Source organism: Latilactobacillus parasakei (genome assembly GCF_049674265.1).
GTDB lineage: Bacteria > Bacillota > Bacilli > Lactobacillales > Lactobacillaceae > Latilactobacillus > Latilactobacillus sakei.
The window spans coordinates 1,900,722-1,958,392 of the sequence record NZ_CP186861.1 but is presented as its reverse complement, the minus strand read 5'-3'; the positions used below and the strand labels follow the sequence as shown (position 1 = coordinate 1,958,392).

Genomic DNA, 57,671 nt, shown 5'->3' with positions numbered 1-57,671 from the left:
GAGGTGAGAAAATATTGGGTTCTTCACCCGCTAAAACTGCATCATAGCGAGATGAGTATTTCATATACGACAAGGTTGCCCCGTTAATACTTGGTAATTTGGCAATCGCGTCTTGCACAATTTTGAAATTAGCTTCATGAATTTGGCGCGCTGCCTCAAATAAGAACTGATCGGGATGATCCGCTAATAAAGCAATCATGTCTGCCATTTCGTCCGGATTACTGAAAGCTGGTTTTTCAACAATCACATTTTTACCGGCTTCGATTGCTTGTTTGGCTTGTTTAAAATGCAAGCTATTGGGGGATGCGATATAAACGGTTTCAAAATCGCGACTTTCAAAAAAACCATCGAGGGTTGTATACGTATTTGCGTCAGGCGCAGTATAGTCTGTTTTAAACTGGTCCGCCTTTTCTTCAGTTCTCGAATAAACCGCTGTCAATTTGAACGCTTCTGCATCGCGCGCTGCGTTCACAAACTGGCCTGTAATCCAATTTGTACCAATAATGCCTAATTTTTGCATGTCAGTCAACTCCTTCAATTAATAGTTTTAGTATACGGGTTTTGGCTAGAAAAACCTATTAAAATCAACTGCTAGTTAGTAGCCTCAATTAAGTATTTTAATAAATAATCGCGTTCTTTAACGATTCTTAATAAAATCCGCCTTAAGTCCGATAATTAATTGCACGCAAGCCACGTAATTCGTGCTAAAATAGAGAGTAATTGAGGTGTGACTATGCGAATTTTTGAATTTAAAAAACCACGAGAATTATTTGACCAAACGATTCATCAATATCAACAAAAGGCCCGGGCCACTCAAGCCAGTAAAATAGCAACTTTTTACGCGGGTCATTGGACTTTCGATGATGAAAAAACGCATAAACGACATACGCTTGAAATCACGCCAAATTTACTTATCCAGATTGATCACAAACCATTAACTGGTAAGGTAATTTTGTTAAGTGAAACAGAGCTTATTTTTCTCGACCATTTTGGTTACCAACTCAAAATCACATGTGAAAACCACCAACCGGTTTCAATCTACGACGAAGCAGAAGACACGGAATACCCAATCAAATAAAGAAGAGTGCTTTTATTCACGTTTTGGCTCTGAGCATTAACTCAGCGTGCTAAATGACCGATGAAATCGGTCGTTTAGTGCGCGTGGTTAAGCACAAGAGGCAGTGAATAAAAGCACGTTTAATTTTAGAGTGCTCTTTTCAAGTGCCCCGCTTTTGAGCATTAGCATAGTGTTGTGAATAAGCGACGCAGTCGATTGTTTGCAATACGACGCTAAACGCAAAAAGTGACTTGAAAAAGCCAATTGATACATAAAGAAGCCGCCCAAAATAATGAACCATACCCTGTCAAGTAGACAGATGATTTATAAAAAATGAATGTTTTTTTAAAGTCGTATATTCTATACGGCTTTTTTGTATACTTCGATTGGTGTTAACCCATTGTAAATTGGCATATATCGTTTATTCATATAATAATCAATATATGCGTAAATTCCATCTTTTAAATCGGATAGTGAGTTAAAAGTATGTCGATAGAAATATTCAGACTTCAAAATACCCCAAAAGCTTTCAATCGGCTGATTATCAAGGCAATGTCCCGCGCGGGACATGCTAACATTAATACCATAATGTTCTATCAATCGCTTATATTCAGTTGAGGTATATTGGAAACCTCGATCACTATGAATGATTGGTTTAACATCAGGGAATCTTTTAAAAGCTAATCGTATCGTGTTCATAACCAATTTATTGTCGTTGTGTTTGCTTATCTGATAGGCAACAATTCGTTTATCAAAACTATCTATTATGGCACTTATATAAGCTCGCTCACCGGTATCCCCGTAACTAAGATAGCTAATATCAGTAAACCACTTCTGATTTGGTTTATCCGCATTAAATTCACGACTTATAATATTCCCCGCTGTAAATAAAGACCTGCTACGTTGCCAGATTGGTCGTTTCCGTCTAATATCTGACACAAGTCCCATAATCTTCATTAAGCGTCTAACCGTTTTTATATTAATATCTATTTGATGTTCACGTCTTATTGCACATTTAATTCTAATTGCTCCAAATGTTTTATCTGACTGGTAAAAGCCTTCTTTAATGATTGCCGCTTGTGCTTGCCTGATTTCTTCAGCTTTAGACGGACCAGCCTTTAACCATTTGTAATAGCCACTCCGACTAACTTTTAGTGAAGCACATAGTGCTTTTATTGAATACCGTTTTTCTTGGTGGAGCTCAGATACTGTTGTATATTCCAGGTCATTTGTGGTTAACGAAAATAACCGAATCTTTGTCTGAGCTCCACTTCTTTTTTTGCGATATCTGCTTCCATTTCTAAATACTGATTCCTATTTTTTAGACGTACATTTTCTAGCTTCAAGCGTTCTAATTCAGTTAATTCTTGCTTTTTCTTGTGATGACCACGTCCATCTTTTAAGCCTTCGGCTCCTGAATTTTCATATTTTTTAAGCCAGTTATAGATTTGTTGATAAGATACCCCATACTTTTGAATTGCTGCTTGATAATCTCGACCTTTTTTTAAAGTATATTCAACTATCTCAATTCGTTCTGTAAATGACGTACTACGACCGCTTTTCATAGACGAAAGCCCCAATCTTTTTGGTTTCCATTGCTTTCGTTCATTATAAAGCCTTATCCATTTTCTCAATACTAATCGGTCACTAATATCATATTTTTGTATTGCTTCGCTGATTAATAATCCGTTTTTTACTACGTCTATAACTGCGTCGTGCTTAATTTGTGGGGGATAATTTCTAACTATCTTGTAGGGACGAATCCCGTTAACGCCCCATTTTTGGTATTTTCTAATCCAGTCACGTAGTGATGATTTGGCTACAGAAAAATCTTTGCTGACGGCTGAGATTGATGCTTGATTATTTAGTACAGCTTGAACTGCTTCGATTTTCTTTAAATATGAAATCCGTTTACTCACAAAAATACTCCTCTCTGGGTACACACTTTTTATAATTCAAGTGTCTACTTTGAGGGGAGTATATCATAATTTGGGCGGCTTCTTTTTTACCTATTTGATTGTTTAGCCAATGCCTTTTCAGCTGCTTTTGGTAAATCAGCTTGGTCCACCTTTTGCCATGACATCACACCTTTGCGATCGTTAACCTTTAATTCAAGGTAGGCTTGTTTTTGTAAGCGTGAACTTTTAGCACTATTAAAGCTCACCTTTTTTTGATGGCCAGCCTGATCATATGCGGGCAGGTCGTATTGGTAAGAAACATATGATTTACCTTCTGTGTCCTTATCGACCTGCTTCGTACCATTTGTTGTAATTTGTGTGTAGTAGGTTTCACCACCGTAATAATATTCCTTAATGCCCCAGCTACCGCCAATAAAGAAAATCACGATGATGATTAATAATAACCAGCCTTTGCGTTTAAACATATTTAGGCTCCATTTCTATTTGAGTTTTTGCCATTGTTGCGGTGTCCCCGTGAAAACTGCCAATTGATATTCTGAATCATCACGGCCACCTGGTATTTTGCTAGCAGTGGTATACTGCCAAAAGCCATTCTTAGTGCCGACTGTCGGCCGCTGTTGCGTTGTTTGCCACAGTGGATAAGTGCCTTTTGTTGGGACATAACGTTTCAACAACGCCGGCGCGCCACCGATAATGCAATCTTGATGATAATACTGATTGATGAGCGTCACAAACCGTGCAATCGCCCGCTGTGTCTTAGCTTTTGCCGGTGGTTTTTGTGCGTAATCATTGTAGTAAGAAAGATAAACCATGATTGGTAGATGACCAGTATCTTGCCCGACTGATTTGATAAACTGTTGGGCCTGGTCTTCAGGTGAGCTATCAAAACTGAAGAAATGATAAACTCCGACTGATAGGCCTGAGCCCTCTGCCCGACTATAATTACTATCGAAATTATCATCCTTATAGGAAGCCCCTTCGGTCGCTTTTAGATAAACGAATTTTAGACCTTCTTTTTTCAAAATTTGATAATCTTGGTAGCCATCTTCTTGGCTAATCTGGGCCCCTAAGACGGGATATTGTTGTTCATTGGGTCGATCAGTTCGATTTTGGAGCCACCACCAAATACCAGTGATCACCGCAATTGCTAAGAGGCTTAGTAAAACTATTCGGCGCCAGTAGCGCTTTTGAAAACTATCTTGAAAAATCGGCGTCATTCGACGTTTCATCGTTTCACCCCAACTTAAGCTTAGTACGCTTAGTTTACTATTTTCATTAACCGCAAACAAGCGACCTAACAATTTTGTTCGTCGTTGTCACTTTTGTTTGCCTTTTCACTTGAATGGTCTACAATATGTTCAAAGGAGGCGGATTATGCTAGATGAGCGTTTACTGGGGTTAACATTCCAGCTGCCCGATGCACAATCGGCGGGCGTGATTTCTTTTTTCGGCGTCTTATATCATTACCGTGTTACCGGACCAGCGGAAACTGGTCTACTAGTTGTCGTCACTGATGTATCACCATTATACTTAACAGTTACGGCCCAACACAATGTTTTAGAATACTAGTTTTACTTTGGAGAGGAAGTTTTTAATATGGGTATTTTTCTAACGATTTTATTAATTGTCATTTTGGTTTTAATTGCTATCACTTTATTCTCATCTTTTGCCTTGATCCATACTGGTGAAGTAGGCATTTTAGAACGTCTTGGGGTTTACGTGAAGACCTTGGAACCTGGTTTCCACCTCGTCTTCCCATTTTTATACCACATCACTGAAGTGGTTAATATGAAACAAATTCCGTTAAAAGTGGCGGAACAAGAAGTCATCACCAAGGATAACGTTGTGGTCATGATTTCAGAAACACTTAAATACCACATCACAGACGTTAATTCATACGTCTACAAAAATAAAGATTCTGTTTTGAGTATGGTACAAGATACACGGGCCCAACTACGTGGGATTATCGGGAACATGGATTTAAACGATGTTTTAAACGGAACGGAAAAGATTAACCACACTCTTTTTGAACAATTAAGCGCTGTGACTGCCGGTTATGGTTTAAACGTTGATCGGGTCAATATCGATTCCATTCAAGTTGCACACGATATTCAAGAATCAATGAACAAATTACTCCGTGCTTCTCGTGAAAAAGAAGCCAACATTATGGAAGCTGAAGGGCTCAAAGCCGCTGCCATCCGTAAGGCCGAAGGGGTTAAGGAAGCCAATATTCTAGAAGCCGAAGCTAACAAGCAAACTCAAATCTTGGAAGCTGAAGGGAAAGCGCAAAGTCAAAGAACCGTCGCTGAAGCGGTTAAGGATCAAATTAACTTAATCAACTCTAGTTTGGTGAATAACGGCGAACTTTACTTACAATTTAAGAACATCGAAGCAATGGAACACGTTGCAGATGGCCAAAATAACACCATTGTGCTCCCTAACAAAGCAATTGATAGCTTAGGCAGCCTACCAGCAGTTGGCGAATTATTAGCAAACAAAGACAAGCATCTATAACATTAAAAAAGAAGCGGCGGACAATATATTTGTCCGCCGCTTCTTTTTTAGTGATCTTGTTCGTCTTCCGAATTAGCCCCCGCTTTTGGTGGTTGATTCATTCGGTTAGTCGTCTTGCTTAAAATATATTGCTCGAGAAGATTAATAATCTGCTGGTTCTGCGGTAAATCGGAGTGTTGCGCTTGATTCCCGGTAACCGTGATTTCCGTATAGTGCTTGACCTGGCCCTGATAAATATACTTCCCCGCCTCGACACTGCGCGCCGGTACAATCCCATCGTTTTCAAAGTTCTCAGTCCCCGCGATAGAATACATCGACAAGTTCGAGGGAATCTTTTTCCGATTAGCGATAAAATCCGTTAACATTTGTGATTTATGGGCCAACGAGGTTTCTTCGAAGTTGTAGGGTGAGCCGATCGTCATTAATTTTTTAACGGTAATGTCATCCCGATTGAAATAATTCTCTAAAAAGGCCGTGTAAATCAAACCGCCGTTCGAATGCCCGACCGCTTTAAAATTATTGAACTGATATTTCTTGGCCAACGCGGTAAACGCGATTGAGAACCACTTAGCCTGTTTCTTAATATTACTGTAGCCATCTTTGTTATTTTCAAAGCCAACTACGATAAATGGTTCGTTATCCCGCGGCTTAATTTCGCCAGAATAGCTGATATGATTATTGGTATCGACAGTCAATTTTAATAAACTATGCTTATTGCCCCGCTTTTTATTCAGTTTGGTGACCAACTCATCAAAACGATTCTGAGTCGCACTACTCCCCGGAATAAAGATCACCGGTGACATCTTAGAATCATGCCGTTTCGTTAAAGTCGCCACATTTTGGCGCGTCCATTGTGCAGACGGCCACATCAGCGCACCTAAAAATAGAAAACTCAAGCCAAGGAGAATTAAACTTTTACGTTGTAATTTAGACATCCTGGTCAACTCCTTCCTGCAGGCGATTAGCAAGTTGGATAAACGGTTTATAAATCAAAACCCCGACGAAGACGTTTAATAAACTAATGACCAACGCCATCCAGTTGCCGTTAGTCCCAATAAACGCCTGTAGCAATCCCGGCGTTCCCAGTGGCACGTTATAAACCACCGCTGGCATTAGATTAAGCGCAATCGCCAAGGCCGCAATGCCCATATTGACCAATGGCGTTAGTAGAAACGGAATAATGTACAACCCATTTCCTAAGACTGGCAGCCCCGTTAAAACGGCACTATTGAAATTAAAGAGGACCGGCATCAATGACCACCGTCCAATCAAATGTTGGTCGCGCTGGCGACTGAAAAGGAAAATGGCAATCACTAGCGCCAAAGTGCCACCGGTCCCACCGATGGCACCAAACGGCCCATAAAGTGTCCCTAACGTAAACGGATAAGGCACATGCCATGGTGTATGATGCAAGAAGGCGTAATTCAGGTTAGCGGTTGCGGCAAAACCATCACGGCCAAACTGTTCAAGCGTTGGCATGCTGGTCAGCCCAAAGAACGTCAAAATCGTAACGAGGACCCCAATTCCGAGTGAAAAAATCAAACTGGTTTGGTTCGCTTTTAAATTCTGTAATTTTAAGATGACTTGATCCGGTAGAATCGAAATTTCTAACCAGTTGAGCAATAGTCCGACTAAAATTGCGGTAACCACCACTAAACTGATTGGCACTAGCGAATCCAATGACCGTCCCACAATTGAGCCGTTGTGGGGATTGGCAACCTGTTGTGCTTTTCCTAGCCATCTGAAAACAAGTCCCACCAGATAACCGACAAGCAAGCCGAAGAAAAGCGCCCCCATTCCCAACAAATTTGCGTTAAACGTCAATTCACCGTTAGGCGTATACCGCAAGGCTAATAAAAGATAGGCTACTAAGCCTGTGATGCTTGCCAGCTGTTCGTCGCGACCGTAATACTTAGCGGTATAGCGCGCCGTTGCAAAAGCTGCGATTGCCGCCACAATTCCTAAAGTTAAACTCGTTAGACTATTAAACGGCACCTGCATATAATTATGCTTCGTTAACCAAGTCGAAAAGTGAAAAATACTGGCGATGAAACTATGGCGATTAAACAATGTCAATTGAATTAATTGGCTTAAACTACCGATTAACACAAACGGAAATAACAATGTTAAACTCCTTTGAATAATTTGATACAACGGATGATTGGTTTGAACCCGTGTGATCCACTGCCCAAATAACAGCAATTTAGATTGAACGATTACTTTCATCTGTTAACCCTCTTATCATTTCTCTTATTGGCTTTATTCTAGCCGAAACGATTCTATTTTGCACGTCTTTCTTACCTAGACCACTAAAAAGGCCGTCTAACCCACAATGATGAGGATTAAACGGCCTTTTAAACGTGCTCTTTCAGCCATATCATTCCGGTTAGCGACAGCAGTCAAACAACCGACTTTGTCGGTTATTCGCCTGCTTATGCTAATCCTCATGATATACCCGGCTGATGTCGCACTCTATTTTAATACTAATTTTGTTACTGATTCGACGTGCAACGTTTGTGGGAACATGTCCACTGGTTGTGTGCCTTCTGCTTGGTAACCTTGTGCGGCTAACAAGTCTAAGTCACGTGCCAATGTTGCTGGGTTACAGCTGACATAAACCATCTTAGCAGGTTTCAATTGACCAACGGCTTCGATAAAGCTTGGTTCCAAGCCTTTACGTGGTGGGTCAACGATTAAAGCATCGACTTGAAGGCCGTCTGTTTGCCATTGGGCCATCACATCTTCGGCTTTGCCAAGTGTGAATTCAACGTTATCAATCGCATTGATTTTAGCATTGTGACGGGCATCCATGACAGCTGATTCAACAACTTCAACGCCGTAAACTTGCTTAGCATGTTTAGCCACTGCCAATGAGATTGTCCCGATACCTGAATAAGCATCGATCACTGTTTCATTGCCGGTTAATTCAGCTGCTTCAATTGCCTTTTGGTAAAGGACTTCTGTTTGCACTGGGTTCACTTGATAGAATGATTGTGCTGAAATTTCAAATTTCAAGCCCATTAATTCGTCGCGAATAAAGTCACGGCCAGCGATTAATTTTGTTTGATCACCGAAAATGACGTTGGTTTGTGCCGCATTAACGTTTTGCATGATGCTGACCACTTCTGGAAGAGCCTTCTTGATTTCGATGGCAATTTCACGGGCAGCAGGTAATTTCTTACTACGTGTGATGAAGACAATCATCATTTCGTGGCTGTAATAACCGCGACGAACCATGATTGTTCTCAAAACACCTTTATGCGTATCTTCATTGTATGGATCGATGTAGAAACGACGTAAGATATCACGAACCACTTTGATTGCTTCATCAATCTTAGGATCTTGGATGTAGAAATCTTCCATTGGCATCACTTGGTGACTGTGTTTCCGGTAGAAACCAGTCATTAAGGCCCCATCGATAAACCGAACAGGTACTTGAGCCTTGTTACGGTAACCAGTTGGATCAGTCATCCCAAGTGTGGGTTGGACTGGAATATCCAAATGCGCTTTTTGGAAAACATTTAAGATTTGATTGCGTTTAAACGTTAATTGCGCTGGGTATGCCAAGTGTTGAAGTGGTGCGATCCCAGTTTGTGAGTAGATATTCGCTTTTGATTCAACACGATCTGGGCTTTTCTTTAATAAGTTAACCAAACGTGCGAAACCGTATTGTTTGTTGACCTTTGTGACTTCCACTTCGGCTTGTTCATCAGGTAAAACACCTTCGATGAATAATGGGTAGTTGTCAACTTTGGCAACACCCATGCCTTCATAGGTCAAATCCATAATATCGACCGTTAACTTTTCATTTTTTCTTACTGGTGCTTGAATTTTCATAGTAACCTCTTTTTTGTTGTTTAAAAAGAGTCTGAAACAAAACTGAGTTTTGCGCCGGACTCTTTTCGCCTAATAGTTTAGTTTAACCTATTTTACCGTCACCGTCGATATCTTCTTTTGATATTTCTTCGACTTCTTTGACGAATTGATCTTCTGCTGCGAGCTCTTCTGGTGTCTCCGTTGTGATTGCGTGATCCGGAATCGCTTCTTTATTAACATACATTTCAATATGCTGTTGTAAGTTAACAAAAGTCATCGGCGCATCGCCACCGTATTCACCATCTAGATTAATCATCATCTTGTCGTTTTCGTCAGCTGGTCGAGCCACTAACTTAGACGTCTTCGTGTAAATAATCCGCGGATCATCAACGTGTTTGCCACCTTTTAGTACCAGTGCCATCAGATGGACTAATTCAGCCATGTTGGCCGTTTTGACAACGATTAATGAGAAATTCCCATCATCAAGTTGAGCATCTGGTGCCACCTGTTCAAACCCACCGACAGAATTCGTCAAACCTAATAAGAAGAGCGATGCTTGACCATCATAAGTGCCCTCATCATATTCAAGATGCATTTGAATCGGCTTAATCTGAGGTAACATTTCTGCACCTTTGACGATATATGCTAAATAACCAAATATTGATTTGAAATCAGAAGGGACTTCATACGTCAACTCTGTCAACAAGCCGCCCCCGGCAATATTCATGAAATAGTTATCGTTTGCTTGACCGATATCCATTTTGAGCGTTTGATTTTTTAAAATCACTTTCGCTGCGTCGACTGGATTATCACGCGGAATCTTCAAAGCCCGCGCGTAATCATTTGTTGTCCCGGCAGGAATAATCGCCATTTTAGGGCGTTTTGCTAGTCCTGCAATGCCGTTGACTACTTCATTGATCGTACCATCACCACCGGCGGCAACCACTAAATCAAAGTTGGCCTTAGCAGCACGCGTTGCTTCTTTTTGCGCAGATGCTGGTTCAGGTGTTGTTTGATAAGCGCTCGCTTCATAACCCGCTTGTTCTAAAATATCCAGAATATCAGCAACACTTCGCTTCATTACTTCATGTCCTGAAGTTGGATTATAAATTAACCGTGCACGTTTTTGCATATGAATCTCCTAATTCTTGATTATCGTTTATTTAATTCAGCCATCAATAAGTCATTAACCACTTTCGGATTAGCTTGACCACGTGTTTCCTTCATAATCTTACCGACTAAGAAGCCAACTGCCCGGTCTTTACCATTCTTGAAATCGTCAATTGATTGTTGGTTATCATCAAGGATGCCTGTGATGATTGGTGTCAACTTAGCTGGGTCTGATAATTGAACCATCCCTTTAGCTTCAACCCATGCTTTTGGATCCGTATCATTTTGGATAATTTCTTGGAAGACCTTTTTAGCAATCTTCGATGAAATAATACCGTCTTTGATCAAGTTGATCATTTGGGCCAAATGTTCTGGTGTTAATGCTGTTTCTTGAAGGTCAATTTGCTTGTCGTTCAAGTAAGCATTCACTTCGCCCATCAACCAGTTAGAAACTTGTTTAGGTGCGGCACCGTTGGCAACAGCTGCTTCAAAGAAGTCAGACATTTCCTTCGTGTTCGTTAAGACACCCGCATCGTATTCTGGTAAGCCTAATTCATCAACATAACGTGTCCGACGTTTAGCAGGCATTTCAGGCATATTATCTTGCACTTCTTTCAACCAGTCATCGCCAATGTGCATTGGTGGTAGATCTGGTTCTGGGAAGTAACGGTAATCATCCGCACCAGATTTAACCCGCATTAAGTAGGTTTCGCCTGATTTTTCATCAAAACGACGAGTTTCTGGACGAATTGTTTCACCAGCAATCAAAAGTTGTGATTGACGCTTGATTTCATAAGCCAACCCTAAACGGACATGGTTAAATGAGTTCAAGTTTTTCAATTCTGATTTAACACCATATTTCTTAGCGCCAATTGGTCGCACAGAAATGTTGGTATCCACTCGCATTGATCCTTCTTCCATCTTAACATCAGATGCGCCCGTAAATTGAACGATTTGACGTAAGGTTTCAAGGTAAGCATAGGCTTCTTCAGGTGTTGACATATCAGGTTTTGAGACGATTTCGATCAAGGCTGTTCCTTGACGGTTTAAATCGACGTATGAATAGCCGTCTGAACCATGCGTATTCTTACCGGCATCTTCTTCGACGTGCAATTCAGCAATCCCGATTTGTTTTTTGTGACCATCAATCTCAACTTCGATATAACCATCTTTACCAAGCGGTTGTTCGTATTGTGTGATTTGATAAGCCTTTGGATTATCTGGGTAGAAATAATTTTTCCGGTCAAAATGTGTATCACGGGCAATATCAGCGTGTAGTGCTGTTGCGACCATCATCCCAAGTGTGTAAGCACCCTTGTTCAAAGTTGGCAATGTCCCAGGATAACCCCAGTCGATAACATTCGTGTTGGTATTAGGTTCTGCACCATAATTAACAGGAGATGGACTGTACATTTTTGAGTTGGTTTTTAATTCAATATGCACTTCAAGTCCGATTGTTGTTTCGAAATTCATTAGGCTTGTCCTCCTTTAAAGCTTGGTACGTTTTTGTTGAATCCTGTGGCTTGTTCAAAGGCGTAACCGGCACGATAAACTGATTCTTCGTCGAAGGCTTTCCCAATGATTTGTAAGCCAACTGGCATCCCATCAACAAGGCCAGCAGGTACTGACATTGCTGGTAAACCAGCCATATTAGCAGGAATCGTTAAGATATCATTCATGTACATTGTGACAGGATCTGTGACCTTGTCACCTAACTTGAAGGCGGTTGTTGGCGTTGTAGGCCCCACAACTAAATCGTAATCTTCGAAAACATTTTCGAAATCTTGAATGATTAACGTCCGCATTTGACCCGCTTTTTTGAAGTAAGCATCATAGAAACCTGATGATAAAGCAAATGTGCCAAGCATAATCCGGCGTTTCACTTCATCGCCAAAGCCTTCAGAACGTGATTTAACGTAAACATCTTCAAGCGTCTTAGCTTCAGGTGAACGGTAGCCATAACGAATCCCATCAAAACGTGACAAATTAGATGAGGCTTCACTTGAGGCAATGATGTAATAAGTTTGAACCGCATATTGAGAATGTGGCAAGCTAACTTCTTCAACCGTTGCACCCAATGACTTGAAGGTTTCAATAGCAGCTTCGATTTGAGCCTTAACAGCTGGTTCAACACCTTCTGCCATGTATTCTTTGGCAACGGCAATCTTCATGCCCTTGATGTCGCCGTTTAAAGCAGCCCGGAAATCAGGTACTTCATAATCGGCACTGGTACTGTCTTTTTCATCATGGCCACTAATGGCTTGTAAAACAGTTGCATTATCAGCAACAGTTCGACTGAAGACACCGACTTGATCAAGACTTGACGCAAAAGCGATGGCTCCCCAACGTGACACGCGGCCATAAGTTGGTTTGATGCCGACAATCCCGTTAAAAGCAGCAGGTTGTCGAATTGAACCACCAGTATCTGTCCCTAAAGCAGCAACCACTTCACCAGCGGCAACAGCTGCTGCTGAACCACCTGAAGAACCGCCAGGCACTTTATCAAGGTCCCAAGGGTTTTTAGTCTTCTTAAAGGCAGATGTTTCGGTTGAAGAACCCATGGCAAATTCATCTAAGTTGGTTTTACCAATCATGATGGCCTTTTTAGCCTTTAATTTTTCAACAACGGTCGCATCAAAAACAGGTTTGAAGTTAGCAAGCATCTTGCTAGCAGCTGTCGTTGTGACACCGTCTGTCAATAAGTTATCTTTAATCCCAATTGGCATCCCTGCTAATAAGTTATCAGCATCGATTGGTTGCGCATCGATTTTGGCAGCTGCTTCTTGAGCGCCTTTTTCATCGATTGTTAAGAAAGCATCAACTTGTTGTTCTTTGGTTTTAATCGTTTCTAATGTATCCGTTACTAATTGACTAGCCGTTAAGTCACCAGCAACTAGTTTGTCATGAACACTTTGTAAATCTTCGTTTAAATAATCCACGGTTAGGCTTCCTCCTTGTCCATGATGGCAGGGACTTTCAATAAGCCGTCTGCTGAATCTGGTGCATTCTTCATTAAGATTTCACGATCTGTCCCTGGTTGGGCAACATCTTCGCGAACAATGTTCTTGAGGCCATTTACATGAGTCGTTACGGGAACACCTGTGGTATCCACTTCGTTTAATTCATCAGTCATTTTCATGATGTCGGCAAGTTGTTCAGTGAATTGTTCTAATTGTTCATCACTGAAAGCTAATTTGGAAAGTTCTGCGACATGCTGAACTTGTTTTTTATCAATCATGAGTAAACCCCTTTTCTAATTCAGTCACTATTTATCCATTCTGATTAATTTTACCATATATTGCCCTAGATGAAAGTGACATCCCCCGGAATTTGGTCGTTTTCTATAACTTATTCATGTAATCGTTACCATTAGTTGCTATCTCAAACTTTTTACCCTAATTAGTTTTATCATTACTGGTAACAATATATCTTATACAACTCATTAGGACTCGATATGATTCATAACAATGAATGGTAGACAACCATACGTTCAAACTTATATAATTGACTAGACAAATACGTTAGAAGAAATAATCATTTAACCATTATTACAAGGAGGAACTTATTATGACCATTACATCATTTACTCGTTTTTTAGCCGTTGCTAGCCTTAGCCTATTCGCCGGACTAACAATTCAACATCAATCCGTTTCAGCTGCTACTTCTACTGTCGGTGTTACTTTCTCAGGCATCACCCCAGAAATGCAAGCAAAAGCTGCAGAAGAACGGGCGGCTGAAGAAGAGGTGAATGATGCTTGGCTAGATATGGACTTCACTGATGATTCTCCTGTTGAAGTTGAAGAAACTGTCAACGGTCAAACACAGCACTATTGGGAATATGCTGATGGCACAACAAGCCAAACAGCACCTGCCGAAACAGCTGATACTGAAGACGTTGCAACAACAAACCAAACAGCTGCTCAGCCTACTGCAGAAGCAGCACCTGCCGTTAGCGAACAACAAACACCAGAAGCAGCAACTACTACTACTAAACAAACAGCAACACCTGTTAAAAAAGCACAACCTAAAAAAGAAAAGTTCAAACCAATGCCAAGTGTTGCAACGATTAAGCAACTCACATTTGACTGGGCTTCAGCACAAGTGATGCAACCCCTAGAAAAAATGATCGCACATGCTATCAAAGGCCTATAATTAAAAAAAGCTCCCGGCAATCAACTGATTGCCGGGAGCTTTTTGAATCTCTTATTTAATAACTACCGAAAACGTGTGTGGTAAAGCCTTTGCTGCCTGATGCACGCCCAACATAAGCTTGCATCCCTTCCGCCGATGTAATTGAGATATCAAGCGGAATGTTACGCGGTAAATACTTATCCGCGGCCGTCGCAATATACTGTGTAAAACTCATAATTTCCGTTTCACTGTAGAATTGCGTATTAACCGTGATATTCATGCCTGCTAAGACGCCTTCTTCATAATGCGTCTGAGCGGTCACACCACTTAAGTTCGGGAAGAACGTTTCAACTTGTGTTTTAAAGCTGTTAAAAGCTGTCGCGTCGTCTTGATTAATTGCTTTTTCATCATTTACAACTGGTAGCACTTGATTTTCTTGATTCAATTCGTGCCATGAATCAATCGTTGTGCTGCCTTTTTTGCTGACCCCATAAGCGAAGAATGTGCCACCAACTAAACTATCCTTAGGGGCTTGTTTATAAAGTCCAATGACAATTGTCGTATCGCTGAGGCCCTTCTTTTGACGCATCCGGCTTAAAACTTTATTAGCCATTTGTTTGCCTTGTTGCGTCATCATCGCTTTTGAAATCTTCGTTTCAAATGTTGCACCGTATTGTTCCTTGGTATAGTAATCAACTTGATTCATCCCTAGGCCAATACTCATGCCTTTCATACTGCCATCTTCACCTAAATAATCTTGTTCCAATATTTGTTGGAGATAAATTGGATTCCGTTTATTCGGATCTTTTTGGCCATTATCTTCGGGGTTTAAGCCCTCTGTATTCGTTTTAGATTTACGTGCTAACCATTTTTGCGCTTGGGCGGTCTTTAAACTTTGCCCTTCTTGGAAAACATATTTTGAAGTGGGAAATTGTTCCTTGGATAGTTTAAGAAGCCCACTCTCAAGACTCTTAACATCAAAAGAGGTGTTACTCTGTTGCGTTGTTAATCCCCGAGTCTGGCTAGTTTTATACTGACCATTATCAATTACGCCTTCATACATACTATCGGTCACTTTACCCGTTGTTTGTAATTTTTTAGTCGCTTTACTACTTGAACTCGATGAAGTGCCTGGAAGACTTGTGCAACCTGCTAACAATAAAAGAGTTGCTGCTGCAACGACCCATATTTTATACTTTGCCACTGAGAATGGTGCCTCCTTAATTCCGATTAAAGCGCGTTAAATGAATTAAACGCGCGCTCTTGGTTATTATACCGAACTTTACCTACTGCGCCAAATAATTATCTAAATCAGCTTCATTAATAATGGGGATTGCCAATGACTGTGCTTTTTCAAGTTTGCTACCGGCATCTTGCCCCGCAATTAACGCATCCGTCTTCTTAGAAACAGACCCTGTGACCTTCGCGCCGTTGTCTTCAAGCAATTGCTTCAATTCACCACGCGTATACTGTTCTAACTTACCTGTTAAAACAACCGTCTTACCGTTAAAGTAGCTGTCACTAGTTGCCGCTTGGGCTTTAGTAACACCCGTATAGGTTAAATTAACACCGACTGCTTCTAATTCTGCCATCAAGGTTTGCACCTGACTATCCGCAAAATAAGTCACAAGGCTGTCAGCAATAATCGTGCCAATCGTATCAACCGTAATGATAGTTTCTTGATCACTCGCCATCAAGGCTGCTAATGTTTGGAAATGTTCAGCCAATAAACGGGCAGCTTTAGCGCCCACATGGCGAATCCCTAACCCAAATAATAACCTTTCTAGCGAATTCTGGCGACTAGCATCGATTGCATTTAATAAATTATTAATAGATTTTTCTTTAAATTTATCCAATTGGGCTAAATCATCCGCTGTTAACCGGTATAAATCGGCCACATCGTGGATCAACTCTTTTTCCAACAATTGGGTAATAATCCGTGGACCTAAGCCATCGATATTCATCGCGTTCCGAGAAGCAAAATGGGTGAGTTGTTCCTTCATTTGAGCCGGACACATTGGATTAATGCAACGCAACGCTACTTCTTCATCCAAATGGACCAAATCGTGCCCACATGATGGACAAGTCGTTGGTACGGCATAAACTTGACTATCGCTAGGACGCTTGTCTAAAACAACTTGCGAAATTTCTGGAATAATATCTCCCGCTTTGTGCAAGAGCACTGTATCAAGCAATCGAACATCTTTATCGCGTAACATATCCGCATTGTGTAATGATGCTCGTGAAACGGTCGTCCCAGCTAGTTGAACCGGATCCATAACCGCGGTTGGTGTCACAACCCCAGTTCGGCCAACGGTCCATTCGATTTCACGAACGACGGTCTCTGCTTCTTCAGGTGGGAATTTATAGGCAATTTCCCAGCGTGGCACTTTAACCGTGTTGCCTAATTGACGTTGGAGCGCAAGATCATTTACTTTTAAAACAACCCCATCAATGCCATACGCCAAATCGTTCCGTGTCCCTTGGTATTGTTCGATAAACGCCTGTACCTCAGCCATATTTTGGCAGACAACAGACGTTGGGTTCACGTTAAAACCTAATTCAGCTAAAACATGGAGGGCCTCACTTTGCGTTGTCGCCTGCACATCATCAAACGTGACAATCGTATAGATAAAGGCGCTCAATTGACGAGCAGCTGCCACCTTAGCATCCAATTGGCGTAAACTACCAGCCGCCGCGTTCCGTGGATTAGCAAACGGTTCTTGGCCTTCTGCTTCCCGTTTTTGATTCAAATCTGCAAAAGCCGCTTTGGGCATGTAACATTCACCGCGGACCTCAATTGAAACGGGACGCGTTAGTTTTTGCGGAATCGCCTTGATTGTCTTTAAATTCTGAGTAATATCTTCACCAATTGTCCCGTTACCACGCGTGGCCCCCCGGACAAAGCGGCCTTTTTCATAAATTAAATCAATCGCTAAGCCATCGATTTTTAACTCGACATTATACTCGATTTCCGTTGCCGTATTTTTTCGTAACCGTTGGTCAAACGCTGCCAACTCGGCTTCAGAAAAGACATCCCCCATCGATAACATGGGAATCTCATGCGTGACCTTTGTAAAACCTGGTAAGACTTGGCCACCGACTTTTTGAGTTGGTGAATCATTGGTCACAATCACCGGAAAAGCGGCTTCGAGCTGCTCTAAATCACGATACAACTCATCGTACACATGATCTTCCACTAAGGGCGCATCCTGTGTATAGTACGCCTGACTGTAGTCGGCTAATTGATCGCGCAATTGTTGCGCAAGTGAAGCCGCCTCACTCTGGGTATAATCTTCAACTGGTTTGGCTAAACCCATATTGGACACTCCTTTGTTGGATTGAAACGTGCTCTGTTAGGCATACTCTTCCGGTTAGTTACATACCGCAAACAACCGGCTTTGCCGGTTATTCACGGTATTACACTAATCATCAGAGTATAATCGCCTGCTTGCGCACTTTATTCTACTTTTTCTATTGGTGCGAAGCTTGCTAGTAGTCTCTTGACACCTTGTTCCTTGAAGGCGATGTCTAGTTCTTGGTCGCCGCCTGTGCCGTTGACCTTGACGACTGTGCCAATGCCCCACTTCTTATGTTGGACTTTTTGGCCCGCTTGCCAACTACCACTCTTATCGCCACCGGTTGTATCGGCAATTTTATGACTAGTGGTTGTTTTAGGCCCGTTATACGTCGTAGCGGTTGCTCTGGCGTAGCTATTCGACTTGCCAAATGGTAGCTTACGTTCTGGAATACTGCCGGCATTGCCGTTCGCGTAATCCAATAATTTATCATCAATTTCACCAACAAATCGTGAAGCTTGGTTACTTTGTTGACGACCATACAACATCCGTGAATAAGCATTCGTTAAATAAAGCTTACTTTCAGCACGGGTAATTCCAACATACGCCAAACGCCGTTCTTCTTCTAACTCGTCTTCTTCCAATAACGCCCGTGATAGTGGGAAAATACCTTCTTCCATCCCCATTAAAAAGACTACTGGGAACTCAAGGCCTTTAGCCGCATGCAAGGTCATCATCGTGACTTCACTAGCTTCTTCTTCAACAGAATCCAAATCAGAAACCAATGATAATTCCGCTAAGAAGTCCACAAATAAATCACTGTCTTCTTCTTCGGGTTCATAATGCTCATCAAATTGTTTCGTTACAGATAGTAATTCTTCAATATTTTCTAAACGGGTTTGTGATTCTAGTGTATTTTCAACTTCAAGTGCCTTCTTGTAGCCGGTCTTGTCCAATAATTGTTCGGTCAAGTCCGTCACGTTTAAGAATTCACGCATCTTCGCTAAATCGCCAATTACGTTCCCAAAGTCGATTAAAGTATTGCGACTTCTAGCGGGAATCGTTGATAATTCAGCATTTTGTGCCGCTTCCAATAATGACCATTGGTGATCATCGGCAAACTGCCCTAATTTTTCAAGCGTACCAGGGCCAATCCCCCGTTTAGGGCTGTTGACGATCCGTTCAAAACTCATTGAATCGGCCGCATTAACGACTAAACGTAAATAAGCGAGGATATCCTTAATTTCTTTCCGGTCATAGAATTTGTGTCCGCCGACCATTTTATAAGGCATGTTAGCTTTAACAAACGCTTCTTCAATTGTCCGAGATTGCGCATTAGTCCGATATAACACTGCAAAGTCGCCGTATTTACGGTTATTTTTTTGCATTTCTTCTTGAATCTTCGTGATGACAAATAAAGATTCGTCGCGTTCACTCTGGCCTCGATAATACGTAATCGGTTGGCCTTCTTCATTTTGGGTCCACAATTCCTTTGGTTTTCGGAAAGTATTGCGATTAATGACCCCATTAGCGGCTTCCAAAATGGTCTTGGTTGACCGGTAATTTTGTTCCAACATCACTGATTTAGCGTCTGGATAATCATGTTCAAAGTTCATGATATTGCTGATATCAGCACCCCGCCAACCATAAATACTTTGATCGGCATCCCCAACAACACAGAGGTTTTGATACTTCTCAGCTAACATATTCACCAATGTGTATTGCGCTTCATTGGTATCTTGGTATTCATCAACGTGAATGTATTGGAATTTTTCTTGATAATGTGCCAAAGTTTCCTTATTTTCTCTAAATAAGCGAATTGTTTGCATGATTAAATCATCAAAATCAAGCGCTTGGTTTTGATGGAGTCGTTTTTGATATTCTGTATAGCATTTTGCCGCCATCTTTTCAAACGGTCCATTGGCTAAACCTTGATAGTCCGCTGGTGTTTGAAGCGCATTTTTCGCTTTACTGATTGTTCCTAAAATCGCTTTGGGTTCATATTTTTTAGTATCGATATTTAAATCCCGACAAACATGGCGCATCAACGTCAATTGTTCAGAAGGATCCGCAATCGTAAAAGCCCGGTTATAGCCGATTTGTTCAATTTCACGTCGTAAAATCCGCACACAAAGGGCATGGAAGGTTGAAACCCAAACATCTTGAGCACCTTCGCCTAGTAAATTGCCCACCCGTTCACGCATTTCGCGCGCTGCTTTATTAGTAAAAGTGATGGCTAAAATGCGCCATGGCAATACATGTTTTTCTTCAATTAAATACGCAACACGGTGCGTTAACACCCGCGTCTTACCACTGCCGGCACCCGCTATAATTAACAGTGGCCCTTCAGTTGTTAGAACCGCCTCAGCTTGTTCGGGATTCATTCCTTTTAAGAGCTCTTGTTCAGACAAATATAGTCATCCTTCCGTAATTGCAATTAGTCTTTATTATAACAAACTAGATAGGTAGAAAAAAGCGAACACGCCTTAGTAACCGGATTACAATTCTAGTCAATCTTATGCCTTGACCTGGGACGCGTTTCATAAATTATACTCACATTAATCCAAGAAAGGTGGCATTCATTATGATTAAATATATTTTTTCTGACTTAGATGGCACATTGTTAAACCAGGCGGGACAACTTTCCGAAAAAGATATCGCTACGGCCAAAACAAGCCCGCTACCAATCTCCCTAGTTTCAGCCCGTTCACCACAAGAAATGCAGGCGATAGTTGAGCAACTCGAACTGACAACCCCACAAGTTGCTTTTAATGGCGGTCTCATCTACAAACCCACTGATTTATTCCCCATGGTCTTAGCCGAATATCCACTCGTAACAACGACTGTCGCACAACTAGTCGCTGCATTACAAACCGAATTTAGCGACATTAGTTTAAGCGCCTATGATTTACAGCATTGGTACACACAAAAAATTGATGCCGGAATTGAAACTGAGGCCCAACTCACGGGGCTCTTACCCACCATCATTAATTTTGACGACCAGTTGAAAAATCCATTCATTAAAATTTTTAAGGTGATGCTGATGGTGCCAGAAGATGAACAACGCACAGCCGTTTTACAATTTATTGACCAACTTCACTTACCTGGCCTTTCCGTCCAACAATCAGGTACAATGTACGTAGAAATCACCAGTCAACAAGCGACTAAAGCACAGGCCTTAATGACCATTCTCAAAAATGCCGGCTTGACGCCCGCCGACTGTGCCGCTTTTGGCGCAGGTCAAAACGATTTATCGATGTTAAGCATCGTCGGGCACCCAATTGTGATGGGCAATGCAAGTGATCAAATTCAAGCTGCCGGTCAATTTATTACTAAAACCAATCATCATAGTGGCTTTAGCTACGGGATTAAGAAATACATTACAAAAGTTAATCAAAAAGTAGGTTAAAATCATGCCAACCATTCGTGATATTGCTAGAAAAAGCGGCTATTCGGTTTCGACCGTCTCCCGCGTTTTAAATCAACAAAAATACGTGTCTAACGCTGCCAAAGAAGCGATTGAAGCGGTCATCAAGCAACTAGATTACGTCCCCAATAGTTTGGCGCGCGATTTAAGCTTTGGCCAAAATAAAAATATCGGCGTCGTTCTACCGCACAATGACCATCCCTATTTTAATCAGCTCTTAAACGGGATCATGGACGCCGCCTTTTCGAGTGGCTATCACATTGTATTACTGCCTTCAGAATACAATCGAACCGTTGAGCGCGATTACCTCGAGCAATTGAAGCGAAAGAATTTTACGGCGTTGATTTTTACCTCGCACGAACTACCGCTAGCGGTTTTAGAAGACTATACGCGCTACGGTCAGATTGTTTGCTGTGAAAATCCAGGGCAGCATCATATTTCAGCGGTGTATTCCAACCGTGAACCGGCCTATTTAGCCGCCTTTGACTACCTTAAATCGCTTGAGGTCCAACAAATCGGGTTGCTCTTGAGTCGTAATCTGGCCAAAAGTCCCACCTGGGTGGCCGTCACAGGGGCTTATCAACAGGTTTTCCACCAAAAGCCAAATCAGCAGTTGATGATTGGTGGCATGCGCTCTTTTGAAGATGGCTACCGCGCCGCCGAGCAACTGATTGCACGCCAACCAGCTCTTAATTGCTATTTTACTAACGGTGATGATATTGCGGCTGGCGTACGCCAGTATCATTTGGACCACCAACTTTCTGCCCCCATTTTGATAGGGCAGGAAAAACAACTCTCGAGTTTCCTCCTAAAAATGCCAACGATTGACCATCACTTCTTCACTTTAGGGCAAAAAGCCTTTGAACTGGCCCTCAGCAATCAACACCATGAATGTGCATTTGAATCGGAATTTATTCGCCCATAAAAAACGCCTTAACCATAAATAATGGTTAAGGCGTTTTTTGGTTTTTATTAAGATTCAGAGCCTACCCATTGGAAAAACTACTCTTATTTAAAATGTGCTTTTTCCAACAGCCTCTTGTGCCTAGCTTTGCATCGCAAATAATCGATTTCATCGCTTATTCACGACGCTTTGCTAGTGCTCAGAGCCTACCCGTTGGCAAAACCACTCTTATTTAAATACTCTGTCAAAAATTGTTTGTACTTGGCTGAGGTGCCAGTGGTAGTCGAAAGCGTCGTCCATTTCAGCTGGTGTTAATTGTGCCATGACTTTTGGATCTGCTTCTAATAATTGACGGAAATCTTTTTGTTCATCCCATGCAAGGGCTGTTTTTGGTTGTACCAAATCGTAAGCTGCTTCTCGACTTAACCCAGAATCAACTAACTTCAATAAGACTCGTTGGCTGTAAATCAAGCCGTGCGTTAAATTCATGTCAGCTTTCATTTTTTCTGGGAAAACAGTTAATTTTTCAATAATTCGTGTGAAGCGATTTAGAATATAGTCTAATAAAATCGTCGTATCAGGCAAGATAATTCGTTCTGCTGAACTATGTGAAATATCCCGTTCATGCCATAATGAAACATCTTCCATCCCCGTGATGACATGACCGCGAATGACGCGGGCTAAGCCACTAACGTTTTCAGAACTGATTGGATTACGTTTATGCGGCATTGCTGAAGAGCCCTTTTGACCTTTAGCAAAGAATTCTTCCACTTCGCGGACTTCGGTACGTTGTAAATGACGAATTTCAGTCGCAAAATGTTCGATTGATGTTGCGACAACCGCCATTGTATTAATATAGTCGGCGTGCAAATCGCGTGGCAAGACTTGTGTTGAAATATCTTGGGCGCGAATGCCAAGATTTTCTGTTACGTAAGCTTCAATTTCTGGTGAGATATTCGCAAAAGTACCGACTGCCCCACTGATTTTACCGGCTTCAACGCCCGCTGCAGCCCGTTCAAAACGTTCTTGATTCCGTTTCATTTCAGCATACCAAGTCGCTAACTTCAAACCAAACGTTGTTGGTTCAGCGTGCACCCCGTGTGTCCGACCGATCATCACTGTGTTTTGATATTCGTAAGCTTTTTGTTTCAAAACGGCCATGAATCGTTCAATATCGGCCCGAATTAAGTCGTTGGCTTGTTTTAAAATATAGCCTTGGGCTGTATCAACAACATCTGTAGACGTTAAACCGTAGTGCACCCATTTCTTTTCGGCACCCAATGATTCTGAAACCGCGCGGGTAAAAGCGACCACATCATGATGTGTAATTGCTTCTAAGCGGTTGATTTCTTCAACATCAAAGCTCGCGTTAGCGCGTACTTTAGCGGCGTCTTCCGCTGGAATATCGCCTAATTTAGCCCAAGCTTCCACGGCTAAAATTTCAACTTCAAGCCAAGCTTGGTAGCGATTTTCAGTAGTCCAGATGGCACCCATTTCTGGGCGTGTATAACGTTCTAACATGTTTCTTCCTCCAAATGCGTTCAGTTGAAAAGTATCAACTAACGGTCGATTTCTTTTTAAATTAATTCGGCTGCTTCGAAATTATCCAATAGTGGTTGAATATTATGCCCGACGGCTGTGATATAGCCACTTTCTTGCGTCCCAATTGTCTGACAACGATTGAAATACCAATCCGGCTTGATCTTCATTTGCGTTTGAATCAGTGACCACTGTTTTGGTGTTACTCTTAAACAAACGCCCGCGTTGTTTAAGCGTGATGGGCCGATTGCTAACTGGCAAATCGCCTTTAAGTGGTATTCATATTGTGAGAAGTTCAAAATGCGGTTAAGCACATCCCCGGTTTCATGTGGTGCGGTGACAATTCGCTTAACGTAGATGTTCATATCCGCGGTCAAGAAGAATTCAATCCCGAAGATGCCCATATAATCAAGATTTTGCCCAATCACAGTCGCTAAGCGTTCAATTTCTTCTGCAACATCTTGATCGATGCGGGCCGGTGTAATCGATAATTGTAAATCTTGGTCTTGCATTTGATTTTCAATAATCGGTAACGTGACCACTTGCCCTTCATAATCCTTGGCAACCATCACGGCCAATTCTTGTTGTTTAGGAACCCATGATTCTAATAGGTAAGCCCCCAATTCCAATGTATCGTCCATTTTGGCCAAATCGGCTGGTGATTCAAGGTATTGATGATATTGCCGGCCAAAGCCGCGTTGAATTGGTTTTAAAATACAAGGATAACCAATTGAATCGACCCCTTGTTCAATATCCGTCTTATCGACAACTGTCACATATGGCGAGATATTGATATTAAGATCATTTAAGAAGACCTTTTCGAGGTAACGATCTTGCGTCATTGAGAGCGCATCGCTACCTTGGGGGACATTGTAATCTTGCACTAATTGTTCTAATAGTGTTTCATCGAGCGATTCATCCGTATACGTGAGCACCTGGCAACAATCGCCTAAGCGTGCGAGCGTTTCGTATTGCTGTGGATCGCCTTCAATCTGAATATCAAGTACTGCGGCTAATGATGAATCTTGTGTCTGTTCGGTGACAATTGCCGCAACGCGGTAGCCCATTTCCTTAGCTTTTAAAGCTAACATGTACGCACGTTGATCATTTCCAATAATTCCAATCGTTTGACCCGGATAAATAACTGGCATCTTTCTACCTACTTTCTTATGCACATGACTTCAATTCTCAGATACCTCTATTATAGCGAATTCTGCCCCTAACTACCTAGTACTTTAACTAAATCTTGATATTTTTCGCACAAAAAAAGACCATCACTGGCCTTTTTCAAATTAATTTTCGTTATTTTCGTCTAAGAAGACCACTTCGCCTTGTTCAAAAGCAGCAATTCGTGCTAATGATTCAACGTGAATACCGCGTTGATCTAATAATTCGCGACCTTTTTGGAATGTTTTTTCGATGACAATGCCGACCCCTTCAAGTTGGGCACCAGCTTGGTCGATAATTTCTAATAAGCCTTCAACCGCTTGACCGTTTGCTAAGAAATCATCAATCACTAAAACACGATCGTTTTCGTTCAAGAATTTCTTAGAAATTGAAATGTGGTTGTTGACCTTTTTCGTATATGAATAAACAGTTGCGCTATACATATTATCTTGGAGTGTTAAACTCTTGTGCTTACGTGCAAAAACAACGGGAACGTGGAAAGCAAGGCCAGCAAAGACCGCTGGGGCAATGCCTGATGATTCAACCGTTAGGATTTTAGTAATTGGGGCACCTTCAAATAATCGTTTAAACTCTTCACCCATTGCTGCCATGAGTTCTGGATCAACTTGATGATTTAAGAAGTTGTCAACCTTCAATACATCTTCTCCTAAAACCTGACCATCTTTTTTAATACGTTCCTCTAATAACCGCACACCTAGCACTCCCTTGTTTTCTGAAATTGAATTAAAAATAGGTTACCACAAATAAAAGCTAGCGACAACTTTAATTAAGACTTTTCAAGATTTATTATCATAAACAAGATTATTTATGGTGTTTATCAATCGAATTGGTCCAATCGATAGGTTTTGACGAGTTCAATCAACTTCTCCGGATAATTAGGATCCGTTGCGTAACCATCTTGTTTGAGCGCTTGGGCTGCCTGTGTATAATTGGTGGCTGCCACAACGTGTTGATAATGATTATGATCCCAAGATGTCCCGTGCGCAAAGAGTAAGACGTGATCTAACATAGACTCGCGATAGTCACGGTAAACCCGAAAGCGCGCGGTAGTCGTCACCCATTGGCCGTTCAAGTATTCCTTAGTGGTCATTTCTTTGGTATTATCCGGGTCGTCGCCTTTAATCCCAAAATAGTTATGGTAATCCGCTGCGAGTGAACTCTTGCCCCAATCACTTTCTAAGATGGCTTGGGCCAATGTGATGCTAGAAAGGACGTGGTATTTTTGTTGTAATTCTTGCGCATAGGGCGCTAATTGGTTAATAAATTCTTTTTTCTTCTTCACTTTAGCCAACTCTTCTTGTTTGGCCTCATTAGCTAAGCGTTCCTGGGTCTGTGCGCCGGTGTATTGAATATAGAGCACTAACCCAACCCCCAGAGCAAATAAAACACCTAATAGGACGACTAGCCATTCTGTCGGTTGTCTCTTCTTAGTGCTGTACCATTTTTTAGTTGTGCGCCGTTTTTTCTTCTTTGCCACTAATCTGCCTCTGCTTCATTCAATCTATTCTATATTGTACACAAATTTAACCTGAAGACCAATGATTAATCTGCTTAATTGCCTTTAATTCCTATTTTGTTTTTTTATTGTTATAATATCGTTTGGAACCGATTACGATAGTAAAGGACTGATTCATTTGACAACTCTTAACTGGGGCATTATGGGCCTTGGCAATATCGCCGGTAGTTTTGCAACTTACTTCAACCAACCGGACGGCCAAATCTATGGTGCTGCTTCTCGTTCATTAGAAAAGGCAAACGCCTTCACCCAACAATATCATATCCCTCATGCTTATGGTAGCTACGCTGAGATGTTGGCCGATCCTACCATTGATATTATCTACGTCGCCACACCTCACAACTATCACTTTGATGGGATTATGGCGAGCTTAAACGCTGGTAAACATGTCTTTTGCGAAAAAGCCATCACAATGAACCGCCGCGAATTAAACGCTGCTAAAGCACTAGCGGCCGAAAAACATTTAATCTTAGCCGAAGCCATGACGATTTATCATATGCCACTTTTTGCAGAAATTGAACGTCAACAAGTTGCTCAAGATTTAGGGGCCCTAAAATCAATTCAGGTTACTTTCGGGAGCTTCAAAGAACTTGATCCAACCAATCGCTTTTTCAACCCTGAATTAGCCGGTGGCGCGATGTTAGATATCGGTGTTTACGCCCTTGCATTTGCGCGGCGGATGCTGAGTGCTAAACCAGAATTGATTGCCACCCAGTGGGTGCCATCAGAATCTGGTGTCGATCAACAATCAACACTCCTTCTTAACAATGCTCATCAAGAAATGGTGACCGTCACCCTTAATCTTCACGCAAAGATGCCTAAACAAGGCGTCCTCGTTTATGAAAAAGGCTACGTGACAGTCGATGATTATCCACGACCAGACAAGGCCCAATTGACCTTCCTTGATGGCACTACCCAAACTATTCAAGCGGGTGATGCTACCAACGCCATGAACTACGAATTACACGACTTCCAAGAAGTTGTTCGTGGTCATCAAGAAAATGACACACTCGCCCTAACAAGCGACGTCATGGACATTATGACCGACGCCCGTGCACAATGGGGTTTTGTTTACCCATTTGAACAACCTTCAGACTTAATTTAAAAGGATTAATGATAAAAAGGACTAGGACTAAAAGCATTTTTTGTCCTAGTCCTTTTTATGTTGGCCTCTTATAGTGGTTGACTCAACACCACCATGTCCTGCAATTGAATCCCATTTTCAATAATTGGTGCTTGATATTGTTCAAAAAAGTTTTTACGAATATGATCGAAACGAAACCCTTGGCGCAGATAAAAGCCGATTGCTGCCAAGCTACCATCCCCGGTGCCCACTAGTAATGTCTGGTACCCTAAGTCAACCATCATCTGTTTCAAATCGTTAAGCGCTTGTTGCCCATAACCTTGATTCCGATAAGCTGGCAATAAGGCGATATTTTTCAATTCAACTTGTGTTTGGTCAACAAACGTCACATGCATAACGCCAATTACGGTTGATTGGCCGGCTAAGTGAATGCTATAGAGCTGACCCTCGTTTAAATAATGACGAATCATGCCGACTTCTTCATCTGCTAATCGTAAATAAGGTAAGTAATTCTCCCGCTCATTTGGGGCAATCATTTGATAAGCTAACATCCTGCCGCCTTTCTTTAGCCATAAAAAAAGGACCAACTGATTGACAGTTGATCCACGACTAATATTTATAAATTAGTTTTTGTTTACGTTAACGGCTTGTGGTCCACGATCGCTTTCTTCGATATCGAAAGAAACGCTTTGACCTTCTTCAAGAGTCTTGTAGCCTTCACCTTGGATAGCTGAGAAATGTACGAATACATCACTACCATCTTCGCGAGTTACAAAGCCATAACCTTTTTCTGCGTTAAACCATTTTACAGTTCCGTTTTCCATGAGAAAACTCCTCCTTGTGTCGTTAGACACATATAAATTTGTGTATTTCTGTCGGTGCGATGGAAGAAAGTTCTTTTGGAAACATTCGAACCATAACCTGTCAAAAAGTACAAACATAGTGTAACATATGAAAAAAAGAGAAACAACCCTAAACACTAAAAAATAAACCGTTTTCTTTCTACGATAACCGAACTTTTATACTTTCCATTAAATTGACGTTTTTCTGTTATCTACCATGGCAAACGGTTGGCTTTTAGACGTATTTACGCTAAGATGAAGTTAACGAATTTAACTACTGGAGTGCCTGACAATGCTAAAAATACTAAAACGATTACTCCCCATTTTGGGGCTACTATTCTTACTAGCCGGTTGCGAAAAACCGCTCGATACAAAACAGCAGGTCAAAGACGACCTCAACACTATTTTGCAGATTTCTAAAACCCAACAAACGGCACTCAGCACTCTAGAAGATGCCGGTCAGGGCGTACCGGATAGCTACCTTAAAATCCAAGCAAAATATCCAGATCAAAACCTCCTAGATGTTAAGGGGTCTAAAATAGCACAAACTGCCGCTTCACGAGCAGAAGCTTACAAGACGCTTAAAACACAACAAGCTGAATTAAAGCCGGTCGTTAAGCGCCTGATTAAAATTGCTAATCAAGAAAGCGACGAATTGCCCATTGAATTCATCAAGGATTTAAATCAAAGCTTGAAACTATCCGCACTTGATTACACAACGCTTTCGAATTTCTACGACGCCGCTGCCACAGCCGAAACCGACTTCTATGCCGATCACACATCGGCCGATGCACACGCGGATGATTTAGCAGCGCCTATCAACCGCTTGAATCAATATTATAGTGCTATTTACCAACAAGCCGAAATCGCTAAGGTTAATATTAATACGGTCACTGCACAGGCTAAGAAGGTTCAAAAACAATTGGACTAGCCACTAAAAAAGAGTCGGGACAAAAATTACTTTTGTCCCGACTCTTTTTATTCGCGCTTAAATCTTAATAATGGCTTGGCCACAAACGGTGTCACAATCACCGCTAGGGCTATTTCCATCAAGGCATTAATCGCTACGGCACTCAGCATCACGATAATTAAGTGACTGACGTCCGTTTTATAAATCCCGGCTGCTTGTTGGCTGTAAAAAGCCCATGTCAACAGAATGACTAACGTCGTATTAACGATAGTCCCAAAAAAAGCGGCGATCGCCATCGAGCCACGTTGACCTGCTTTAGTATTGTGTAAATGCTGATACAATAATCCCGCCACTAACCCCACCATCAAGCGCGGTAGAATAGCGATTACCGGATTTTGAAAGATCAATAAAGTTAAGGCATCGACTGGCGCTGTATAGGCGTGAATTAGGGATAATGTTCCCCAGATTGCGCCTAGGGTTGCCCCACCACGAGTACCTAAGATAATCGCCCCAATAATAACGGTTAAATGCATTGTGGTCACCCCTGGTAACCCTGGTAGAATATAAATATAACCAACCATCGGCACAAAACTCTGAATCATTAACAATGCCGTTAGAATCGCTAAAATGCTAATCTTATACGCTGATGAATTACGTGTCATCTCTATTTACCTCTCCCATTAACTTATTGCCCATTATAGCGATTTACGAAATTGAATTCAATTCTCAAACTTAATTAGGGCACAAAAAAACGACACCGCTAACGGTATCGTTTAACTTGTTATCATATGCGGGTGAGAAGACTCGAACTTCCACCGGGAAAATTCCCGACAAGATCCTTAATCTTGCGCGTCTGCCATTCCGCCACACCCGCGATACTTGCTTTATGACTTTAAGCCACGTACATTAGTATAAGAGAAACCTGAATTGAAGTCAACAAAAATTCGCCTCGGAGGCCAAAAATGTTTATCGAAACTGCTAAATTAACCGATATTGGCGCTTTAACGACGCTTTATCAAGCTTTAACGTCCGAAATGCACGCCCTTCAACCAACTAATTATCAAGAAAAGAGTAGCCCTGATTTCTTTACCTGGAAAATGATGGTTGAAGACAACCGCCAAATCGTCTATATCACTCGCGATCAGGATCAGATAACGAGCTTTTGCCACGTTACCACGGCACAAACCAGTCCTTCCAATCTCTTTATCAGTCATCAATTTGCCTACGTCACTGCATTATACGTCCATCCAGACTATCGTCGCCAAGGCCTTGCGACGGCATTATTAGTACAGGCTCGTACTTGGCAAAGTGAAAAGCAACTCGCCTTTTTGGAGCTAACCGTCTTGGGCAATAACCAATCCGCCCTACAACTCTATCAAAAATTAGGCTTTGTGACGCAAAATCAAACACTCCGACAAATTTAAAAAAACAGGACCTGAGACAAAATTATTTTTGTCTCAGGTCCTGTTTTTAATCTCAGCATACTTGTAGCCTTAACGTGTTCTATAACGCACACTTCCATTTTTAGATTTCTTTTACCAATTTTAAATGGCCATGGCAGCGACGACAGACATAACGCGTTGTATTGATATGCCGTTGTCGTTGATACAACTGACCACATTTGGTGCATTGATATTCTAGTCGTTTTTGTGCTGCCTTTTTAGGCGTGACCGGTGGTGCAAAACGTGCACCACCAACCTGTTGTAAAAGCCGCTTAAAGTCTTGATCACGATGCCGGTATCCACGGTGCAATAAATGCAGGTGGTAATGACACAGCTCATGTTTAATGATGCCTTCTAAAACAGCCTGCCCTTGGACCACCATCAACGGGTTAATATCGATATGGTGGTCTTGCAGATGATACCGACCCCCTGTTGTTTTTAGGCGCCGATTAAAGTTTGCTTGGTGGCTAAACGGCCGATTAAACGTGGTTACTGAAATATTTTGGATGAGTTGCGTTAATTCTTGATCCGTCATCATTAATCAGTTGCTTTAGGCGCCTTCATCGTCAATTGAACTCGTTCACGTTCTTGATCGACGCTTAAGACCCAAACCTGAACAACATCACCAACTGAAACTTCATCAGATGGATGTTTAACAAAGTGATTGGCCAATTGCGAAATATGAACTAAGCCATCATGTTTAACACCGATATCCACAAAAGCACCGAAATCAATGACATTCCGCACAGTTCCTTCTAGGGCCATATTCGGTTTCAAATCAGCAAGCGTTAGGACATCATGCCGTAACAGTGGTGCTGTCATTTGATCACGCAAATCCCGACCTGGTTTTTGTAATCCGCTTAAGATATCTTCAAGCGTTTCAGAGCCGACCGCTAATTCGGTCGCCAAATCAGTCACTGTTAATGACTTAATTGCTGCTGATAATTCTGTTGTCCCAAGCGCCTTCAAGGTTAAGCCCAACGATTTTAAAACCGCCTTGGCTACTGGATAGCTTTCAGGATGAATATCCGTATTGTCTAACGGGTTATCGCCACCGATGATTCGCAAGAACCCAACGGCTTGTTCGAATGCCTTAGGGCCTAAGCGCGGCACTTTCTTCAATTCACTGCGTTTTTGATATAAGCCATTTTCGTTACGGTATTGGACAATATTTTGTGCAGTCGTCGCTGATAACCCAGAAATATGTTGCAAGAGTTGTGGACTAGCGGTGTTCAAGTTAACCCCTACGCTATTGACAACATCTTCAATAACTGTGTCTAATTGCGTCGTCAATTCCTTTTGGGCAACATCGTGTTGGTATTGCCCGACACCGACTGCTTGTGGATCAATCTTAATCAATTCTGCTAAGGGATCTTGTAAGCGCCGTGCGATACTAATCGCACTCCGCTCTTCAACGTGTAGATCTGGAAATTCAGCCCGCGCTGTATCACTTGCTGAATAAACGGAGGCCCCTGCTTCGTTGACAATCACGTAAAATATTTCCCGGGAAATGGTTTTTAAAACTGAAGCTACAAATTCTTCAGATTCACGACTAGCGGTCCCATTACCAATTGCAATCATTTCGACATCATACTTCTCAAGAAATTGCTTAAATTCATCGGCAGCTGCTGCTCGTTTGGGTGCTGCGGCCGGTTTATGCGGATAGATTACTAATTTATCTAGGAATTTCCCCGTCCCATCAACAACGGCTAATTTACAGCCTGTCCGGTAAGCTGGGTCAAAGCCTAAAACAACTTTACCTTTCAAAGGCGGTTGTAATAAAAGATGCTTTAAGTTATCACCAAAGACAGCAATCGCTTGTTGATCAGCCTTTTCTTTTAACTGCTTCCGTAATTCACGTTCAATAGCTGGACCGATGAATCGTTTATAGGCATCTTCAATGGCCGTCTTAACAATTTGGGCGGCAGCTGAGTCTTGACCATGAATAACGGCTTGAGCAATATGTCCAACGATCATATTTTCGGCAACTTCTAGCTTCACCTTCAAGATACCTTCGTGTTCGCCACGATTAATCGCTAAATATTGATGTTCCGCAATCTTATTAATCGGTGCTGAGAAATCATAATAGATTTGATAAACTTGCTTATCATCGCTGTCGGCATCTTTTACCTGACTTACAATTTGCCCGTTTTGACGGGTGTATTGTCGTGTCCAATCCCGGAAAGTCGCCGTTTCACTAATATTTTCAGCGATAATTTCGTGCACACCCGCTAAAACAGCATCTGTATCGATAATTTTTTGGTCTGGGTTAAGATAATCAGCCGCTTTTTCCAGGAGGACTTGTTCTGAAAAGTTCGGTAATTGCGCGATTAGGTTGGCAAACGGTTCTAATCCAGCTTCTTTAGCAATCGTCGCCTTTGTCCGCCGTTTTTGCTTATAAGGCAGGTATAAATCCTCAAGCACTTGTAATTGGCTAGCGGCTTCGATTTGCTTTTGTAAAGCTGGCGTTAACTTAGCTTGTTCGGCGATATTTTTAATAATATCGGTCTTGCGTTTTTCAAGCGTTGTTAAATATTGGAAGGTATGTTCGATTTCGCGAATTTGAACTTCGTCTAAACTACCCGTTCGTTCCTTACGATAACGCGCCACAAACGGTACGGTGTTACCTTCATCCAATAAGGTTAACACGGCGTTAATTTGTTGTGGGCGATATTGCGTCAGTTGTTTGGTGACAAGTTGTTGAATATCAGTCATGTGCGTCCCTACCTTTATCTTCAATAAAAAAACAGCACCCGTCTTGGGAACTGTCATGAGTTGATCTAAGCAATTTTTGAGATGTTTTGGATATACTTAGAAATTCGTTCTGTTGCTTTGTCTTGGTTCATTTCTGAAGCAGCAAAAGCTTGCATATCAACTGTTTGATCATCATGCATGCTTGTAATTAAATCTTCGCAACCTTGAACGAAATCAGCGTAAGCACCGATTAAACGTTGGTTGTTCCCCATCAAACGAGCTGGGGCAACGGCCGTCTTAAATTGTGCTAAGAATTCGTGGTATTGATCCACACCGTCTCTGAAGATTTGGGCTGTCTTTTGGTAATCTTGTTCGCTCATTTCAGCTAACTTACCATCAGCAACGGCCGCTTTTAAAGGGACGAAATATTTGCTCATGCCTTCTTGCACTTTTTCAGTGTTGTCGATTAAATCGTTAACAGCTTGGCCGTATTTAGCCAACTTTTGTTGTGTTTTATTCATGTTAATCCTCCTAGTTTCCTATGCTTCAGTATACTAATTCTAGTATCGGCTTGCAAATAAAATCTTCAAAAAGACCGCGATAAGCTGATGCTTATCACGGTCTTTTCTTAAATTATTTAGCAGCTCTTCTTTGGAAGAACTTCACGATTTCAACGATGACCACTAGCATGAATGAAGCTGCTAGTACAATCCCCCATTGATATAAATCAAGGTGTGAGACGTGGAATAAGCCATTGAGACCTGGAATCATGATTGTTGCGGCTAATAAGATAAATGAAGCTAAAACAGCCCAGTTGAAGGCTTTATTCTTAAAGAAGCCAACTGTAAAGATTGATTGATGGACTGATTTAACGTTGAATGCGTGGAAAAGTTGAATCATCCCTAACGTTGCATACGCCATTGTTAAGGCATCCGCATGGGCTAAGCCACTTGCTTGATGCACTGGGAACGTAATCGCTAACGCATAAACGGCTAAGGTAATCCCACCTTCTAATAGGCCTTGATAGATAATCGCTTGGAACACGCCGCCTGAGAAGAAGTTTGATTTACGCCCACGTGGTTTTTGATTCATAATCCCTGGTTCAGTTGGTTCAACCCCCAAGGCAATCGCTGGAAAAGTATCTGTTACTAAATTAATCCACAAGATATGCACTGGTTGCAGAATTTGCCAACCTAAAACCGTCATCATGAATAAGGTTAACACTTCACCCAAGTTGGCTGATAAAAGATATTGGATTGATTTTTGGATATTAGCAAAGACTTTCCGGCCTTCTTTAACCGCAATCACAATTGTTGAGAAGTTATCATCGGCTAAGACCATATCACTGGCCCCTTTAGAAACTTCAGTCCCGGTGATCCCCATCCCAATACCGATATCGGCTGATTTGAGGGCTGGCGCATCATTGACACCATCACCAGTCATCGCAACGACTTTACCGTGTTTTTGCCAAGCTTTCACAATTCGTACTTTATGTTCAGGCGCAACCCGCGCATAAACGGCGTATTGAGTAACTTTTTTAGCGAATTCTTGATCATCCATTTGGTCTAACTCAGCACCAGTAATAACGGCGGCATCCGCATCTTCTTCTGGGGTAATAATCCCTAAACGAAGCGCGATTGCTTCGGCTGTATCGCGGTGATCCCCAGTAATCATTAGGGTCCGGATGCCAGCTGAATGCGCATCTGTTACAGCTTGTTTTGCTTCTGGTCTTTCAGGATCAATCATCCCAACTAAGCCAGCGAAAATTAAATCAGTTTCAATCGTTGGATCAACCGTTGCTGGCACACTTGGTAAGACTTTATAAGCCAACGCTAAGACCCGCAAGGCTTGTTTTGCCAAACCATGGTTCGTGTCTAATAATAATTGGCGCTCTGCATCGTCCATCGGTTGAACAGCGCCTTGTGCGTCGATATAATGCGTAACGCGTTTGAGCAATTCATCCGGTGCGCCTTTCGTGGTCATTAAGAATTGACCATCAGCTTGTTGATGAATTGTGGTCATCAACTTCCGCTCTGAATCAAATGGTACTTCAGCGACCCGTGGTTCGGCTGCTAAGGCTGCGTTAATATCAAAATCTTTATCGCGCCCATACGCGATTAGCGCTGTTTCGGTCGGATCACCAATCATGTCCCCATCGGCTTTAATTTTAGTATCATTGGCCAAGTTCATGATTTTAAGCGTCAAATTATCTGCTGGCAGTGTTGCACCAGCATCTTGTAATTGATTGTTAGTGAATATTTTTTCGACGGTCATTTGGTTCATCGTTAACGTCCCAGTTTTATCAGACGCAATAATATCAGTGCTCCCCAGTGTTTCTACAGCGGGTAACTTACGAACAATGGCCTTTCTTTTAACCATCTTTTGCGTTCCTAATGCGAGGATAATCGTCACAATTGCGGGTAAGCCTTCCGGAATCGCTGCCACCGCTAACGAAATAGCGGTTAATAACATGTTAATTGGTGATTGTGCGTGGCGTAAGTAACCCACTACGAAAACAATTGCAGCAATAATCAAGATCATAATCGTCAAACTCTTACCTAATTGGCTCAAGTTCATCTGTAATGGGGTCGTTGTTTCGTCGGCTTGGTTGAGCATCCCAGCAATTTTACCAACTTCGGTTTGCATCCCAGTCCCCGTTACAACCCCAACGCCACGACCGTAAGTAACGTTACTATTCATAAACGCCATGTTAGTCCGATCACCAATCCCACTTTCTGGATCAGTCAACGTTTCAACAGTCTTATCAACCGGAACCGATTCTCCCGTTAAAGCAGACTCTTCGATTTTCAAAGCAGCTGATTCAAGTAAGCGAAGATCTGCTGGTACAATATCACCTGCTTCTAACAACACAATATCGCCAACTACGAGTTCTTCACTCTTAATCGTCACGATTTCACCATCTCGACGAACGTGCGCATCGGGTGTCGCCATTTCTTTTAAGGCGTCAATTGCTTGTTCAGCCTTTGCTTCTTGGAAAACCCCAAAAATCGCATTTAGGATCACCACGGCTAAAATAATGAACGCATCTGGCCATTCGTGTGCTAAAAAGCCCGCGATCATTGCTGCGACTAATAACACAATAATCATAAAATCTTTGAACTGTTCTAAAAAACGAATCGCTAAACTTTTGCGTTTCTTTTCAGTCAATTGATTCCGACCATTTTCTGCCAAACGTTTTTCAACCTGTTCTTGGGTTAAACCTTGTGGCGTTGTTGCGAGCGCTTTAAGTGTTGCGTCTGTTGATTGTGTAAAAAATGTGGTTTGTTTATCTACCATTACCTTGCCTCCTATAAATTTGATTTTGGGGGTAAAAAAAGAGACCTACAGGAATTCTAAAAATCCCTATAAGTCTCACTAATTAAGATAACACCAGAATATTGCCTTGTTGGTGGCGTTATCGCAGACAAGCTGCCAGTTACTCCCTTATCGTTAACCTCATTATAAGGTATAACCAATCTAAAAGGCAAGTAAATAATTATTTTAATAACTAAATTGGCTCACGAAACTAGGCTCGAAGGCTAAACTTATCAAACCGGTGATTTCATCACCAATTCGCTAAGTTCTGCAAATGCTCAAAAGCTAACCACTGACAACGCACTCTGTTTTTTTAAACGTGCTTTTTGAAACTGACTTCTGCGCTTAGCGTCACTCGTCAAACAACTGCTGTAAGCAGTTGTTCGCCGAGCTGTGCTAATGCTCAAAGTCAAACCATTTCAAACGCACTCTGTTTTATTGCCAGAACGTATCGTAGATTGTTATTGGTAAATGACGCTTGTGGGCCGTTTTCTTGTACCAGTTTTCAATCTTCGTTGCGGCTTCTTCACTGACCTGACGACCTTCTAAATAGTCGTCAATTTGATCGTATGTGACGCCCAATGCTAATTCATCTGGTAATGCTGGACGGTCTTCTTCAAGATCCGCCGTTGGTACTTTTTCATAGAGGTGTTTAGGCGCACCGAGTTCGGCTAACATGGCCTTGCCTTGACGCTTATTGAGTCTGAAGATTGGCACTAAATCTGCGCCGCCATCACCAAACTTCGTATAAAAACCAGTGATGGATTCGGCGGAATGATCCGTTCCTAAAACAGCACCGCTATTTTCACCAGCGATCCCATATTGCACAATCATCCGCACGCGGGCTTTAATATTACCCTTATTGAAGTCACTAACGACTACACCGGTTTCCGCAAGGGATTGGACCATTGCATCCACTGAGCCCTTAATATTGACCCGTTTGACTTGATCAGCTGCCATAAATTCAATTGCGGCCATCGCATCCGATTCATCAGCTTGTTCCCCATAAGGTAACCGCACTGCGATAAATTGATAATTTTCATCGCCAGTTTCAGCCCGCATTTCTTGCATGACTTTTTCAGCAAGTGCGCCCACTAAAGTTGAATCTTGGCCGCCTGAAATGCCTAAGACATAGGTTTTTAAAAATGTATTTTTCTTTAGATAAGCCTTCATAAAATCAACCGAGCGGCGGATCTCTTTGGCGGGGTCAATCGTTGGTTGTGTTTTTAAGGCTGCAATAATTTCTGCTTGTAAAGCGTTCATTTGCCAGATACTCCTTCAAAAATAATCGATTCTAGTGCATTAAATTAACGTCTTCTCTGACTTTGCGAATTGAATTCATCTTATTATCCCAAGTCCGTTGTGATAAATCGACTGGATAATCTTGTGGATTCAAGTCCCGTTTGTATTCATCCCAGAGTGAATCAAGGTTTTCAGCACAGAACTTCTTAATCGCCGCTAATTCAGGCAACGTATAGACCCGTTTACCATTTTCAAAAATAGTCCGTAAAATTGGTCGGGCATTGAAGTCGGTCACGGTCTTATTGATGTACGTGTAATTAGGGTGGAACATGTAAATCGTATCTTGTTCAAGTGGATCTTCATCCCATAACGTGATGTAGTCCCCTTCTGATTTACCGTCAACTTGTTTGGTAATTCGCCAAACTTGCTTGCGGCCTGGTGTTGAGACTTTTTCAGCATTACTTGATAATTTAATCGTGTCGACCATCTTGCCATCTGAATTTTCAATTGAAACGAGCTTATAAACCGCGCCCAAGGCTGGTTGGTCATAAGCAGTAATTAACTTCGTCCCAACGCCCCAAACATCGATTTTAGCTTCTTGCATCTTCAAGTTTTGGATTGTCTTTTCATCTAAATCGTTAGAAGCATAAATTTTAGCGTCCGTGAAGCCTGCTTCATCCAATTGTTGGCGCACACGCTTAGAAATATAAGCCATATCACCACTATCAATCCGCACGCCTTGGAAATTAATCCGACTGCCGAATTCGCGCGCAACTCGAATCGCACTCGGCACACCACTTTTCAAAGTATCATAAGTATCCACAAGGAAGACACAGTCCCGATGCGTTTCAGCGTAGGCCCGGAAGGCTTCGTAATCGTTACGGTAAGCTTGGACTAAAGAATGTGCGTGCGTCCCGCTTGCTGGAATCCCGAAAATTTTGGAAGCTCGCACATTACTGGTTGCATCAAAGCCACCGATATAAGCAGCGCGTGTGCCCCATAAAGCAGCGTCCATTTCTTGGGCCCGGCGCGTTCCGAATTCTAAGACGGGATCCTTGCCGACCACTGATTTGATTCGTGCTGCTTTAGTTGCAATCAATGTTTGGTAATTGACAATATTTAATAGCGCCGTTTCAATCAATTGGCATTGGGCGAGTGGGCCTTCTACTTGCATGATTGGTTCATTGCCAAAGACCAATTCGCCTTCAACTGCTGAACGAACCGTTAAATCAAAATCTAATTCTGCTAGATACGTCAAAAAATCTTCAGGATAACCGACTTCATCCCGTAAATAAGCTAAATCGCTCTCGGTAAAGCGGAGATTCTCAAGATAATTAACGATATGTTCCAAGCCAGCAAAAATAGCATACCCATTTTCAAAAGGTAGTTTTCTGAAATAGCATTCGAAAACCGCTGTCCGATTATGGAGTCCCTTTTTAAAATAAGTTAACATCATATTGAGCTGATACAAGTCTGTATGTAACAACAAACTATCATCAGGATATAATTTTTGCATGTCGCACTCCTAATTAGAGATATATTTGGTATAACTATATCATAAAATAAAACAAGCAATCAAAAAATAGTACCGTCATTTAAACTTTGTGGGCTAATAAAAAGGATGCCGCTAAACATCGGCATCCTTTTCAGAAAAAATCATAATTAATCCTTATCCATCAAAGTAGTGGCTGTTGCCAAGGTAATAATCGATAGACAAGTAATTAAGGTACCCAATGTTGGTTGATTTAGACTAACCACTAATGTTGGGAAGTACGTCAATAACATCATTACTAATGCCGTCTTAGTTAAGTTGATACGTTCAATAAACAGTAACAAAATTGGTCCTAGTAAAATCAAATAACAAATAATCGTTCCAATTAAACCAAATGGTAATAGGTATAGTAGTACTAAATTATGCGGCTTCTGATAACCCCAATTTTTTGTGTAGACGGAAGACATGCCAATTCCAACTAAGAAATTACGTGGATTTGCATTAATTTGTTTTTTCGACTTATCGTTAATAATAATCCGCATATAGTTACTTAACTTAATACTCTTTTCAGCATCTTCTGCTCGTTTTTTCTTATTCTCTTTTTTCTTTTCTGCTTTGCTTAAATTCTTAGGTGCGAATAAACCATGCACATCAAATTTCATAGCATTCGGCACAACCTTATTGTATACATTAACAGGGACGTCAACAGAACGTACTAAATTTTGTTTATTAACAGGACTTGCCAATATTCCAACCAACCCCAACGAAACTACGATAATACCTACAAATATTCCTAAAAGTTGCCAGAACTTCTTCAACTCAATTTTTTTAAGTAAGATAACTGCAATCAAAGAAATTACAATCTCAAACATTCCAACAGAAAAAGCAATTCTTGATCCAGCTAATAGTAAGGTCGGAATGCTGAGTGCTAATAAGCTCCATGTTGTTACTGTGTAGAAGATATCCTTTTTTCGTGAAATACAATAAACCAATACTGGATAAAACATTAGTAGGCAGATATAACTCGTAATACTATTACCTAGTAAATTATGATTTCCAAGTCTAATTTCACCTACCCCAAAAAAGATAATACCATATTGGAATAAAACCGAAACTAGGTTTCCTAATAATAATGCCGTAAATATTTCTTGAAATTTGATTTTAAAATACGCGAGCGAAATCGCAACAATACAAACTTCAATAATAATTCGTGCTAATAGAAAGCTACTAACCAAAGTCATATGCGTCATATACCGATAAATAAATGTTGCGATATAGAATATGCCAAAGGTAAAAAGAAGGGTAAAGTAATATTTGACCCAAATTGAAGATTTCGATAATTCTCTCTTAATAATTAATCGCCAAAACACAGTATATAATCCGATGGCAAAAATAACGAACTCAATTATAAAAATCTTTGCCGTTCCGTTAGCTGCACCACTAGTCGAGATACCAATCGTTGCCTGTGAAAAAATAAAAACTAATGCCATTAGTGTCGTAGCAAATATTTTCTTTTTAGAACTAATTAGATTTGTTAAAAGCATAAGACTCTCCTTCTTATTAAGTTGCTGAAAATGTTAAAAACCGGTATAATACTAGCATATTATAGCAGAAAAAGGAGTTAAAATGAAATTAGTATTTTCCAGCTTCCCAGAAGTTTCAGATAATACACTAATCGTATTGACAGAGGTCATTAACCAAGAATTACCGGTTAAATGTTATTGGCTTGTTAATGATATGACTAACTTAGATGACATCAAAGAAAAACTAGCTTATTATCTAGGATCTCGCAGCGATCAAGTAACGTTAGTTCCTAAAAAATCACTTTCTGGCCTTTTTCATTATCTAACTGCTAACTATTCTTTTGGGACACATGGCATGTTTGAGCAATTCCCGTTACTGCCTTGGCAAAAGAAAGTCAATCTATGGCATGGTATGCCATTAAAAAAAATTGGCCGTCTCTCCGGTAACCCTGTTAAATTTAAAATAAGTTATACAGTTTCAACAGCACCAGTTTTTGACGCTGTTATTGCCGAATCCTTTGAAATCAATGATAATCAAATTGTCAAAGTTGGCTTACCACGTAATGACTTATTCTTTAAAAATCGTATTAACCCACAAATCACCCAATTATTTAACAATGATTATCCACTTATCGCTTGGTTACCGACTTATCGACAAAGTGCAGTCGGTGATATTCGAGTAGATGGTGTTCAAACGGATCAAAATATTGGTGGGCTTAATATCTCTGATTTAATAGAACTAGATCAGGCATTAATAACAAACAAAAAAAATCTAATTATCAAGTTACATCCAATGGATACATTAAATGAACAACTGACCACGTTACCTAAATTTAAGAATATTAAGCTTCTCAATAGTGATGGCTTCAACGCTCTTCATATTGAAGTTAATGATTTTTTACGACACACAATCGGTTTAGTGACAGATTATTCTTCTGTCTATTTTGACTATCTACTAATGGAAAAACCAATTGGTATTTTTCAATTTGATGAATCTAGTTATTCAGAAAAAAGAGGCTTTACCTCTGATGAAGTTGCTGATAATTTTACAGGTTTTAAAATCAGTAACTTATCAGATTTCGAATCATTTATTAAAAACGTTGAATCTGAAGAATTACATGAAGATTTCATCAAAAAAAATAAGTTATTTAATCGATATGACACTGCTGGTAATAATAGTGCAACGCTCTTGAAAAAAATTGGCTTATTAAAATAAAGCGAGGGTTTAAAATGACTAAAATTTTAACATACGGTACATTTGATTTACTACATCGAGGTCACATTAATTTATTAAAACGTGCAAAAGCACTTGGCGATGAATTAATTGTTGGTGTTTCAACTGATGAGTTCAATGCCCTTAAAAATAAAAAAGCTTACTATTCTTTTGAGGATCGTAAATATATTTTAGAAGCAATTAAATATGTTGATCAAGTAATTCCAGAAGAAGACTGGGAACAAAAAAAATTGGATGTTCAGAAATACGATATTGATATCTTTGTAATGGGTGATGATTGGAAAGGTAAATTCGATTTTTTAAGTGACTACTGTAAAGTGATTTACTTAGATCGAACCTCAGGGATTTCAACAACTAAGATAAAACATGATTTAGGAGTTAAATAATGACTAATGAGTTAAAAGTAGCCGCTATTGTCGTTACCTTTAATAAGGTAGCTTTCTTGTCAAAGAATATCGAACACTTACTTAACCAAGATACAACTATTGAAGAAATTATTATTGTTGATAATGCAAGTACGGATGATACTGAAACATATATGACTTCCTTAGCAGCTAATAACCCAAAAATTAACTATCAAAGACTTACAAAAAATATTGGTGGTGCTGGTGGCTTTAGTCATGGTATTAAAACCGCCTTTGATAACCCAGTTATTGACTACGCTTGGGTTATGGATGATGATACAATGCCTCGTAAGAATTCATTAACAACATTATTAGATGCTGCACACAATAGATTAGCCGATAATTTTGGATTCTTAGTTAGCAATACACGTTGGACGGATGGCCACGCCGCTTTAATGAACGTCCCGGAAACAACTTCCGATTGGAACGATCGTGTTGCCGATAACCTTGTTGGTATTAAAACCGGCACCTTTGTTTCTTTTATGACTTCTAGAAAAGTTGTTTCAGAATTAGGACTCCCAATCAAAGAATTCTTTATTTGGAGTGATGACTTAGAATTTTCATCTAGAATTTCAAAAAGATATCCCAGCTATTTAGTGACTGACAGCTTAGTTGATCATGAAATGGCAAAAAATCAGGGTGTTAAATTCTTAGAAGAAACTGATGTTAACCGTTTAGGTCGCTATACGTACAGTTTTAGAAATAAAATGTATATTGAACGACGTGATGGCCACAAAGGTTATCTTAGATATAAAGTAAGTTTGTTACTTCTTATGCTAACCTTACCGTTCAAATCTGTTGACTTTAAATGGCAGAAAGAGCGAATTCTTCTAAAGGGATTTAACCAAGGTCTTTTCTTTAAGCCCACTGTTGAATTTTTAAATAAAAGATAACATTAAAAAGGCTAGGATTAATAATCCTAGCCTTTTTCGTACCCTAAATATTTTTCTTAAACAAACGGACGACCGACACCAGCAATCCAAGAACGTTGACTATTTTTGATTGGTTGGACCATTACACATGGTGGCCATGATTCAATCACTTGATCATTTCCTAGATAAATAGCAACATGCCAAATCTTATTGTCATATGGACTGCGATAGAAAATTAAATCTCCACGTTGCCGTTGACCATAACTAACCTTCTTTAACTTTGAGTTAGCAAATAAAACACGTGATTCCCATTCATGCCCTGGATGCGCATGAATATAAGAAGATGATGGAAGTGGGTTAATTCCTGCAGAGTATAACGCCTGCATCGTTAAGCCACTACAATCAACCCCATATGCCGGCGTTGACGATGCTCCGACAATATACGGTCTATTCATATATTGATAAGCTGTATTAATCATAGCTTCAATATGTTCACTTCTAGAATTTGTTAGATGTACTTTTAACGGACTAATGTATGAATCAATTTGATTCCATGCACCTGTTGAATAACCTAACTTATTCCATGTTGTTAAATTCAAAATACCATCTGCTTTTAAACCGTGGTTTCTTTGGAATCTCTTTACTGCGCTAACAGTAGCTGGTCCGTAATGACCATCTGCAGATAAGCCTAGTTTTCGTTGCGTTAACCAAACCTTAACACCCTCATAATCATATGAAATATTATAAGGTGTTGGCCCGGCAGGTTTAATTTGAGTATCTGATATTTGTAGATACTGTGATGGATTTTGATAATAAGAAAAAGCGCGTGTATTCATCCAGTAATAACGGTTGCCATATTTAAAATTATAATAATATTCGCCGTTGCTAACTTTGTATCTAGCAACTACGGAAACTGTTTTATTAACAACCGTTTTCCCTGAAAGTAAGTACTTAGCGCCATAGAGTGGTGACGGCGTGTTAAATCCACCATAGTTATTAGCGGTGATTTTAGCGGACATGTGTACCGATTCCTTTGAAACAATTGATGCGACATCAGTAAATGCACGTGTATTAGTCCAGTAATAACGATCACCAAACTTAAAGTTGTAATACCATTCACCGTTGCTGACCTTATACTTAGCGACGATATGAACAACATTGCCACTCAATTGACTGCCACTAATTAAGTATTTAGCGCCAGGGATTGGGGATGGCGTATTGAATCCGCCATAATTATTTGCTGTAATTCGAGCATCCTTATTGACTGATTCTTTGGCCACTATTTTAAATGTTGGCGCTACATTACTAAAAGCACGGACGTCCATCCAATAATAGCGATTACCGTATTTAAAGTTATAATAAGCAGTTCCATCACTCAATTTATACATCGCTACTGCGGTCACTTGATGACCGTTAAGTTGACTGCCCGCAATAAGATTTTTAGCACCATCTAAAGTAGCTGGTGTGTTAAAACCAGCATAGTTACTAGTAGTCACTTTGACTGGTTTATTAAGTGATTGTTTGGTTGTAATTTTAACCGTATTAACGTCAGTGAAGGCGCGAACGTCCATCCAATAGTAACGACTACCATATTTAAAGTTATAATAAGCAGTCCCATCACTCAATTTATACATCGCTACTGCGGTCACTTGGTGACCGTTAAGTTGACTGCCCGTAATAAGGTTTTTAGCACCATCTAAAGTAGCTGGTGTGTTAAAACCAGCATAGTTACTGGTAGTCACTTTGACTGGTTTGTTAAGGGATTGTTTCGTTGTAATTCTTACCGTATTAACGTCAGTGAAGGCGCGAACGTCCATCCAATAATAGCGATTACCGTATTTAAAGTTATAATAAGCAGTCCCATCACTCAATTTATACATCGCTACTGCGGTCACTTGATGACCGTTAAGTTGACTGCCCGCAATAAGGTTTTTAGCACCATCTAAAGTAGCTGGTGTGTTAAAACCAGCATAGTTACTGGTAGTCACTTTGACCGGTTTATTAAGTGATTGTTTGTTAACAATCGTTACTTTATTGTTGAGCTTACTATCAGTGACTTTAATTTCTTTAAAAGCATTTGTATCTGTTAGATACTTATTACCGTTAAGTTCGTATTCATAGAAAGTACTGCCATCTTGAAACTGATATAAGTTAATAATGTGCAGAGACTTACCAGATAAGGTAGTGCCGTTAATAACAGCATTTTGTTTACCAGAAATGATGTCTTCTAATAAATAGCCAGCATAAGAATTCGTCTTAGTTTGTAAGTACTTATTTTGGTTTTGCTGAGTTTTAACCGAATTAATTTTTGTTTCTTGTTCCTTGTTAGTATTAGTGCTGTTGCTTTGGCTTATTGAACTATCTTGGATACTTTTTGTGTCACTAATAATTGAACTACTTTGAGAACTAACAGTAGAATGACTTTCTGATAGTTCGTTAGCTGATGCTACGATAGGATTAACTAAGGTTGTAGCAAGTGCTGTAACGCATAGTAAGCCTAAAAATTTTCCATTATACTTCATAATATCCCCCTAAATAAAATTATAGTACTATAAAAATATGCTTGCTATTAGAACTATCTACAGTATATACTAAGGGGGCTTAAGTATAAATACTTTTTTGGGGGGGATTTTAATGAGAAAGTCTTATCAAGCACTTTTAATTGCTTTAGGACTTGCAACATCAGTTTCAGCGAGCTCATTGTTAATCAATGATGTTCATGGGGCTACATCGGCTCCGGTTACGATTCAACAGAAATTAAATGTAGCCAAGAATATGCAAATTACAACGAATGTATACGCAGGTTTTAGCGCACCAGCAACTTTACCTGATGCTAAGAGCTTATTAGCAGGAGATAAAGTTAACGGTCAAAATGTACGAGTTGTTGCATTGTATAAGGTTAGCGATGGTACTTCTTATTATAATTTTAAGTATGGGGATCAGTATTACTGGATGGATTCGCGTGCATTTACAGAAGTGCCAGCTGTAAGTGTAGCTACTAAAAGTACTGTAATGATTGTTAACAAACAATCACTTAATAAACCGGTCAAAGTGACTACCAGTAACTATGCTGGTTTTAACACACCAGCTACTTTAGATGGTGCTAAAAACCTTATTGCGGGCAGTCAACTTAACGGTCATCAAGTGACCGCAGTAGCGATGTATAAATTGAGTGATGGGACTGCTTATTATAACTTTAAATACGGTAATCGCTATTATTGGATGGACGTTCGCGCCTTCACTGACGTTAATACGGTAAGAATTACAACGAAACAATCCCTTAACAAACCAGTCAAAGTGACTACCAGTAACTATGCTGGTTTTAACACACCAGCTACTTTAGATGGTGCTAAAAACCTTATTACGGGCAGTCAACTTAACGGTCACCAAGTGACCGCAGTAGCGATGTATAAATTGAGTGATGGGACTGCTTATTATAACTTTAAATATGGTAGTCGTTACTATTGGATGGACGTTCGCGCCTTCACTGACGTTAATACGGTTAAAATTACAACCAAACAATCACTTAATAAACCAGTCAAAGTGACTACTAGTAACTATGCTGGTTTTAACACACCAGCTACTTTAGATGGTGCTAAAAATCTTATTGCGGGCAGTCAACTTAACGGTCATCAAGTGACCGCAGTAGCGATGTATAAATTGAGTGATGGAACTGCTTATTATAACTTTAAATACGGTAATCGCTATTATTGGATGGACGTCCGTGCTTTTAGTAATGTAGCGCCAACATTTAAAATAGTGGCCAAAGAATCAGTCAATAAGGATGCTCGAATTACAGCAAATAATTATGGCGGATTCAATACGCCATCCCCAATCCCTGGCGCTAAATACTTAATTAGTGGCAGTCAATTGAGTGGCAATGTTGTTCATATCGTCGCTAAGTATAAGGTCAGCAACGGTGAATGGTATTACAACTTTAAGTTTGGTGATCGTTATTACTGGACTAATACACGTGCATTTACTGATGTCGCATCAATTGTTTCAAAACAAACAGTCAATCTTAATTTAATTGTTAACCTAGGGAATTATGGTGGTTTCAATACCCCTTCTCCTCTTCCAGGTGCCAAATATCTAATTAGTGGCTCACAGGTTAAGGGGAAAGTCGTCCGAGCCGTTGCTAAATATAAGGTTAGCAATGGTGAGTACTACTATAACTTTAAATACGGCGACCGTTATTACTGGATGAATACACGCGCTTTTGCAGCCTATGGTGAAGTGTTAATGAAAACCGGCTATATCAATCAATATGCAGCCGGCGCACCTAACGGTTGTGAAGCTGCCTCTTTATATATGGGTCTTCGCGATAAAGGGCGCTTAAAGGGTTATACCTTCCCATCCTTTCTTCGAACTATGCCTATTGCAACTGACTTAAATCCTAATCATGGTTTTGGTGGTTCGCCTTACTACAGTAGACCTGGTGCTTTTGAAGCTATTTTCCCTGCACCATTAACTAACTGGGCAAAAGCATACGGTAATGTTCGCAATATATCAGGTAGTTCTACAACTCAAATTAAAGATAGCTTAAATCAATTACATCCCGTCGTTGCTTACGTTACGATTCATTTTAAAAAACCAATTTATCAACAATATTGGTGGGGCAGAGGTACTAATAATAACCATGCTGTTTTAGTGGATGGTTATAGAGCTGGTGCCTATCATGTCAGTGATCCAATTGATGGTCAATACTGGATTAACTCTGCTCAATTCGAAAGTGTTTACAATGCACGTAAATGGGCTTTAGAAGTCATTAGTTAATTGCATTAAAAAACTCACAGTTATAGTTCAAGCGTTTAAAAACGCATCTAACTAAAACTGTGAGTTTTTTTATTTCTTTAAATAATTTAAGATTCTTGGTCTTGTTATCCATAAAATACTACAATAGATAATTATTCCGATCACCGCTTGAATAATTAATTGCGTCATATTAAACGATAATTTTAAATTCATTGTTAGAACGACAACAAACATTATCAGACCACTTAACAAATATTTCCAAAACTCTTGCAACATTTCACGTAAGTTTAGATCATCTTTTACGATATATAATTGGTAACTAGTGACACTCAGTTCAGATAATACTGTTGAAATCATAGCACCTAAAGTTCCTAACCATAAAATCATCGGAATATTCAAAATAATATTAACAACTGCTCCGATTGTAACAGATACTGTAAACTCTTTATTATGACCTGTTGGCATTAAATACTGAACACCTAATACATTACTCCAAGCAATAAATAATATTACTAACGATTCAACCATCATTAGTGGTCCTACTGCATCAAATGCTTGTCCAAAAAACATCGTAGCAAATTTAGGCGCGATAGCCGCTATTCCAAACATCATCGGTATCGAAATGGCGCTCACAAAATCAAAAGATTGATATAAGTATTTTTTAACCTGTTCATGATCTCCCTTAGCAAATGTATTAGCGACTCGAGGTAACATCACTGTTCCCGTTGCGGTTACAATCGCTAATACCATCTTGATAATTTTATCGGAATTATCGTAAAAGCCGGCTGCTTCAACCGATACCATCTTCCCAACCATCGTTTTATTAAGGATCAAATAAACTTGAGTTGCGATTTGGGGAACAAATAAAACTAAAGAAGGTTTAAAATGACGCCAAATTTTTAATTCTCGCCAATTTGGTAAGTTAATGTATCGTTTTAAATAAGGAAATAATGTGATATTACCGATTAATTGAGAAATTGACAAGACAGCGATGTATAATGTCAAATCACCTTTACCACGAACAAATATAAAAATACAAGCTAACGATATTAACTTAACGATAATATTTCTAAGAACCGTTACCTTGAAATTCTCAAAGCCCATAAAGAACCATGAAATATCAAAAGCTGCAGCACCAATTAAAATTGCTTGCATTAGATATGCTTCGTGATAAGCTTTCTCAACTCCTAAGAAGACAAAGAATGCTGCTAATGCTACTAAAATCGTAATCATTCTCATTAGAAAAACTTCCCAAAAAATTTGAGAAGTTTTCGCTTTGTCATCTCGATAATAAGCAATCTGGCGATTACCATAAAGTGAAACCCCAATACTACCAATTAAAATAAAATACTGCGTATTCGAATTGGTAAATGAATTAATCCCAACACCAGTTGGTCCTAAAACACGGGCAATATAAGGCATCGTTATTAGTGGCACTAATAACACAAAGACCTGATAGAACACATTATAAAGATAATTTTTAATAATTTTCATTGATTAATCCTTTAATTCATCTTTCACAACTTGTAAGGCTGCGTGAATGACTTGATGCATATCATAATAACGATATTGGCCTAAACGACCACCAAAGACCACTTTAGGTTCTGTTTCTGCAAGATCCCGATATGCTTTGTATAAACGGTTATTCTTATCATTATTGATTGGGTAATATGGTTCGTCGCCGCGTTTCCAATCTGCTGGATATTCTTTCGTAACGATCGTCTTATTCTTATCACCTTTACCGAATTCAAAGTGCTTGTGTTCGATAATTCGTGTGTAAGGTGTTTCGGCATCTGTGTAGTTAACAACCGCATTTCCTTGGTAGTTATCAACATCTTTTTCTTCTGTTTCGAAGCGCAGACTACGGTATTCTAATTCACCTAATTGATAATCGAAGAATTGATCAATCATCCCTGTAAAGATAACCTTGTCGTATTGATCGATGTATTCTTGTTTCTTATCGAAGAAATCAACACCAGTTTCGACTTCGATTAAATCGTTATCTAACATTTTTTCAATGATTTGTGTATAACCACCAATTGGAATCCCTTGATAAGTATCATTGAAATAGTTGTTATCGTAGGTTAAACGAACCGGTAAACGACGGATAATGAACGCTGGTAAATCCGTAGCCTTTTGGCCCCATTGCTTTTCAGTATAGCCCTTGATTAATTTTTGATAGATATCTGTCCCAATTAATGAAATAGCTTGTTCTTCTAAATTTTCAGGCTTCTTATCGTTCAAGACTTGACGTTGTTCAGCAATCTTAGCAGCAGCTTCATCAGGCGTCACAACACCCCATAACTTGCTGAAAGTATTCATATTGAACGGCAAATTATAGATCTCACCCTTATAGTTAGCAACTGGGCTATTCGTATAACGGTTGAATTCAGCAAATTGGTTGATATATTCCCAGATCTCCTTGTTACTTGTATGGAAAATATGCGCACCATATTGGTGAACTTGGATACCATCAACTTCTTTTGTATAGATGTTACCAGCGATGTGATCGCGTTTTTCAATCACCTTAACGTGGTTACCACGTTTTGCGGCTTCGTATGCGAAGGTTGCGCCAAAAAGGCCTGAACCCACTACTAGATAATTAGTCATTTAATTATTCTCCATTCCATGTTTGGTATAACGCAATGTAACGATCATATGCAATTTCTTTATCAAATTTATGAGCTTGCTTAACACAAGCTGTAACAACTTCTGCAGTTTTCTCAAACCCCAAACACGCCTGAAGTAATGCTTCTGAATCCCCCTTCGGCACAACACGACCTACTTCAATATTGAGACTCTCGGGACTCCCACCTGTATTAAATGTAATAACAGGCGTCCCAGATGCAAGAGCTTCAATATTCGAGGTTGGAAAATTCTCAGCCATTGTTGGATTAACAAATAAATCCGCACTCGCATAAATATTAGCTAGTTCAGAAACATCATTGGTTTGTTGAATTTTAAGAATGTTATCCGACTGTAGCTGATCGGTATCTCTTCCAACAACTACTACTTGGTAATTACTTGGTAAATTCTGGGCTAGATAATCGAAATATACCAATCCTTTACGTGGTTCCCAAATATTAGCTGCACCTAGAATAATCTTTTTATTTTTTAACTGATAATGCGTTTCAAAATAATTTTCCGTCGTTGGTTTAAATTGATTTAAATCAATCCCATTATGAATAGTTTCAATCTGATATTTACATAGAAATGAATCTTTTGCTAAATCTGTTAGCCAGTTTGAAGGCGTAACTATTTTAAAACGTTCTTTAGGTAATTCTGTGAAAGCTGCAACCTTTTTATTATATAATGACTGACTTCTAAAACGACAGTAAGTTTTAGGATATTCATTAAACTCCGACTTACTTTGAACTTTGTTAGGTACTTTCCCAGATTGATCTCGATCAATATAGGCGCTTTGTGGTGAAAATGGCCAACAATCATGAAGCGTTAATATAACCTTACAATCACTTTTCCTTAAATACTCAAATAAAAGCGCAACATTAAGATAATAACCATGTAAATTATGCAAATGCACAATATCAGGTTTAAATTTCTCGATTCTTTTAATAAGCTGTGTAGTCGCATGTCTTGATGCAAATCCACCATTATCAAAAAAACGTTCTTCGACTAAATGTTCATAGATATTAAATTGACTAGCCCCAATTTTAATTGTTGGTATACTCAAATCACTGGATTCGGTACCACGTCCATATGCTATCACGGGTATCATACCACTTTTTAGCTGTTGCTTAGCTAATTCAACTGCAATCCGACCTGTACTTCCCACGCCGTTAACAGAATTAATCTGTAGTATTTTCATTTTTAATTTCCTTAATCATTGGATTAGATATAAAAGAAAGCCCCTTTAAAATAGAGAGGCTTCTTAATTAGACTATGACTTAAACCAAACACGCCGGTTAATATAGTCAGTATATGATAAGATAATTCGCAATACTTTTTCGGACACATTAGGCATACTATAATCAGCAACATGTCGTAAAGTATCAGGTGTTTGACTTTCTAGAACTTTCAATCCTTGTAGAATACGTTCTTGGTTTAACCCAACCATCATAACAGAAGCTTCTTCCATTGCTTCAGGTCGTTCATGTGCTTGTCTAATATTTAGCGCTTTGAATCCTAGAATAGATGATTCTTCGCTAATCGTACCACTGTCACTTAATACTGTCTTTGCATATAATTGTAACTTATTATAGTCATTAAAATCCATTGGCTTCATTGTTTTTACTAGTGGATTAAATTGAATGTTTTTTTCTTCAATCATCTTACGTGTACGAGGATGTGTGCTAACAATAACCGGTAATTGATAAATATCTGCAATTGCATTTAAACTAGCAACCAAGTCATTAAAGTTAGTCTCTGAGCCAATATTTTCTTCTCGATGTGCTGAAACAACAAAATATTGTCCCTTTTCTAAGGAAAGTCGTTCTAAAATATCTGATTTTTCGATATCGTTCTTACGTGTTCCTAATACTTCAAACATCGGACTCCCAGTTTTAATTACTTGATCTGCGGGTAAGCCTTCCTTTAACAAATATTCACGAGCAATATCACTATATGTTAAGTTGATATCTGCTGTATGATCAACAATTTTACGGTTAGTTTCTTCTGGTACCCGTTGATCAAAGCAACGGTTACCAGCTTCCATATGGAAAATTGGAATATGACGACGCTTAGCAGCAATAGCTGCTAAGCAACTATTAGTATCTCCTAAAACAAGAAAAGCATCAGGTTGTACTTGTTCTAATATCGGATCAATTTTAATTAAGATATTACCAACTGTTTCAATTGCATTACCCTGTGCGGCTTCTAAGAAATAGTCGGGTTTACGTAAATGAAAGTCCTCAAAAAATACTTCATTTAACTCATAATCATAATTTTGTCCCGTATGAACAATAATTTGTTCAATAGCTTCGTCTTCGTCCAAGCGATTCATAACAGCTGACAAACGAATGATCTCAGGACGCGTGCCAACAACCGTCATTACTTTTAATTTTTTCATCTTAAACTCCTTCATAATACGTATCTGGTTTTTCAGGATCAAATATTTCACAAGCCCAGAATAATGTAATCATTGTTTCTGCCCCAGTATTGCTAATATTATGTGTATAACCTACTGGAATATCAACCACTTCTGGCTTATCACCAGACACAGGATATTTTAGAATCTTATCGGTTCCAACTTGTCGAAACTCGATTAAACCTGTTCCCTGAATTACCAAGAATTTCTCGACCTTCGTATGATGCCAATGATTTCCACGTGTAATTCCAGGTTTAGTTGTTGAAATGAAAATTTGCCCATTATCTTCAGATTTAATAAATTCAGCTAACCAACCACGATTATCTTCATTTTTCTTTAAATAATAAGAGAATTGATCTTCCGGTAAGTAACTTAAATAAGTGCCATATAGATCACGATCAAATTGCGCTTTTAAAGAAGGCATTACTAATGTTTCACGATTATCATGAAACTTCTGTAATTTACCCGCTAATTCGCCAACGGTTATTTCATAACTCTCTGGAACAACACAGTATTGTCCCTCTTTTGTGGGATGGCCATTTTTCATTGTTCTTATAAAATCACCAATGACGTTATCAATATAATTTAGATTAAGAGTCACATCGGGATCATTAATTTGTAACGGTATATTATGTGTCAAGTTATGTGCAAACGTTGCAACAACACTATTATAATTAGGACGAGACCACTTCCCAAATAAATTACTAAGTCGGTAAATATAAACTGGTGTAGACTGTGTTTGGGCATATTCGAATAACTGATCCTCAGCCATCTTTTTACTCTTACCATAATCATTATCCAATGCAGCTTGAATTGATGATGTGTAAATAATTGGCGTTCTCATTTTTTTAGCTTTTAATAATTCGATTAATTGCGTTGTTAAATCAGTATTTCCAACATAAAACTCGGTGTTATCTTTAGGTCTATTAACACCTGCCAAATGGAAGATAAAATCAACGTTTTCTAATTGAGATTCTAGGCTAGATAGCGTATCTTCTCGATTGAACTCAACAATATCTTGATAGTCTTCGTTATTAAGTTGTGTTATCAAATTACGGCCTACAAATCCCTTAGAACCTGTAACTAATATCTTCATTATTTTTTATCATTCCATTTCTTTAACTCATCTTGTACTAATTGTAATTCTAATAATTTAGCTTTCATCTCTTCAACAGATAACCGATTAGTATTATCTGAGTTGTATTCTTCAATATCAACTGCTTTTTGGTCACCTTCCGCAAAATACTTTTCATAGTTCAAATCTCTGCGATCTGATGGAATACGATAAAATTCTCCCATATCCTCAGCTCTAGCGGCTTCTTCTTTGGTCAATAAAGTTTCATACATCTTTTCTGCATGTCTCATCCCGATATGTTGGATAGGCGCTTCACTACCGAATAAGTCTTGAATAGCCTCAGCTAGTGTATTGATTGTTGCTGCCGGTGCTTTTTGAACCATAATATCACCTTGTTGTGCATTTTGGAATGCGTACATAACAAGATCAACAGCTTCATCAAGATTCATCATAAATCTTGTCATTGAGCCTTCTGTAATTGTAATGGGGTTGCCTGCTTTTAATTGGTTAATAAACAATGGAATAACACTTCCACGAGAAGCCATAACATTCCCATAACGCGTTCCACTAATTAACGTTTCTTCTGGATCAATATTTCTAGATTTTGCAATAAAAACATGTTCCATCATCGCTTTAGAGATTCCCATAGCATTAATTGGATATGATGCTTTATCAGTTGATAAACAAACGACTTTTTTTACTTTATTTGCAATAGCACTTGTCAAAATATTATCCGTTCCGATAATATTCGTTTTAACAGCTTCCATTGGGAAGAATTCGGCAGAAGGTACTTCTTTAATAGCTGCTGCATGGAATACATAATCAACACCAGGCATTACTTGACTGATGCTATCACGGTCGCGTACATCTCCAATATAATATTTGATCTTATCATTTTGAAATTTACGACGCATATCATCTTGTTTCTTTTCATCACGTGAAAAGATACGAATTTCCTTCAAATCAGAATCTAAAAAGCGCCGTAATACAGCATTACCAAAAGAACCTGTTCCACCCGTAATTAATAAAACCTTATCTTTAAAAAAATCGTTTGCCATTATTTATCTCCTCTTTCATCTATAGCATTCAATAACCACTGCTCTGTATCCATCATAAATCTCTGTTTCGTAAAATGCTTTTCAAAATAATTATACCCATTTTCACCAAGTTCGTCACGCTCTGGGCCAGTAAGTTTCATAAAATTTAATAAAATATCAGCTAATCCTTGCGCATCACTGGCTGTTGTTTGAAAACCGCACTTCGATTCCATAATAACTCGCTTAGCATCACCATCAATCGCCGCAATAACTGGTTTATGTGCAGCCATATATCCCTGAAGTTTAGCTGGAATGGTTGCTCCAATCATATTCTCATTTTTTAATGTCAACAAACACGCGTCTGCTTCCTTATAAAAATAAGCCATATGCGAACTAGGCTGTCTTCCATAAAAGATAATGTAATCTGTCAGGGCCATCTTTAACACCATATCCTTAATAGCTTGTAACTGACTGCCATCTCCAACTAAATGAATCCGAATAGTCGTGCTTTGTACGCCACGTTTTTTTAAGGCTGCGACAGCATCAACAATCGTTTCAATATCTTGAACCAATCCGATATTCCCAGTAAAGACAAAGTTATTTTTAGCTTTATTTTTAATAATAGCCTTATCATCTTGAATGTCGGTCTGTTCATCCGCATATTGTGGAATAAATCGAACTCGTTCACTAGCTATCTGATTAACTTTTTCTAAATAATCGATAAACGGTACTGAACTAACTGCAATTGTGTCTGCCGCTTTATATATACTTCGACTCATTTTATGAATAATCGGAAAGGCTATATTATTTTCATTTATTCTCATCGCCTTAACAGACTCTGGCCATAAATCAAGATTGTAAATAGCTAACGGAATATGTTGCTTCTTAGCTACAGCCATTGCTGGTATCCCCATTGTAACTGGTGAAATCATATATACATAGACAATATCGAATTTTTGTCTCTGCCATTTTCCCCAGAACCAGCCATTAATTGCAAACGACATATAATTCAATGATCTAAAAATCGGCCCCGTTCGCCGTGCGATTGCGCGTACACGATGTATCTTAACGCCATTTAATTGCTCGTTTCTATTTTTAAATAAGCGATAACGCTTAGGAACTTTACCGGTACTATAATCTCCTAATCCGGTTAAAACTGTCACTTTATGCCCAGATTTTACAAATGATGTCGCTATATCGTTTATCTTAAATTCATCCGGATAAAAATTCTGACTTACAATAAGTATTTTCACTTAGTTCATTCCTTTAGCAATTAAATTATTTTAATTCAAAAACAGATAAACCACTAGTATCAACATAAACCCGCTTATATTGATGATCACATAGCGCTTTAATGAAACCGTTAAATCTAAAATCAGGTTGCTGACTAATACTATTGGAAACTACTATGAATCTTGGCTTTCGTTTAATAAAACTATCTCTAAATTCCTTTGATATCTTAGGGAATTTTTGATAATCTAACGAAGGTAAAACAAAAAATCTAGAATTGGACACTCTGTTACTCTCTAAGTATATATTTGCATCTAAATTATGCACATATATACTATCCCTATTTGTTGAGTGTTGTTTAATATAATTTGAAACCCTCTTGATACCTCTATTGGTTTCAAATTGTTTCGAGTTATTAACAACCAATGCTGTTTTCCCTTGTTCATACAGGGCGTGTCCTTGAATACTCATCATTAAAATTGCTATTACAAGTAGATAGTGCCATTTATTTGTCTTTTTCCCTATTAGCTCTTCAAGTGCAAAACCAACAAAAATAAGAATGGCAGGTATTTGTGTTATTAGATAGTGTTGGTAATTTCTACCTGAAGCTACTACTGTAAGCCAATTAACAATGAAGTACCCTATCAACCAAATAAATGTTTTCTTTTGCTTAATTGTTAACTCAGTATACCGGCTTATTTTAACCACAATACCACTTATAACTAATGCTATTAATCCATATTTTATTAAAAAATCTATAAAGTACTGTGTAGCAACGCGCTTATCAAGCAATGTAGAATCTGCATATTTAATATTCGCAATAAAAGCTTGTTTGATCATTTCTGAAGTTGATGAACTCATAAATGCAATTAATGTAAAAAGACAGATACCAAATAATCCTCCAAGGATTGGTATCAATAAATCGCTTCCCCGTCTATTTTTACTAGTTAACAAATTGATTAACAAGACTAATCCGAAAATACACCAAATAGCAATCATATTGGCACGAATAAACAAAACAACACTACCGCTAAAACCGACTAAAAACAGACTTAG

51 protein-coding genes and 1 tRNA gene (2 of these 52 cut by a window edge) are annotated in these 57,671 nt (G+C 39.6%); 13 read left to right on the top strand and 39 right to left on the bottom strand.

What is annotated here, in order from left to right:
* Positions 1 to 520: the 5' portion of a Gfo/Idh/MocA family protein gene (locus tag ACPBEH_RS09720; protein WP_129584070.1), read on the bottom strand. 479 nt of this gene lie to the left of the window's left edge; the window shows 520 of its 999 coding nt (coding positions 1–520); it begins with the start codon at positions 518 to 520; its stop codon lies off the left edge, out of view.
* 213 nt (positions 521 to 733) lie between these two features.
* On the opposite strand from ACPBEH_RS09720, the gene ACPBEH_RS09715 reads away from it, so the two are divergent.
* Positions 734 to 1,078 carry a DUF4828 domain-containing protein gene (locus ACPBEH_RS09715; protein ID WP_104964463.1) on the top strand — a complete coding sequence of 115 codons (345 nt, stop codon included), beginning with the start codon at positions 734 to 736 and terminating at the stop codon, positions 1,076 to 1,078.
* 339 nt (positions 1,079 to 1,417) lie between these two features.
* On the opposite strand, the gene ACPBEH_RS09710 is transcribed toward ACPBEH_RS09715, so the two are convergent.
* From ACPBEH_RS09710 to ACPBEH_RS09695, 4 genes are all read right to left on the bottom strand, one after another.
* Positions 1,418 to 2,281 carry an IS3 family transposase gene (locus ACPBEH_RS09710; protein ID WP_424350054.1) on the bottom strand — a complete coding sequence of 288 codons (864 nt, stop codon included), beginning with the start codon at positions 2,279 to 2,281 and terminating at the stop codon, positions 1,418 to 1,420.
* 11 nt (positions 2,282 to 2,292) lie between these two features.
* Positions 2,293 to 2,976, bottom strand: a complete 684-nt coding sequence (locus ACPBEH_RS09705; RefSeq protein WP_424348575.1) for a transposase — start codon at positions 2,974 to 2,976, stop codon at positions 2,293 to 2,295.
* Between the two features lie 86 nt (positions 2,977 to 3,062).
* Entirely contained in the window at positions 3,063 to 3,440 is a 378-nt protein-coding gene (locus ACPBEH_RS09700; protein WP_424349030.1) for a YxeA family protein, read from the bottom strand.
* Between the two features lie 15 nt (positions 3,441 to 3,455).
* Positions 3,456 to 4,205, bottom strand: coding sequence for a GH25 family lysozyme (locus tag ACPBEH_RS09695; RefSeq protein ID WP_424349029.1), 750 nt, complete (start codon positions 4,203 to 4,205; stop codon positions 3,456 to 3,458).
* Positions 4,206 to 4,350: 145 nt separating this feature from the next.
* Here ACPBEH_RS09695 and ACPBEH_RS09690 point away from each other — a divergent pair, with 145 nt between their 5' ends.
* Both ACPBEH_RS09690 and ACPBEH_RS09685 read left to right on the top strand, forming a co-directional pair.
* Positions 4,351 to 4,545: a hypothetical protein gene (locus tag ACPBEH_RS09690; RefSeq protein ID WP_101378020.1), complete on the top strand. Its 195-nt coding sequence runs from the start codon at positions 4,351 to 4,353 to the stop codon at positions 4,543 to 4,545.
* A 27-nt stretch (positions 4,546 to 4,572) separates the two neighbouring features.
* Positions 4,573 to 5,490, top strand: a complete 918-nt coding sequence (locus ACPBEH_RS09685; RefSeq protein ID WP_016265565.1) for an SPFH domain-containing protein — start codon at positions 4,573 to 4,575, stop codon at positions 5,488 to 5,490.
* Between the two features lie 47 nt (positions 5,491 to 5,537).
* Here the strand turns inward: ACPBEH_RS09685 and ACPBEH_RS09680 are convergent, their stop codons facing one another.
* The 7 genes from ACPBEH_RS09680 to gatC form a co-directional block, all read right to left on the bottom strand.
* Positions 5,538 to 6,425, bottom strand: a complete 888-nt coding sequence (locus tag ACPBEH_RS09680) for an alpha/beta hydrolase (RefSeq protein WP_424349028.1) — start codon at positions 6,423 to 6,425, stop codon at positions 5,538 to 5,540.
* Positions 6,418 to 7,716: a PTS transporter subunit EIIC gene (locus ACPBEH_RS09675; RefSeq protein WP_424349027.1), complete on the bottom strand. Its 1,299-nt coding sequence runs from the start codon at positions 7,714 to 7,716 to the stop codon at positions 6,418 to 6,420. Before ACPBEH_RS09675 ends, ACPBEH_RS09680 begins: the two co-directional genes overlap by 8 nt.
* A 246-nt stretch (positions 7,717 to 7,962) precedes the next feature.
* A complete protein-coding gene (gene rlmD / locus ACPBEH_RS09670; RefSeq protein ID WP_011375239.1) occupies positions 7,963 to 9,327 on the bottom strand; it encodes a 23S rRNA (uracil(1939)-C(5))-methyltransferase RlmD in 1,365 nt (454 codons plus the stop codon).
* 82 nt (positions 9,328 to 9,409) lie between these two features.
* A complete protein-coding gene (locus tag ACPBEH_RS09665) occupies positions 9,410 to 10,438 on the bottom strand; it encodes a diacylglycerol kinase (protein ID WP_076632222.1) in 1,029 nt (342 codons plus the stop codon).
* A gap of 20 nt (positions 10,439 to 10,458) precedes the next feature.
* Positions 10,459 to 11,889: an Asp-tRNA(Asn)/Glu-tRNA(Gln) amidotransferase subunit GatB gene (gatB, locus tag ACPBEH_RS09660; protein WP_011375241.1), complete on the bottom strand. Its 1,431-nt coding sequence runs from the start codon at positions 11,887 to 11,889 to the stop codon at positions 10,459 to 10,461.
* Positions 11,889 to 13,355, bottom strand: a complete 1,467-nt coding sequence (gatA, locus tag ACPBEH_RS09655; protein ID WP_424349026.1) for an Asp-tRNA(Asn)/Glu-tRNA(Gln) amidotransferase subunit GatA — start codon at positions 13,353 to 13,355, stop codon at positions 11,889 to 11,891. Before gatA ends, gatB begins: the two co-directional genes overlap by 1 nt.
* Before the next feature lie 2 nt (positions 13,356 to 13,357).
* Complete coding sequence (gene gatC, locus ACPBEH_RS09650) at positions 13,358 to 13,654, bottom strand: Asp-tRNA(Asn)/Glu-tRNA(Gln) amidotransferase subunit GatC (RefSeq protein WP_011375243.1); 297 nt, start codon at positions 13,652 to 13,654, stop codon at positions 13,358 to 13,360.
* A 329-nt stretch (positions 13,655 to 13,983) separates the two neighbouring features.
* Between gatC and ACPBEH_RS09645 the strand changes: the two genes are divergently transcribed.
* Positions 13,984 to 14,568 (top strand): hypothetical protein, encoded by a 585-nt coding sequence (locus ACPBEH_RS09645; RefSeq protein WP_424349025.1) that lies wholly within the window; start codon positions 13,984 to 13,986, stop codon positions 14,566 to 14,568.
* Between the two features lie 55 nt (positions 14,569 to 14,623).
* Here the strand turns inward: ACPBEH_RS09645 and ACPBEH_RS09640 are convergent, their stop codons facing one another.
* From ACPBEH_RS09640 to pcrA, 3 genes are all read right to left on the bottom strand, one after another.
* Positions 14,624 to 15,751, bottom strand: coding sequence for a CamS family sex pheromone protein (locus tag ACPBEH_RS09640; protein WP_052039198.1), 1,128 nt, complete (start codon positions 15,749 to 15,751; stop codon positions 14,624 to 14,626).
* Positions 15,752 to 15,833: 82 nt separating this feature from the next.
* The gene (gene ligA / locus ACPBEH_RS09635) at positions 15,834 to 17,867 is read right to left on the bottom strand and encodes an NAD-dependent DNA ligase LigA (protein ID WP_424349024.1); all 2,034 of its coding nucleotides are present in this window, start codon (positions 17,865 to 17,867) and stop codon (positions 15,834 to 15,836) included.
* 140 nt (positions 17,868 to 18,007) lie between these two features.
* Positions 18,008 to 20,230 (bottom strand): DNA helicase PcrA, encoded by a 2,223-nt coding sequence (gene pcrA / locus ACPBEH_RS09630; protein WP_424350067.1) that lies wholly within the window; start codon positions 20,228 to 20,230, stop codon positions 18,008 to 18,010.
* A 200-nt stretch (positions 20,231 to 20,430) separates the two neighbouring features.
* Between pcrA and ACPBEH_RS09625 the strand changes: the two genes are divergently transcribed.
* Together ACPBEH_RS09625 and ACPBEH_RS09620 are read left to right on the top strand one after the other, a co-directional pair.
* Positions 20,431 to 21,255 (top strand): HAD family hydrolase, encoded by an 825-nt coding sequence (locus ACPBEH_RS09625; RefSeq protein ID WP_424349023.1) that lies wholly within the window; start codon positions 20,431 to 20,433, stop codon positions 21,253 to 21,255.
* A 4-nt stretch (positions 21,256 to 21,259) separates the two neighbouring features.
* Entirely contained in the window at positions 21,260 to 22,198 is a 939-nt protein-coding gene (locus ACPBEH_RS09620) for a LacI family DNA-binding transcriptional regulator (protein WP_424349022.1), read from the top strand.
* 207 nt (positions 22,199 to 22,405) lie between these two features.
* Here ACPBEH_RS09620 and purB read toward each other — a convergent pair whose 3' ends face one another.
* From purB to ACPBEH_RS09600, 4 genes are all read right to left on the bottom strand, one after another.
* Positions 22,406 to 23,698: an adenylosuccinate lyase gene (gene purB / locus ACPBEH_RS09615; protein ID WP_016265578.1), complete on the bottom strand. Its 1,293-nt coding sequence runs from the start codon at positions 23,696 to 23,698 to the stop codon at positions 22,406 to 22,408.
* A 56-nt stretch (positions 23,699 to 23,754) separates the two neighbouring features.
* Positions 23,755 to 24,867 carry an ATP-grasp domain-containing protein gene (locus ACPBEH_RS09610; RefSeq protein WP_424349021.1) on the bottom strand — a complete coding sequence of 371 codons (1,113 nt, stop codon included), beginning with the start codon at positions 24,865 to 24,867 and terminating at the stop codon, positions 23,755 to 23,757.
* A gap of 141 nt (positions 24,868 to 25,008) precedes the next feature.
* On the bottom strand, positions 25,009 to 25,596 hold the full coding sequence (locus ACPBEH_RS09605) for a xanthine phosphoribosyltransferase (protein ID WP_056947426.1): 588 nt from the start codon (positions 25,594 to 25,596) through the stop codon (positions 25,009 to 25,011).
* A 125-nt stretch (positions 25,597 to 25,721) separates the two neighbouring features.
* The gene (locus ACPBEH_RS09600; RefSeq protein ID WP_085391545.1) at positions 25,722 to 26,381 is read right to left on the bottom strand and encodes a glycoside hydrolase family 73 protein; all 660 of its coding nucleotides are present in this window, start codon (positions 26,379 to 26,381) and stop codon (positions 25,722 to 25,724) included.
* Between the two features lie 157 nt (positions 26,382 to 26,538).
* Here ACPBEH_RS09600 and ACPBEH_RS09595 point away from each other — a divergent pair, with 157 nt between their 5' ends.
* Positions 26,539 to 27,525, top strand: coding sequence for a Gfo/Idh/MocA family protein (locus ACPBEH_RS09595; RefSeq protein WP_424349020.1), 987 nt, complete (start codon positions 26,539 to 26,541; stop codon positions 27,523 to 27,525).
* A 68-nt stretch (positions 27,526 to 27,593) separates the two neighbouring features.
* Here ACPBEH_RS09595 and ACPBEH_RS09590 read toward each other — a convergent pair whose 3' ends face one another.
* Together ACPBEH_RS09590 and ACPBEH_RS09585 are read right to left on the bottom strand one after the other, a co-directional pair.
* Positions 27,594 to 28,055, bottom strand: a complete 462-nt coding sequence (locus ACPBEH_RS09590) for a GNAT family N-acetyltransferase (protein ID WP_424349019.1) — start codon at positions 28,053 to 28,055, stop codon at positions 27,594 to 27,596.
* A gap of 72 nt (positions 28,056 to 28,127) precedes the next feature.
* Positions 28,128 to 28,328 (bottom strand): cold-shock protein, encoded by a 201-nt coding sequence (locus tag ACPBEH_RS09585; RefSeq protein ID WP_004270163.1) that lies wholly within the window; start codon positions 28,326 to 28,328, stop codon positions 28,128 to 28,130.
* Positions 28,329 to 28,638: 310 nt separating this feature from the next.
* On the opposite strand from ACPBEH_RS09585, the gene ACPBEH_RS09580 reads away from it, so the two are divergent.
* The gene (locus ACPBEH_RS09580; RefSeq protein ID WP_407129016.1) at positions 28,639 to 29,277 is read left to right on the top strand and encodes a hypothetical protein; all 639 of its coding nucleotides are present in this window, start codon (positions 28,639 to 28,641) and stop codon (positions 29,275 to 29,277) included.
* A gap of 47 nt (positions 29,278 to 29,324) precedes the next feature.
* Here ACPBEH_RS09580 and ACPBEH_RS09575 read toward each other — a convergent pair whose 3' ends face one another.
* Positions 29,325 to 29,918, bottom strand: a complete 594-nt coding sequence (locus ACPBEH_RS09575; protein ID WP_025016263.1) for an ECF transporter S component — start codon at positions 29,916 to 29,918, stop codon at positions 29,325 to 29,327.
* A gap of 127 nt (positions 29,919 to 30,045) precedes the next feature.
* Positions 30,046 to 30,130 (bottom strand) — tRNA-Leu (locus tag ACPBEH_RS09570).
* Between the two features lie 88 nt (positions 30,131 to 30,218).
* Here ACPBEH_RS09570 and ACPBEH_RS09565 point away from each other — a divergent pair.
* Positions 30,219 to 30,680 (top strand): GNAT family N-acetyltransferase, encoded by a 462-nt coding sequence (locus tag ACPBEH_RS09565; protein WP_424349018.1) that lies wholly within the window; start codon positions 30,219 to 30,221, stop codon positions 30,678 to 30,680.
* Positions 30,681 to 30,780: 100 nt separating this feature from the next.
* Here the strand turns inward: ACPBEH_RS09565 and ACPBEH_RS09560 are convergent, their stop codons facing one another.
* The 7 genes from ACPBEH_RS09560 to ACPBEH_RS09530 all read right to left on the bottom strand — a co-directional run bounded on the left by ACPBEH_RS09560 (position 30,781) and on the right by ACPBEH_RS09530 (position 40,985).
* Complete coding sequence (locus ACPBEH_RS09560) at positions 30,781 to 31,233, bottom strand: SprT family protein (protein WP_407129067.1); 453 nt, start codon at positions 31,231 to 31,233, stop codon at positions 30,781 to 30,783.
* Positions 31,234 to 31,235: 2 nt separating this feature from the next.
* A complete protein-coding gene (locus ACPBEH_RS09555; RefSeq protein ID WP_424349017.1) occupies positions 31,236 to 33,413 on the bottom strand; it encodes a Tex family protein in 2,178 nt (725 codons plus the stop codon).
* Positions 33,414 to 33,478: 65 nt separating this feature from the next.
* Positions 33,479 to 33,913 (bottom strand): hypothetical protein, encoded by a 435-nt coding sequence (locus tag ACPBEH_RS09550; RefSeq protein WP_407129011.1) that lies wholly within the window; start codon positions 33,911 to 33,913, stop codon positions 33,479 to 33,481.
* A gap of 112 nt (positions 33,914 to 34,025) precedes the next feature.
* The gene (locus ACPBEH_RS09545; protein WP_424349016.1) at positions 34,026 to 36,689 is read right to left on the bottom strand and encodes a cation-translocating P-type ATPase; all 2,664 of its coding nucleotides are present in this window, start codon (positions 36,687 to 36,689) and stop codon (positions 34,026 to 34,028) included.
* 453 nt (positions 36,690 to 37,142) lie between these two features.
* Positions 37,143 to 37,970 (bottom strand): ammonia-dependent NAD(+) synthetase, encoded by an 828-nt coding sequence (gene nadE, locus ACPBEH_RS09540; RefSeq protein ID WP_424349015.1) that lies wholly within the window; start codon positions 37,968 to 37,970, stop codon positions 37,143 to 37,145.
* A 31-nt stretch (positions 37,971 to 38,001) separates the two neighbouring features.
* Positions 38,002 to 39,465: a nicotinate phosphoribosyltransferase gene (locus ACPBEH_RS09535; protein ID WP_011375264.1), complete on the bottom strand. Its 1,464-nt coding sequence runs from the start codon at positions 39,463 to 39,465 to the stop codon at positions 38,002 to 38,004.
* 146 nt (positions 39,466 to 39,611) lie between these two features.
* Positions 39,612 to 40,985, bottom strand: a complete 1,374-nt coding sequence (locus tag ACPBEH_RS09530) for a hypothetical protein (RefSeq protein WP_424349014.1) — start codon at positions 40,983 to 40,985, stop codon at positions 39,612 to 39,614.
* 82 nt (positions 40,986 to 41,067) lie between these two features.
* On the opposite strand from ACPBEH_RS09530, the gene ACPBEH_RS09525 reads away from it, so the two are divergent.
* Genes ACPBEH_RS09525 through ACPBEH_RS09515 form a run of 3 tightly spaced genes read left to right on the top strand, consistent with a single transcriptional unit; the run spans position 41,068 to position 43,495 of the window.
* Positions 41,068 to 42,180, top strand: a complete 1,113-nt coding sequence (locus tag ACPBEH_RS09525) for a CDP-glycerol glycerophosphotransferase family protein (RefSeq protein ID WP_424349013.1) — start codon at positions 41,068 to 41,070, stop codon at positions 42,178 to 42,180.
* Between the two features lie 14 nt (positions 42,181 to 42,194).
* Positions 42,195 to 42,584, top strand: coding sequence for a glycerol-3-phosphate cytidylyltransferase (gene tagD, locus ACPBEH_RS09520; protein ID WP_035145578.1), 390 nt, complete (start codon positions 42,195 to 42,197; stop codon positions 42,582 to 42,584).
* Complete coding sequence (locus tag ACPBEH_RS09515; protein WP_035145580.1) at positions 42,584 to 43,495, top strand: glycosyltransferase; 912 nt, start codon at positions 42,584 to 42,586, stop codon at positions 43,493 to 43,495. The genes tagD and ACPBEH_RS09515 overlap by 1 nt, the downstream gene beginning before the upstream one ends.
* A gap of 56 nt (positions 43,496 to 43,551) precedes the next feature.
* Here the strand turns inward: ACPBEH_RS09515 and ACPBEH_RS09510 are convergent, their stop codons facing one another.
* Entirely contained in the window at positions 43,552 to 45,996 is a 2,445-nt protein-coding gene (locus tag ACPBEH_RS09510; protein ID WP_424349012.1) for a GW dipeptide domain-containing protein, read from the bottom strand.
* A 112-nt stretch (positions 45,997 to 46,108) separates the two neighbouring features.
* Between ACPBEH_RS09510 and ACPBEH_RS09505 the strand changes: the two genes are divergently transcribed.
* The gene (locus ACPBEH_RS09505; RefSeq protein WP_424349011.1) at positions 46,109 to 48,250 is read left to right on the top strand and encodes a GW dipeptide domain-containing protein; all 2,142 of its coding nucleotides are present in this window, start codon (positions 46,109 to 46,111) and stop codon (positions 48,248 to 48,250) included.
* Between the two features lie 69 nt (positions 48,251 to 48,319).
* Here ACPBEH_RS09505 and ACPBEH_RS09500 read toward each other — a convergent pair whose 3' ends face one another.
* From ACPBEH_RS09500 to ACPBEH_RS09465, 8 genes are all read right to left on the bottom strand, one after another.
* Positions 48,320 to 49,723, bottom strand: coding sequence for a flippase (locus ACPBEH_RS09500; protein WP_424349010.1), 1,404 nt, complete (start codon positions 49,721 to 49,723; stop codon positions 48,320 to 48,322).
* 3 nt (positions 49,724 to 49,726) lie between these two features.
* Positions 49,727 to 50,839: a UDP-galactopyranose mutase gene (gene glf, locus ACPBEH_RS09495; RefSeq protein WP_424349009.1), complete on the bottom strand. Its 1,113-nt coding sequence runs from the start codon at positions 50,837 to 50,839 to the stop codon at positions 49,727 to 49,729.
* A 4-nt stretch (positions 50,840 to 50,843) separates the two neighbouring features.
* Positions 50,844 to 52,055 (bottom strand): glycosyltransferase, encoded by a 1,212-nt coding sequence (locus ACPBEH_RS09490; protein WP_424349008.1) that lies wholly within the window; start codon positions 52,053 to 52,055, stop codon positions 50,844 to 50,846.
* 72 nt (positions 52,056 to 52,127) lie between these two features.
* A complete protein-coding gene (wecB, locus tag ACPBEH_RS09485) occupies positions 52,128 to 53,255 on the bottom strand; it encodes a non-hydrolyzing UDP-N-acetylglucosamine 2-epimerase (protein ID WP_424349007.1) in 1,128 nt (375 codons plus the stop codon).
* 1 nt (position 53,256) lies between these two features.
* Complete coding sequence (locus ACPBEH_RS09480) at positions 53,257 to 54,369, bottom strand: NAD-dependent epimerase/dehydratase family protein (protein WP_424349006.1); 1,113 nt, start codon at positions 54,367 to 54,369, stop codon at positions 53,257 to 53,259.
* Entirely contained in the window at positions 54,369 to 55,406 is a 1,038-nt protein-coding gene (locus ACPBEH_RS09475; protein WP_424349005.1) for a polysaccharide biosynthesis protein, read from the bottom strand. Before ACPBEH_RS09475 ends, ACPBEH_RS09480 begins: the two co-directional genes overlap by 1 nt.
* Positions 55,406 to 56,638, bottom strand: a complete 1,233-nt coding sequence (locus ACPBEH_RS09470) for a glycosyltransferase family 4 protein (protein WP_424349004.1) — start codon at positions 56,636 to 56,638, stop codon at positions 55,406 to 55,408. The genes ACPBEH_RS09475 and ACPBEH_RS09470 overlap by 1 nt, the downstream gene beginning before the upstream one ends.
* Before the next feature lie 25 nt (positions 56,639 to 56,663).
* Positions 56,664 to 57,671, bottom strand: the 3' portion of a protein-coding gene (locus ACPBEH_RS09465; protein ID WP_424349003.1) for a hypothetical protein. Its footprint extends 501 nt past the window's final position; only the last 1,008 of its 1,509 coding nucleotides appear in the window; the start codon falls outside the window, past its right edge; its stop codon occupies positions 56,664 to 56,666.

Excerpts from the sequence above, each read along its gene's own strand:
- ACPBEH_RS09645 (WP_424349025.1), top strand. The coding sequence starts at position 13,984 with ATGACCATTACATCATTTACTCGTTTTTTAGCCGTTGCTAGCCTTAGC.
- ACPBEH_RS09580 (WP_407129016.1), top strand. The coding sequence starts at position 28,639 with ATGCTAAAAATACTAAAACGATTACTCCCCATTTTGGGGCTACTATTC.
- ACPBEH_RS09480 (WP_424349006.1), bottom strand. The coding sequence starts at position 54,369 with ATGAAGATATTAGTTACAGGTTCTAAGGGATTTGTAGGCCGTAATTTG.
- gatC (WP_011375243.1), bottom strand. The coding sequence starts at position 13,654 with ATGATTGATAAAAAACAAGTTCAGCATGTCGCAGAACTTTCCAAATTA.
- ACPBEH_RS09695 (WP_424349029.1), bottom strand. The coding sequence starts at position 4,205 with ATGAAACGTCGAATGACGCCGATTTTTCAAGATAGTTTTCAAAAGCGC.
- ACPBEH_RS09690 (WP_101378020.1), top strand. The coding sequence starts at position 4,351 with ATGCTAGATGAGCGTTTACTGGGGTTAACATTCCAGCTGCCCGATGCA.
- ACPBEH_RS09590 (WP_424349019.1), bottom strand. The coding sequence starts at position 28,055 with ATGTTAGCTTATCAAATGATTGCCCCAAATGAGCGGGAGAATTACTTA.
- ACPBEH_RS09560 (WP_407129067.1), bottom strand. The coding sequence starts at position 31,233 with ATGACGGATCAAGAATTAACGCAACTCATCCAAAATATTTCAGTAACC.
- purB (WP_016265578.1), bottom strand. The coding sequence starts at position 23,698 with ATGTTAGAACGTTATACACGCCCAGAAATGGGTGCCATCTGGACTACT.
- ACPBEH_RS09550 (WP_407129011.1), bottom strand. The coding sequence starts at position 33,913 with ATGAATAAAACACAACAAAAGTTGGCTAAATACGGCCAAGCTGTTAAC.
- ACPBEH_RS09565 (WP_424349018.1), top strand. The coding sequence starts at position 30,219 with ATGTTTATCGAAACTGCTAAATTAACCGATATTGGCGCTTTAACGACG.
- ACPBEH_RS09475 (WP_424349005.1), bottom strand. The coding sequence starts at position 55,406 with ATGGCAAACGATTTTTTTAAAGATAAGGTTTTATTAATTACGGGTGGA.
- wecB (WP_424349007.1), bottom strand. The coding sequence starts at position 53,255 with ATGAAAAAATTAAAAGTAATGACGGTTGTTGGCACGCGTCCTGAGATC.
- ACPBEH_RS09685 (WP_016265565.1), top strand. The coding sequence starts at position 4,573 with ATGGGTATTTTTCTAACGATTTTATTAATTGTCATTTTGGTTTTAATT.
- tagD (WP_035145578.1), top strand. The coding sequence starts at position 42,195 with ATGACTAAAATTTTAACATACGGTACATTTGATTTACTACATCGAGGT.
- gatB (WP_011375241.1), bottom strand. The coding sequence starts at position 11,889 with ATGAATTTCGAAACAACAATCGGACTTGAAGTGCATATTGAATTAAAA.
- pcrA (WP_424350067.1), bottom strand. The coding sequence starts at position 20,230 with ATGAATCCCGAACAAGCTGAGGCGGTTCTAACAACTGAAGGGCCACTG.
- ACPBEH_RS09525 (WP_424349013.1), top strand. The coding sequence starts at position 41,068 with ATGAAATTAGTATTTTCCAGCTTCCCAGAAGTTTCAGATAATACACTA.
- ACPBEH_RS09620 (WP_424349022.1), top strand. The coding sequence starts at position 21,260 with ATGCCAACCATTCGTGATATTGCTAGAAAAAGCGGCTATTCGGTTTCG.
- rlmD (WP_011375239.1), bottom strand. The coding sequence starts at position 9,327 with ATGAAAATTCAAGCACCAGTAAGAAAAAATGAAAAGTTAACGGTCGAT.
- nadE (WP_424349015.1), bottom strand. The coding sequence starts at position 37,970 with ATGAACGCTTTACAAGCAGAAATTATTGCAGCCTTAAAAACACAACCA.
- ACPBEH_RS09555 (WP_424349017.1), bottom strand. The coding sequence starts at position 33,413 with ATGACTGATATTCAACAACTTGTCACCAAACAACTGACGCAATATCGC.
- ACPBEH_RS09530 (WP_424349014.1), bottom strand. The coding sequence starts at position 40,985 with ATGCTTTTAACAAATCTAATTAGTTCTAAAAAGAAAATATTTGCTACG.
- ACPBEH_RS09500 (WP_424349010.1), bottom strand. The coding sequence starts at position 49,723 with ATGAAAATTATTAAAAATTATCTTTATAATGTGTTCTATCAGGTCTTT.
- ACPBEH_RS09680 (WP_424349028.1), bottom strand. The coding sequence starts at position 6,425 with ATGTCTAAATTACAACGTAAAAGTTTAATTCTCCTTGGCTTGAGTTTT.
- ACPBEH_RS09610 (WP_424349021.1), bottom strand. The coding sequence starts at position 24,867 with ATGCCAGTTATTTATCCGGGTCAAACGATTGGAATTATTGGAAATGAT.
- ACPBEH_RS09510 (WP_424349012.1), bottom strand. The coding sequence starts at position 45,996 with ATGAAGTATAATGGAAAATTTTTAGGCTTACTATGCGTTACAGCACTT.
- ACPBEH_RS09665 (WP_076632222.1), bottom strand. The coding sequence starts at position 10,438 with ATGCAAAAACGTGCACGGTTAATTTATAATCCAACTTCAGGACATGAA.
- ACPBEH_RS09575 (WP_025016263.1), bottom strand. The coding sequence starts at position 29,918 with ATGACACGTAATTCATCAGCGTATAAGATTAGCATTTTAGCGATTCTA.
- ligA (WP_424349024.1), bottom strand. The coding sequence starts at position 17,867 with ATGGGTTTAGCCAAACCAGTTGAAGATTATACCCAGAGTGAGGCGGCT.
- ACPBEH_RS09625 (WP_424349023.1), top strand. The coding sequence starts at position 20,431 with ATGATTAAATATATTTTTTCTGACTTAGATGGCACATTGTTAAACCAG.
- ACPBEH_RS09505 (WP_424349011.1), top strand. The coding sequence starts at position 46,109 with ATGAGAAAGTCTTATCAAGCACTTTTAATTGCTTTAGGACTTGCAACA.
- ACPBEH_RS09515 (WP_035145580.1), top strand. The coding sequence starts at position 42,584 with ATGACTAATGAGTTAAAAGTAGCCGCTATTGTCGTTACCTTTAATAAG.
- glf (WP_424349009.1), bottom strand. The coding sequence starts at position 50,839 with ATGACTAATTATCTAGTAGTGGGTTCAGGCCTTTTTGGCGCAACCTTC.
- ACPBEH_RS09535 (WP_011375264.1), bottom strand. The coding sequence starts at position 39,465 with ATGCAAAAATTATATCCTGATGATAGTTTGTTGTTACATACAGACTTG.
- ACPBEH_RS09585 (WP_004270163.1), bottom strand. The coding sequence starts at position 28,328 with ATGGAAAACGGAACTGTAAAATGGTTTAACGCAGAAAAAGGTTATGGC.
- ACPBEH_RS09675 (WP_424349027.1), bottom strand. The coding sequence starts at position 7,716 with ATGAAAGTAATCGTTCAATCTAAATTGCTGTTATTTGGGCAGTGGATC.
- ACPBEH_RS09545 (WP_424349016.1), bottom strand. The coding sequence starts at position 36,689 with ATGGTAGATAAACAAACCACATTTTTTACACAATCAACAGACGCAACA.
- ACPBEH_RS09490 (WP_424349008.1), bottom strand. The coding sequence starts at position 52,055 with ATGAAAATACTACAGATTAATTCTGTTAACGGCGTGGGAAGTACAGGT.
- ACPBEH_RS09700 (WP_424349030.1), bottom strand. The coding sequence starts at position 3,440 with ATGTTTAAACGCAAAGGCTGGTTATTATTAATCATCATCGTGATTTTC.
- ACPBEH_RS09715 (WP_104964463.1), top strand. The coding sequence starts at position 734 with ATGCGAATTTTTGAATTTAAAAAACCACGAGAATTATTTGACCAAACG.